Annotated in this window: 47 protein-coding genes and 2 pseudogenes; 23 read left to right on the top strand and 26 right to left on the bottom strand. The window is 55.9% G+C overall.

The genetic code is table 11. The annotated features are described in order from the left end of the window. Positions 1–312 precede the first annotated feature (312 nt). The 11 genes and pseudogenes from I6I12_RS00245 (at position 313) to I6I12_RS00195 (ending at position 6,784) form a co-directional block, all read left to right on the top strand. Positions 313–939: a ParA family protein gene (locus tag I6I12_RS00245; RefSeq protein WP_011116990.1), complete on the top strand. Its 627-nt coding sequence runs from the start codon at positions 313–315 to the stop codon at positions 937–939. Positions 940–962: 23 nt separating this feature from the next. Continuing rightward, on the top strand, positions 963–1,391 hold the full coding sequence (locus tag I6I12_RS00240; protein WP_011116989.1) for a hypothetical protein: 429 nt from the start codon (positions 963–965) through the stop codon (positions 1,389–1,391). Between the two features lie 25 nt (positions 1,392–1,416). Beyond that, positions 1,417–1,947, top strand: coding sequence for a DnaB-like helicase N-terminal domain-containing protein (locus I6I12_RS00235; protein WP_011116988.1), 531 nt, complete (start codon positions 1,417–1,419; stop codon positions 1,945–1,947). Positions 1,948–2,375: 428 nt separating this feature from the next. Further along, positions 2,376–3,636 (top strand): annotated as a pseudogene (locus tag I6I12_RS00230) (IS3 family transposase). Positions 3,637–3,944: 308 nt separating this feature from the next. Next, on the top strand, positions 3,945–4,157 hold the full coding sequence (locus tag I6I12_RS00225; RefSeq protein WP_011116987.1) for a glutaredoxin family protein: 213 nt from the start codon (positions 3,945–3,947) through the stop codon (positions 4,155–4,157). Positions 4,158–4,179: 22 nt separating this feature from the next. Continuing rightward, the gene (locus I6I12_RS00220; RefSeq protein WP_011116986.1) at positions 4,180–4,683 is read left to right on the top strand and encodes a DnaB-like helicase N-terminal domain-containing protein; all 504 of its coding nucleotides are present in this window, start codon (positions 4,180–4,182) and stop codon (positions 4,681–4,683) included. A 77-nt stretch (positions 4,684–4,760) separates the two neighbouring features. Beyond that, complete coding sequence (locus I6I12_RS00215; RefSeq protein ID WP_011116985.1) at positions 4,761–5,018, top strand: hypothetical protein; 258 nt, start codon at positions 4,761–4,763, stop codon at positions 5,016–5,018. Between the two features lie 190 nt (positions 5,019–5,208). Further along, positions 5,209–5,535: a hypothetical protein gene (locus I6I12_RS00210; protein ID WP_200287376.1), complete on the top strand. Its 327-nt coding sequence runs from the start codon at positions 5,209–5,211 to the stop codon at positions 5,533–5,535. 47 nt (positions 5,536–5,582) lie between these two features. Beyond that, positions 5,583–5,834 (top strand): hypothetical protein, encoded by a 252-nt coding sequence (locus I6I12_RS00205; RefSeq protein WP_070624364.1) that lies wholly within the window; start codon positions 5,583–5,585, stop codon positions 5,832–5,834. Positions 5,835–6,114: 280 nt separating this feature from the next. Beyond that, positions 6,115–6,417 carry a hypothetical protein gene (locus tag I6I12_RS00200; protein ID WP_070624116.1) on the top strand — a complete coding sequence of 101 codons (303 nt, stop codon included), beginning with the start codon at positions 6,115–6,117 and terminating at the stop codon, positions 6,415–6,417. A gap of 148 nt (positions 6,418–6,565) precedes the next feature. Further along, on the top strand, positions 6,566–6,784 hold the full coding sequence (locus tag I6I12_RS00195) for a hypothetical protein (RefSeq protein WP_070624122.1): 219 nt from the start codon (positions 6,566–6,568) through the stop codon (positions 6,782–6,784). A gap of 84 nt (positions 6,785–6,868) precedes the next feature. Here the strand turns inward: I6I12_RS00195 and I6I12_RS00190 are convergent, their stop codons facing one another. Continuing rightward, positions 6,869–7,432 (bottom strand): hypothetical protein, encoded by a 564-nt coding sequence (locus tag I6I12_RS00190; protein WP_234288088.1) that lies wholly within the window; start codon positions 7,430–7,432, stop codon positions 6,869–6,871. A 68-nt stretch (positions 7,433–7,500) separates the two neighbouring features. Between I6I12_RS00190 and I6I12_RS00185 the strand changes: the two genes are divergently transcribed. Further along, complete coding sequence (locus I6I12_RS00185; RefSeq protein WP_200287375.1) at positions 7,501–7,824, top strand: hypothetical protein; 324 nt, start codon at positions 7,501–7,503, stop codon at positions 7,822–7,824. Positions 7,825–7,863: 39 nt separating this feature from the next. On the opposite strand, the gene I6I12_RS00180 is transcribed toward I6I12_RS00185, so the two are convergent. Beyond that, complete coding sequence (locus I6I12_RS00180; protein ID WP_234288087.1) at positions 7,864–8,238, bottom strand: 3-deoxy-D-manno-octulosonate 8-phosphate phosphatase; 375 nt, start codon at positions 8,236–8,238, stop codon at positions 7,864–7,866. A gap of 232 nt (positions 8,239–8,470) precedes the next feature. On the opposite strand from I6I12_RS00180, the gene mobF reads away from it, so the two are divergent. Further along, entirely contained in the window at positions 8,471–12,946 is a 4,476-nt protein-coding gene (gene mobF / locus I6I12_RS00175; RefSeq protein ID WP_200287374.1) for a MobF family relaxase, read from the top strand. Positions 12,947–13,009: 63 nt separating this feature from the next. Here the strand turns inward: mobF and I6I12_RS00170 are convergent, their stop codons facing one another. From I6I12_RS00170 to I6I12_RS00070, 20 genes are all read right to left on the bottom strand, one after another. After that, positions 13,010–13,636, bottom strand: a complete 627-nt coding sequence (locus I6I12_RS00170) for a hypothetical protein (RefSeq protein WP_141752578.1) — start codon at positions 13,634–13,636, stop codon at positions 13,010–13,012. A gap of 23 nt (positions 13,637–13,659) precedes the next feature. Continuing rightward, on the bottom strand, positions 13,660–14,016 hold the full coding sequence (locus tag I6I12_RS00165) for a DUF4913 domain-containing protein (protein WP_070624135.1): 357 nt from the start codon (positions 14,014–14,016) through the stop codon (positions 13,660–13,662). A gap of 18 nt (positions 14,017–14,034) precedes the next feature. Then, positions 14,035–15,765, bottom strand: coding sequence for a type IV secretory system conjugative DNA transfer family protein (locus I6I12_RS00160; protein WP_070624137.1), 1,731 nt, complete (start codon positions 15,763–15,765; stop codon positions 14,035–14,037). A 54-nt stretch (positions 15,766–15,819) separates the two neighbouring features. Beyond that, entirely contained in the window at positions 15,820–16,527 is a 708-nt protein-coding gene (locus I6I12_RS00155) for a hypothetical protein (RefSeq protein WP_200287369.1), read from the bottom strand. A gap of 24 nt (positions 16,528–16,551) precedes the next feature. Further along, a complete protein-coding gene (locus I6I12_RS00150) occupies positions 16,552–17,118 on the bottom strand; it encodes a hypothetical protein (protein ID WP_070624141.1) in 567 nt (188 codons plus the stop codon). A 17-nt stretch (positions 17,119–17,135) separates the two neighbouring features. After that, the gene (locus tag I6I12_RS00145) at positions 17,136–19,277 is read right to left on the bottom strand and encodes a peptidoglycan DD-metalloendopeptidase family protein (protein WP_234288086.1); all 2,142 of its coding nucleotides are present in this window, start codon (positions 19,275–19,277) and stop codon (positions 17,136–17,138) included. After that, positions 19,274–19,570: a hypothetical protein gene (locus tag I6I12_RS00135; protein WP_200287367.1), complete on the bottom strand. Its 297-nt coding sequence runs from the start codon at positions 19,568–19,570 to the stop codon at positions 19,274–19,276. The genes I6I12_RS00145 and I6I12_RS00135 overlap by 4 nt, the downstream gene beginning before the upstream one ends. Beyond that, positions 19,571–21,319: an ATP/GTP-binding protein gene (locus I6I12_RS00130; RefSeq protein ID WP_200287365.1), complete on the bottom strand. Its 1,749-nt coding sequence runs from the start codon at positions 21,317–21,319 to the stop codon at positions 19,571–19,573. A gap of 30 nt (positions 21,320–21,349) precedes the next feature. Continuing rightward, positions 21,350–22,204: a hypothetical protein gene (locus tag I6I12_RS00125; protein ID WP_200287363.1), complete on the bottom strand. Its 855-nt coding sequence runs from the start codon at positions 22,202–22,204 to the stop codon at positions 21,350–21,352. A gap of 10 nt (positions 22,205–22,214) precedes the next feature. Next, positions 22,215–23,699, bottom strand: coding sequence for an SCO6880 family protein (locus tag I6I12_RS00120; protein ID WP_200287361.1), 1,485 nt, complete (start codon positions 23,697–23,699; stop codon positions 22,215–22,217). Positions 23,700–23,704: 5 nt separating this feature from the next. After that, the gene (locus tag I6I12_RS00115; protein WP_234288085.1) at positions 23,705–25,135 is read right to left on the bottom strand and encodes a hypothetical protein; all 1,431 of its coding nucleotides are present in this window, start codon (positions 25,133–25,135) and stop codon (positions 23,705–23,707) included. A 359-nt stretch (positions 25,136–25,494) separates the two neighbouring features. After that, the gene (locus I6I12_RS00110) at positions 25,495–26,337 is read right to left on the bottom strand and encodes a DUF8175 domain-containg protein (protein ID WP_200287384.1); all 843 of its coding nucleotides are present in this window, start codon (positions 26,335–26,337) and stop codon (positions 25,495–25,497) included. A gap of 26 nt (positions 26,338–26,363) precedes the next feature. Then, positions 26,364–26,987 (bottom strand): DUF8175 domain-containg protein, encoded by a 624-nt coding sequence (locus I6I12_RS00105; protein ID WP_200287383.1) that lies wholly within the window; start codon positions 26,985–26,987, stop codon positions 26,364–26,366. Between the two features lie 25 nt (positions 26,988–27,012). Next, positions 27,013–27,279, bottom strand: a complete 267-nt coding sequence (locus I6I12_RS00100; protein WP_234288091.1) for a hypothetical protein — start codon at positions 27,277–27,279, stop codon at positions 27,013–27,015. A gap of 25 nt (positions 27,280–27,304) precedes the next feature. Next, positions 27,305–27,601 (bottom strand): hypothetical protein, encoded by a 297-nt coding sequence (locus I6I12_RS00095; RefSeq protein ID WP_005326106.1) that lies wholly within the window; start codon positions 27,599–27,601, stop codon positions 27,305–27,307. Positions 27,602–27,617: 16 nt separating this feature from the next. Next, positions 27,618–28,244: a DUF6668 family protein gene (locus I6I12_RS00090; RefSeq protein ID WP_070433084.1), complete on the bottom strand. Its 627-nt coding sequence runs from the start codon at positions 28,242–28,244 to the stop codon at positions 27,618–27,620. Further along, positions 28,244–30,451 (bottom strand): cutinase family protein, encoded by a 2,208-nt coding sequence (locus I6I12_RS00085; protein WP_200287382.1) that lies wholly within the window; start codon positions 30,449–30,451, stop codon positions 28,244–28,246. Before I6I12_RS00085 ends, I6I12_RS00090 begins: the two co-directional genes overlap by 1 nt. A gap of 4 nt (positions 30,452–30,455) precedes the next feature. Beyond that, complete coding sequence (locus I6I12_RS00080; RefSeq protein WP_200287381.1) at positions 30,456–31,265, bottom strand: DUF8176 domain-containing protein; 810 nt, start codon at positions 31,263–31,265, stop codon at positions 30,456–30,458. Positions 31,266–31,302: 37 nt separating this feature from the next. Then, positions 31,303–32,412, bottom strand: coding sequence for a hypothetical protein (locus tag I6I12_RS00075; RefSeq protein ID WP_200287380.1), 1,110 nt, complete (start codon positions 32,410–32,412; stop codon positions 31,303–31,305). A 387-nt stretch (positions 32,413–32,799) separates the two neighbouring features. Next, positions 32,800–33,012 carry a helix-turn-helix domain-containing protein gene (locus tag I6I12_RS00070; protein WP_168162316.1) on the bottom strand — a complete coding sequence of 71 codons (213 nt, stop codon included), beginning with the start codon at positions 33,010–33,012 and terminating at the stop codon, positions 32,800–32,802. Positions 33,013–33,203: 191 nt separating this feature from the next. Here I6I12_RS00070 and I6I12_RS00065 point away from each other — a divergent pair, with 191 nt between their 5' ends. The 4 genes from I6I12_RS00065 to I6I12_RS00055 all read left to right on the top strand — a co-directional run bounded on the left by I6I12_RS00065 (position 33,204) and on the right by I6I12_RS00055 (position 40,805). Continuing rightward, positions 33,204–33,374: a hypothetical protein gene (locus I6I12_RS00065; protein WP_156794356.1), complete on the top strand. Its 171-nt coding sequence runs from the start codon at positions 33,204–33,206 to the stop codon at positions 33,372–33,374. Positions 33,375–33,468: 94 nt separating this feature from the next. Beyond that, positions 33,469–34,020 (top strand): hypothetical protein, encoded by a 552-nt coding sequence (locus I6I12_RS11925; RefSeq protein ID WP_234288090.1) that lies wholly within the window; start codon positions 33,469–33,471, stop codon positions 34,018–34,020. Between the two features lie 383 nt (positions 34,021–34,403). After that, positions 34,404–39,497 carry a DEAD/DEAH box helicase family protein gene (locus I6I12_RS12095; protein ID WP_338081051.1) on the top strand — a complete coding sequence of 1,698 codons (5,094 nt, stop codon included), beginning with the start codon at positions 34,404–34,406 and terminating at the stop codon, positions 39,495–39,497. Positions 39,498–39,854: 357 nt separating this feature from the next. Continuing rightward, positions 39,855–40,805: a replication protein RepA gene (locus tag I6I12_RS00055; RefSeq protein ID WP_011116978.1), complete on the top strand. Its 951-nt coding sequence runs from the start codon at positions 39,855–39,857 to the stop codon at positions 40,803–40,805. Between the two features lie 1,125 nt (positions 40,806–41,930). Here the strand turns inward: I6I12_RS00055 and I6I12_RS00050 are convergent. Further along, positions 41,931–43,637, bottom strand: a complete 1,707-nt coding sequence (locus tag I6I12_RS00050; protein WP_234288089.1) for a DNA methyltransferase — start codon at positions 43,635–43,637, stop codon at positions 41,931–41,933. Between the two features lie 4 nt (positions 43,638–43,641). Here I6I12_RS00050 and istA point away from each other — a divergent pair, with 4 nt between their 5' ends. Together istA and I6I12_RS00040 are read left to right on the top strand one after the other, a co-directional pair. Further along, positions 43,642–45,222, top strand: coding sequence for an IS21 family transposase (gene istA / locus I6I12_RS00045; protein WP_234288092.1), 1,581 nt, complete (start codon positions 43,642–43,644; stop codon positions 45,220–45,222). Between the two features lie 17 nt (positions 45,223–45,239). Continuing rightward, complete coding sequence (locus I6I12_RS00040) at positions 45,240–45,998, top strand: ATP-binding protein (protein WP_150851610.1); 759 nt, start codon at positions 45,240–45,242, stop codon at positions 45,996–45,998. Between the two features lie 161 nt (positions 45,999–46,159). On the opposite strand, the gene I6I12_RS00035 is transcribed toward I6I12_RS00040, so the two are convergent. Next, positions 46,160–46,753 carry a recombinase family protein gene (locus I6I12_RS00035; RefSeq protein WP_200287377.1) on the bottom strand — a complete coding sequence of 198 codons (594 nt, stop codon included), beginning with the start codon at positions 46,751–46,753 and terminating at the stop codon, positions 46,160–46,162. Further along, a complete protein-coding gene (locus I6I12_RS00030) occupies positions 46,753–47,010 on the bottom strand; it encodes a hypothetical protein (RefSeq protein WP_168713080.1) in 258 nt (85 codons plus the stop codon). The genes I6I12_RS00035 and I6I12_RS00030 overlap by 1 nt, the downstream gene beginning before the upstream one ends. A gap of 263 nt (positions 47,011–47,273) precedes the next feature. Between I6I12_RS00030 and I6I12_RS00025 the strand changes: the two genes are divergently transcribed. Both I6I12_RS00025 and I6I12_RS00020 read left to right on the top strand, forming a co-directional pair. After that, positions 47,274–48,773, top strand: a complete 1,500-nt coding sequence (locus I6I12_RS00025) for an MFS transporter (protein WP_049361325.1) — start codon at positions 47,274–47,276, stop codon at positions 48,771–48,773. A 17-nt stretch (positions 48,774–48,790) separates the two neighbouring features. After that, on the top strand, positions 48,791–49,363 hold the full coding sequence (locus tag I6I12_RS00020; protein WP_021353195.1) for a TetR/AcrR family transcriptional regulator: 573 nt from the start codon (positions 48,791–48,793) through the stop codon (positions 49,361–49,363). A gap of 281 nt (positions 49,364–49,644) precedes the next feature. Here the strand turns inward: I6I12_RS00020 and I6I12_RS00015 are convergent, their stop codons facing one another. Next, positions 49,645–50,625, bottom strand: a complete 981-nt coding sequence (locus I6I12_RS00015; protein WP_049152275.1) for an SMI1/KNR4 family protein — start codon at positions 50,623–50,625, stop codon at positions 49,645–49,647. A gap of 82 nt (positions 50,626–50,707) precedes the next feature. Here I6I12_RS00015 and I6I12_RS00010 point away from each other — a divergent pair, with 82 nt between their 5' ends. Continuing rightward, positions 50,708–51,109 carry a hypothetical protein gene (locus I6I12_RS00010; protein ID WP_049152276.1) on the top strand — a complete coding sequence of 134 codons (402 nt, stop codon included), beginning with the start codon at positions 50,708–50,710 and terminating at the stop codon, positions 51,107–51,109. A gap of 302 nt (positions 51,110–51,411) precedes the next feature. Continuing rightward, positions 51,412–52,589, top strand: a pseudogene (locus I6I12_RS00005) (IS256-like element IS1249 family transposase). Positions 52,590–52,624 lie beyond the last annotated feature (35 nt).

Below are 52,624 nucleotides of genomic sequence, written 5' to 3'. Positions count from 1 at the left end.
CCCTTAACCCACTTGCTTTGGACATAAAAAAGCTCCCAGGCATCCCCGGGAGCTTGTCTCGGGCATCCCCGAGACGTCGGAATAACCGAAAGGAATCAGTTAAACACTCGACACGATTGATCGTAGAAAACGTAGCCGAAAAAAGCAACAAACTCCCACGTGAGACGTAAAATCAAAGCTCCCAATTAAACATATGCCAAGACATATGTTTAAGCATATGGCTTAACATATGGCAGAACATATGCTAATATGAAACCCACAGCTCAAAGGACACTTTGAGAACACAACACTCGACACCTAAAAGGAGCAGCCATGCCCGTAATTTCCTGCCTCAACGCCAAAGGCGGAACCGGAAAAACCACCAGCGCAATCAACCTCGCCGCCGTCGCCGCCTACCGTGGATACACCGTCCACGTCCTCGACGCCGACGCCGAACAAGGCACCGCCTCCGAATGGATCGAATACGCCAACGACGCCTTCGAAGAAAACCCCAACGCCCCCCACGTTGACGTCGAAGTCGAAGCCGTCAACCGAGGAATCCTCGCGCGCAAGGTAAAAAAATACAGCGACGACCTTGTCATCATCGACGGCCCACCCAGCAATCACAGCATGTCTGAACTCATCATCGAAAACTCAGACTTCGTCGTCATTCCCACCACCGGCACCCACACGGATATGGCACAAACCTGGAAAATCATCGACGTCATTCCAGAAGGCAAACACTACGCCGTACTGCCCACCATCTGGGACAAGCGCAAAAGCACTGCCGACCGCGCCCGGAAAGTCCTTGAAGACGAAGGAATCCCAGTCATTTGGCCCGGCGTAGAATCCCGCGCCTACTTCGACCGCCAATTCGGACACTGGCCCCGCAACAGCGCCAAAGAACTACACGGCTATCCCGCAATCTTTGACAAAATCATCGCCCAAATCACCAACTAACCACACCTTAAAAAGGAGCAACCATGAACGACACCCCAGGACTGGCACGCCCGAAAAAGAAGCAAACCGACGCCCAAGGAAAACCCACCCTCACCAAAGACACCGGACTTAATACCACCAAGGTCACAAAGGCCACCAAGAAAGAAAAGCCCCACCGCACCACCGTCAACCTGCCCTACTCCATCTACAAAGAACTACGCAGAAACTGGGCAGAAACCAGCACCCCTATCTACCGCCAACTTCTAGAAGCCTGGGAACTAATCACCGACCACGGCGCGGACTACCAGCCCGCAGACGCGACCTACAACACCGACGAGCTCACCCGCACCACCACCGTCTACATCCCCAAAGACACCCTGAAGGCCATGCAAAAAATCCGCAGCAAGTATGGAGCCTCCATCGCCGACCAGCTCATCTCCTCCTGGGCTCAACAAACCGGCTGGGAAGGATAACCACCCGCGACACCAAGGAGCCACCATGTCCCACGAGACTCCCCACATCGCCGACCGCGCAGACAACGACCCGCGCGAAGACCCCGAAGCGCTACTTATCGCAGCCCTGCTCTGGAACCGCGACACCACCCAAGCGGTAAACCTGACACAAACACTCACCCCCGCCGACTTCTACTCCACCGACTACGCCGCAATCTTTGCCACCATCAGCCAACAACTCAAAAGCGGCAGACCCTACGACCCCGCCAGCGTGCGCACAGCCCTACACGCCGAAGGCGACCAATCCGGCATACTCACCGATAACATCGACGGACTTATCACCATGCTCACCAACCTAGAGCACATACCGCCGAAAATAACCGACTACGCCGAAGCCGTAGCCTCCAACTCGTATCGCCGCCAATACCGCCACATGGTCGAACGCCTTAACCGCCAGGCGCACACCGCACCAGAAAAAGACCTCTACCCACTGCTAGTAAAAGAAGGTAAAAAACAACGCCGCATTAAAGACCGCTACTACCGCAATCACAAAGACACCCCGCAAGAGCGCCACTAAACCACACCCACCCCACGGTGGCCTTCGCTCCAATTTCCTCGCTTCGCTGCGGGAATTTCCACGACCTTCAATCATGGCCTGACCACCCCACCGCGCACCCGAGCGCAACTCCCGTGGAAAACAACCCCCAACACCACCGTGAAAGACCAGCCACACAGCCACACGCCGCAACCAGTGTCCGTTTCGGCAGATACGCTTTCATCTCCGCCTTCGGCAGCTTAACCCGCCTGTGGCTACGGTCAAGAACTTTCGCGGCATAAACCGCTCCCGCGCGCCCCGAATTGAACTGCTCCCCATTAGTTGGACTGAGAAATCAGTTGCCAACAACTAGTGGGGAGCATTTTCTTTGAGAGCACGTAGTTCGCTGAGTGAAGTTCAGCGTGAGCAGTTAGTGGAGCTTTTCGAGCAGGGAATGGGTTGCCGAGCCGCTGCTCGTGTTGTCGGTGTCTCGAGAGACGCAACGCGTAGACTTTATCGCCGTTTCCAACTGCGTGGCAGACTATGTCTCGTGGAGAAACCAAACAAGCAGCACTACTCCTTCGAGGCGAAGAAGGAAGTTGTAGAACGTCATCTTGCGGGTGAGTCGATGATGGATCTTGCCCGAGAGTTCAATCTTTCATCCGACCACCTCGTCAAGGACTGGGTGGCTAAGTGGCGCAGAGGCGGCGACGAGGCTCTGCGCCCGAAGCCGAAGGGCAGGCCCAAAGGATCGGCTGCGCCGAAACGCCTCACGGAAGAGGAAAAGCTTCGCCGCCAGGTTGAGCGGCTGGAAGCGGAAAACGCCTACTTAAAAAAATTGCGAGACTTGAGGAACCAGGGACACGCCTGAAAGCCCAGGCAATCGTCATCCTCAAGTCACACCACCGCTTGGACTACCTCCTGGATGCGGCCGGCATGGCACGCTCGACATTCTTCTACCACCAAAAACGACTCACCGCACCGGATAAACATGCCGTGCTCAAAGACGCGATCCGGGACAGTTTTCAGCGCAACGAACACCGCTACGGCTACCGGCGGGTACTGCTCGACCTGCGTAACCAGGGCTGGGTGGTCAACCACAAACTTGTCTACAAGCTCATGCGCGCCATGGGCTTGAAAGCCAAGATCCGCCAGCGCAGGCCCTACATCTCCTACACTGGCACAATCAGCTACATCGCTGAGAACACACTCGAGCGCAACTTCACCCCCGATAGGCTCAACACTGTCTTCGTCAGCGACGTCACCGAGTTCAAAGTCGCTGGCCGCAAGGTGTATCTCTCACCGGTGATGGACCTGTTCGACCGCTCAATCGTCGCCCACACAGTGGCCACATCGCCGTCTACGGCGTTTACCTCGGCTTCGTTGGCGCAGGCGATCAAAGCGTGTGCTCCAGAGCCGGGCTGGATGATCCACACCGATCAAGGATTCCAATACAAGCACTCATCATGGCGCACCCTGATTAGCCAGCACCAGGGAGTCCAATCGATGTCACGCAAAGGCAACTGCTACGACAACGCGGTCATGGAGAACTTCTTCGGCCACCTGAAAACCGAGATGTACCACGGAGAAGCCTTCGACACCGTCGCAGAGTTCAACCAGGCAATCGACGAGTACATCCGGTGGTACAACACCGAACGCATCCAACAACGACTCAAGGGTCTAACCCCGATGCAATATCGAAATCAGACCCTTGAAGCCCTAACCGCCTAGAATTAAACCAGTCCAACTTTCGGGGGCCAGTTCAAATCCGGGGCGCTTTTCGCTATTTATTCCACGCTTTCTTGACCTCCACCACAGGCGGGCGCAGGCACTACGTGCCGGAGATGAAAGCAAGAAAAATGCACGCCCACACCCCAGACCGACACCACCGGCACCAGTAAAACTACAGGTGGCGGCCACAAACCCCGAACATATGCTAAAGCATATGGCCTAACATATGTCTTGCCATATGTTAAAACATATGTTAAACTAGAGGCATACCGTGACGGAAGGCAACACTCGACCAGAAAGGAGCAGACATGCTCACCATCTACACCAAACCCGGATGCCACCCCTGCCGACTGACCATCAAAACCGCCAACAAACTCGGCCTCAACTACCAAGAAAAACCCGCCAAAGAACACACCGGCTACCTCGCCACCCTCGGCCACGCCAGCGCCCCCGTCATCGTCGACGAAGCCGGCAACAGCTTCTCCGGCTTCCGCCCCGACAAACTACGCCAAGCCGCATAACCCACAAAGCAAGGAGCACCCCATGGCCCAGGACACTGCCGAGACCATCAGCGCCACCATCACCGTCACCAACTCCGAAGCCTGCCTCATCTCCGCCATGCTCACCAGCGGCGACAAAGACACCATCGCCACCATCACCGACAAACTCGACCCCGCAGACTTCGCCAACACCCTACTGGCGAGAATCTTTGCCACCCTACAAGAACTCGTCAACGACAGCCGCCCCACCGACGCCTCCACCGTCCTCAACACCCTCCAAGCCAAAGGCAACCGCGACGGACTCGCCGACGACCAACACCACATCATGACAGAACTGGTCACCCTCAAAATCGTCGACCTCCACCTCGCCGACTACGCCCGCCAAGTAGCCAGCACCAGCTACCGCCGCCAATACCTCCACATGACCGAACAACTCCGCCACGCCGCCGAACACGCCCCCGAAGCCGAACTACTCGACATCATGATTAACCACGGCATAGGCCAACGCAAAGCCTGGCAACGCTACCAAGACATCACCACACTCTAAGCCCAGCAGGGTGTGCACACCCCGCCGATACGATCAAAAGCGTCCTCGAAGTTTCAACCGAAAGGAAGCTTGCCGCCATGGCCTCATACACCCTCGCCGCCTTCACTCTCGCCGCCCTCCTGGCCTTGACGATCCTCGCCCTCAGCGACGCTAATGAGCGCGCGGACATCGCCCTCTTCGGCCTGGCCGTCCCGGCTGTGTTCTGGACAGTCCCACCCGTCGTGCTCCGACTGACGGGATACTCCGCATCCGAAACTGTCTTCTTTATCGCCCTAGCAACCGCGGGGTTTTGGGTCCTGCTGGCCGGGTATCAGCTACGCCAAGCGCTCGCATAAGAGCAGCACACAGGCCATAAACCGCACTAACCCGCCTGCCATATGCCTTAACATACGCTAAAGCATATGGCCTAACATATGTCTTGCCATATGTTAAAACATATGTTAAACTAAAGGCACGCCGCACGGAAGAGACATCTTCCACCACACACGCGGCACCACTCGACACCAACCGAAAGGAACGCCAGACATGGCAACCACCCTAGGACTACTGATCCTCATCGCCGCCACCGCACTCATCGTGCCCATTATCAACTACCTCAGCAACGCAGAAATGCGCCTGCGACAGCTACCCGCAGACACCAGCCGCACCATCAAAGAAACCTACCGCCCACTATTCACACTCGCCGCAGCCATAGCCGTCCTACTCCCGCTCCTGGCCAATGTCGCCGTCTTCCCTCAAGGGGTAAAAGCAATCTTCATCCCCTCCGCAATCGCCCTTAGCGGATTGATCGTCACCCTGGCGCTTATGGCCATTGACACCGCCGCCCGCCTAGAACTGCGCACAACCCCGTAAGCCGCCTACACACTGGTGGGATAACCTAGACCAAAAAGGAGAGACCCATGCCGAAGAAAACCTGGACTACCCCAATCCACGCCCTGCGCACCATTGCCGTCGACACCGACGAGGAAAACCCCGCCGTAGAAATCTACGCAGTAGAAGGCGCAACGCTTGACGAGTTGCAAGCCCGCGCCTACAGCCCGGCAGACGTAGAACTAACCATCAAGGCCCTTACCGAAGCCAAAGACTGCGCCCAGGCGCACTACGACGAGCACGCCGATGCTGAAAACTGGCACGAGGGCAACAACATCTAGACCCTCGCACGCCAAGCCCCAGCCGCCCTGCGGTTGGGGCTTTTTGTATAGCAATGACACTAAGCACACGCACCAGTGGGGGAGTAGGGAGGCGCACGATAGACGGTGTCACCAGGTAAATGTACGCACCACCTGTTAAGGCATATGCTAAGACATATGTTCCGCCATATGTCTTGCCATATGTTAAAACATATGTTAAACTAAAGGCACGCCGCACGGAAGAGACATCTTCCACCACACACGCGGCACCACTCGACACCAACCGAAAGGAACGCCAGACATGGCAACCCAAACCACCACCTTCTACACCCCACAACAACAGCTCCACATGGACGCCTTCGAATGGTGGAGCAACAAGAACCACGGCTTCGTCGTCGACTACGCCTACATCGACACCACCGCACCGACAAAGCACATCCGCCACGAAGCACGGGCCTACCTCGGCGAGATCACCATCAACGACCACCAAGCCGCCGAAATCTGGAACGAACTGCAAAACTGCCGCGCCACCCACCTAGAGCACTCCATCATCGTGCGCGCCGAAGTCTTCCTCACCGTCCTAGCAACGGTCGTCGAAATATAAGACCCCGCCTGCGGCCCACACCGGGCCGCAGGCCCACCGGGCCCGCCACAGGGCACCCAAGCCCCAAGGGACGCCTCACAGACGACCACAGCGCCGGATACACCGGCACAACACACAAGCGAGACGCATACGAGACGGAAAGAGACTCATGGCAACCTACGCCACTTTGAACGACGCAATCCACTACGAAATCATCACCCCGCTAGGGGAGTGGGCACACCGCTTCAACATCAACGCCATTGCCGAGCGACTCATCTACTGGCCTCACGACATCAACGCCGACGGAAACATCAACCTCAACCGCAGCGGCTTCCGAGTCCGCACCAACGTCGACTTCTGGAAACTAGTCGAAGCCAACGCACTGTAGACATAGCGCCCCGGCACACGCCGGGGCGCACTCATTGAAAGAAAGGGGGACACCCCACCCAATCCCTGACACAAACACCGCACACTAAAACAACGTCTGCTGGTCACTATCGACACCAAAGATTGCCTCACGGTAGCGACGTTCGTCCCACCCATCACGAAGCGCATTCCTAATCCGCCGCGAGCGCTCAACCCGAGAACTCAACGCCGTAACAGCAACCCTGTTTCCAGTATGACGGCCAAGCGCTACCGCATAGCGAAGGTTCTCCCGCTGTGTTGTCTTACGCACATGACCACAACCGACCCGCACGCACAGCGGTTCGTTGCACTCGTGCTCGGCAACCTCGCGCGCGGCGAACGACTCGCCCGCGACAAGAAGCGCAAAACGGTGTGCCGCCACAGTGCGCTGACGATTACCGCGCTGCCACGTAAACCGCCCATACCCATCAGGAGAGGAAATGGAACCCACCCATAGCCAGCACCCGTGCGGTGATTTCACGACATGCTCAAAGAAAGTCTTGACAGTCTTATCGTCAAAAGGAAGCTCCGGATCATGAACACGCGCAGCACGAGACTGCCGAGCCGAAGCCGGCCGCTTCGGCTCCAGGTGAGCAAGCTCTGCAAAAGGAATATCCTCAAAGTCTTTCATGACACCCCACACGTCCAACGCTTATGACACCATAGGCAGCACGCACCACAGAGAGGAAGGACAACCCCATGGACGCACTGCCATTTATCGAATCCACCAACCACGTACCCGGCTGGTGGCAACTTGCCCTTATCGCCATACCTATCTGGATGCTCATCGCCCAGATACGACGCGCAGGACTGGTGGCAGGAATCCTCAGAGCATTAGGCGGAATCATCGCCTGGATCATCATCTGGTACTTCCTTACCTTCCTCGGCGTGATGATTGGCTCCATGGCCGACCACTACGAGCGCGCCACCGACGAGACTAACGACTCGCCATACTCCAACACCTACGAAGACGCGCCCGCCAACCCTGGCGAGTACTGCGACCCCAACGAGCACAAGTACTAGCCAGACTCGACGCGAAAGACTGCTCTTTCTCTCTACTGACTACTGACCATCAGAAGCGTGGTCATCCTCGCCGCCAGCGCCCTCAGAGGCGCTGGCGGCTTCTTCGTTGTCCTGGCGCTCATCATCACCAGCGTGCGACTCTTCGTCTCCAGACGAATCCTGCGCACTAGGGGAGGAGTCACTAGCGGCTCCTAGCATGTCGTTGAAGTCCCGCTGGCTGACACCGACGAGCTCGCGCACAAGCTCCTTGGACTCGCCTAGGTCGATAATTTCTTGCGAGGCTTCGCCAATCTTCTCATCGAGTTTCTCGCGCTGGTCGATTAGCGACAGTAGCGAGTTGAGCTTCTTCTTCCTGTCGCGCAGCTTGCGCTGTTCCTCTTCGAGATGCTGACGCAGTTCCTGACGCTTCTTCAAACTTTTACTTGCGGTAACCATAAGCCCACAATGCCAGCGCACATACACCACCGCAACCCTGACACAAACACCCGCTGACGCGAAATGACCAGAGCCCAAACAGAAAGACGAGACTTTCTGGACTATGGCAAGACGCGGCATACGCCCGCGTCGGCGCGCGCAAGCGCGCTTTCAGACACACACTATTGGCACTCTTAGTGTTAATCGGGTTTTGGCTGCTAGACTAGGGTGCATGATGACCCTGCGCGTAGTCAATAGCGGAACAGGTTATGAGTACCTGTTGCGCTCTGTGGCTACCAATGATGGGCCGACAGACGCGCCAAGTTTGTCGAAGTATTACGACGCGAAAGGCACCCCGCCAGGTCGTTGGTTAGGCTCTGGTCTTGCCGGTTTGAACACCGAGAATGTCGTGCAGGGTGGGGAAGTTACCGAGTCTCAAATGGCCGCGTTGTACGGCGAGGGCCTGCATCCGGATGCGGATATGAAGATGTCCGAAGGTCAGAAAATCAAGGACGTACAGCTGGGTCGACCGTTCGCTAATTTCACGAATGATGTGCCGGTTTTGGTGGCACTTCGTGATGCGGAGCGCCGCCATAGGCAGACAACGGGCACGCTGATGGGAAAGCAGGAGCGGGCCGAGTTAGTCCAGGATATTGGCCGAGAATTCTTCATTGAGGAACACGGCGTCGAGCCGCAATCGGGCCGGGAAATCGTCAACTGGGTCAACGGTCTTAAAGACAATGTGCGCCAATCTGTGTCGGGTTTTGATATGACTTTCTCGCCCGCCAAGTCCGTGTCTGTGGCGTGGGCGTTGTCTGATGAAGAGACCGCGCGGCGCATTGAGGCGCTTCATCACCAGGCCGTGCAGGAGGCTATGGCGTGGGCAGAAGACAACGTGTTTTTTACTCGCTCCGGCAAGCAGGGGCGAGAACAAGTTAAGACAAAAGGCGTTATTGCCTCCGAATTTAAGCACTACGATACGCGCGCAGGAGACCCGGATCTGCACTCGCACGTGCTGGTATCTAACAAGGTTCAAGCCGAAGATGGACGGTGGTTATCCCTTGATTCCAAGGCACTGCACAAGCAGGCGCAAGCAATTTCGCACCGCTATGACTCCATCTTGAACACCCTGCTTTCTAACGACATGGGCTACACATTCACCGCCTGTGACCATGGGGTCAACAAGGAACCCACGTGGGAGATCGACGGTGTTTCCGAGTCGTTGATGGAGTCGTTTTCTAAGCGTCGACGTGGCGCACAGCCGGTCTATAAGCGCCTTGTTGAAGAGTTTGTTGCCGAGCGTGGCGCAACCCCTAACTCGGTTGAGGTGGGTCGTTTGTGGCAGCAAGCTATCTTGGAAACCCGTGACGCGAAGCGTGAACCAGAAAGCCTGTCGGAGCTTCGCGCAGGCTGGAAAAATGAAGTATCCGCCCGCGAAAACGGAGCAGAAGAACTCGCTGCAATCAACCAACTTGCCGCAGATTCTGGCCGTGATGAGCGCCCACTGTTTGACGCCGAGACCCACCTATCGGGCCTGATCGACGACGTTGTAGACACGGTAACGAGGCGTCGTTCCTATTTTCGTACCTCGCATGTAGCTACTGCTGCAGGTGGAAAACTCCAAGGCTATCGCTTTAATTCTCTTTCCGAGCGCGACCTTATCCACGCCACTGTGGTCGAGGCTATTGTGCGCGATAAGGCCATTGCGCTCAATGATTTCGATGTTCTGGAACTGCCGGAGGCGCTGAAAAATACGGCAGGTAAAGCTCGCGATACCCGCGCTGATAGTGAGCTTTATACCACCCAGGACATTCTCGATACCGAAGACAAAGCACTGGCTGCGCTTAACGAACCGGTGGCTGCATTCGCACCGTCTGCAGCGATTGATAAAGCGCTCGATGAGCACGAAGCCGAGGCTGGTTTCCGCCTTAATACAGGACAGGAATCCATGGCGCGCTACCTGCTTACCTGCGGCACACTGGCTGCTACCGGCGTAGGCCCGGCAGGTACCGGCAAGACCGCATCTATGCGTCTTGTCGCCAACGTCTGGGCGAACCAGGGCCGCAATGTGATTGGTCTGGCCCCGTCCGCACAGGCGGCAGATGTGTTGTCTAAAGACTTAGGCTTTGACGCTTTTACCATCGACAAACTCACCTACACCTGGCGCGGAAACCACCCAACCAAGCCCGGCCACAGCCTCAAAGACCTTCCAGTATCCATTAACGCAGGCGACATGATCATCGTCGACGAGGCCGGCATGGCCTCGACCCCTAACATCGGCTCACTGTTAGAAATTGCCGAAGAAGCAGGCGCAGTCGTGCGCTTTATCGGTGACCATAAACAGCTCGGCGCGGTCGAAAACGGCGGACTTTTCGGAGCAATGGTCAACGCTTCTGGCCGCAGTGATAATCAACTCTCCGAAGTCGTGCGCTTCGGTGGAGATAGTGAGCAATCTGCTACCAGCTTGCGCTTGCGCGAGGGCGATTCTTCTACTTTCGACTTCTACGCTAAGCGTGGTTGGGTCAATGGTGGCGCACGCAGCGACATGCTGGATAAGGCCGCAGCAGACTACCTGGCTGATATTTCTAGCGGTAAAACCAGTCTGCTTATTGCTGCCACCAACCGCGATGTGGCAGAACTCAACGAGACAATCCGCGCCCACTACATCGCCCAGAGCGTTGTTGACACCACCGTGGAAGCCCAGCTTTCTAGAGGCGAAAAAGCAGGTGTGGGCGATACGATTCTGGCGCGCAAAAACCAGACTTTCTACGACGACGACACCGCTACCAGTACCCGTATTAACAACGGAACGCTGCTGACCGTCACCGGAATTGCCGAGAACGGCAGTATCACCGCCCGCAACACAGTAACCGGCGAGGAACTGTGCCTGCCAGCAGACTATGTCCACGACAATGTGCAGCTAGGCTATGCGGCTACCGTCCACCGCGCCCAGGGCAGCACCGTGGACTGCACCCGCGCGGTCATTGACCACCACGTCGATAGGGCAGGGCTGTATGTCGCACTTACACGCGGCAAGCTTGCCAACCACATCTATGCGGTAACCGAGCACCAGCTAGATGAGCTGGCCGAGGAAGGCCACTACCACTACCAGGGCATAGACCACGCCCCGAGTACCAGGGACGTCTTTAACAAGGTAATCGCCCGCGATAACAGCCCGAAGGCCGCACGCGAGGTCATAGCCGAGGTCGTCGACGAGCAAACCTCACCCGATCGCATGATGGGCCTGTGGCTTATGGGTAAAGATGAAGCCACCAACGACTTCATCGACGCTTACCTGCCGGACTGGATCGACACCCTACCCGGCGACCTTTCCCGAAAGATTGAGACCAGCGACGACGGTGTAGCACCCATCCGCCACGGCTGGGCAAGGCTTATCGACGCGGGCATTGACCCGCGCACCGTCATGGACGCTGCTACTCGCGATATTGACAACGCCCATGATCCGGCACGGCTTATCCGCTACCGTCTAGACGAACAACTCCGCTTGCGCGATACCGGAAAGCGCAACCAGCTGCCTCCTGTATCTGGTCAGACAGATATAGAACTCGATACGTGGCTTCGCACCCACAACCCTTACGACCGCGCGGAAACTGCTCGCCTTACCAGTAAGGAAGGAAACCTCAACCGGCTTAACCAGTCTGTGCTGGCAGAGCACGCACGCTTTGCTAATTCCAAGGTGGAATCGCTCACTTGGCAAGAAGCAAGTATCACCACCCGCCTCCACGAGGACAAAGACGCAGCCGCAAATGAGGTACAGGCTGACTACCAGCAGATATGCCTTGATGCTGGGCGCATTCGCGCCTATGAGCAGGCCATGGCAGACCACAGTGCCGCCCTTCGTGAAGAAGAAGCTGCCCTGGCAGACATTGAGCACCAACGCCTACTGGCAGAGGACTACACCCGCCCGGTTGCCGAGCGGGCCTACGACCATAACGCTGCAGGCTATGGCACGTACCAACAGCGCATAGACCATGCGCACAAGCGTCTTGAACAGGCGCAACAGCGCCGCAGCTTAGCTCAGCAGGCCATTGAGGATACTGGTGCTAACTTGCCGGAGGCAGGTCTGTGGGACGAAATCTGCTACCGTGCCGACGACACCGAAGAATGGGACAAGCGCCTAAATGCTGCCGCACAACACGACAGCGAGCACGCCCACAAGCTTCAACAGCGACTCGATACTATCCGCCGCGAGAAGATGGACTGGGCTGACCGCGCCGACATCGCCACGCGCTTGCGCGCAGAGGAAATCCCTAACGATGTCGCTGACCATGCAGGCTACATCGCCGATGAAGTCAACCTCCTGGCCGCACAACGCACTTACGAACTACGCCGCCTGGGCGTAGACGAGCCATCACAAGAGACAATCCGCGACATGGTCGCAGAAACCATCGCTGCCGCCTACGAACCAGACAATGACGACACCCACCATGACGAACAAGACACCACCGTCCAGAACACCGTAGAAGAAGCGCAACCAGCGCCCGAGACCACCCCAGAAGCCGATAACACCGATAACTCCCAAGACGAAGACGCCGGTGAACTGCATGAGGGCGCGCAAGCAGGTCTCGACTTCCTCGCCAGCCTCGGCCTGGGCGGCGAACAGCAAAGCGTTACCAGCGACAGCGATACCACCGACGAGCAAGCACCCGCTGATGAGCTTGAAGAAGAACAAGGCCCAGAGCTCTAAATAAACACAAGGCGGTAGAAAGAACCGTCTGGTCTTTCTACCGCCTTGTGCGCGGGTGTATGGCTACATTTCGGCAACCTGCTCATCGGCTTGTTCAGCTACGTCAGTAAGGTCGTTGCCCGGAGATTCCAGTTCCTCGCTGGTTTCTGCCTGAAGCTGGTCAACTAGCTGGTCACTAGGGGAGACGTCACTATCGCCTACGGCGAGAGCATAGGACTCTACAGCTTCGGGGTCTGCGTCTTGGGCCTCTAGATCGTCAATGACTTCTGCCGGAGACAATGCTGTGACCTCCCGGGCGTCGTCGTCTCCTGCTGCAGCGGAGATGTCTTTTCCAAGGCGTTCTACGCTATAGCGCGAGAGTTCTCCATCCCGGACAGAGAATCGGAAATCGTGGCCGTCTTCGTCAGTGAAGGCTATGTTGTCCTCGTAGCTATCGGCGATAGCGGCGGCAGATTCGGCCATACCGCGGCGGTTGAAATCATCAATGACCCATGTGCGGGATTGCTCATTTTCTTCTATGAGCGCGCGGCACCCCTCTACTGCAAGTGCGCCGCCTGCCATACGGGTTATAGCGTTGGGGCCTGGCTGAATTGTGCGCGGAGGAAAGCGACGTACACGTTCTGCGTGTAGCGCGCGGCGTAGGTTTCGGATAGTGCGGGCTGTGGACGCATCGACAGATGTACGAGACATAGTAGGTGTCCTTTCGCTTTTGTTTAGGAGGCGGGTTTAGTTGCGGAAGTAACTGGTAGCGGACGAGACGGAACGTCTTCACGTTTACAATCGGCGAAGACTCCGTCGTCCTTCATGATTTGTCGCATGTGGTAATCGCCATGCAGACGCAGGAAAGTCTCTAGTGCAGTATCGGGTTCTTTTACACGCAGATACTCGTAGCGCTTCCAGAGTCCATCTATGCGGGCAACGACCTCGGGGTGATTCCACCATGTAGGAGACCACGCGACGTTTTTCATCCGGTTGTCGGTAGTCGGGTACATCGTCACTAGGAACTTGTCGACGAACTCGAAGACGCTTTTGTAGTGGAAGTCTTTGGGATCGATTTTCTCTTCTGCCATGGATTCCTCCGGTAGTAGTTACTGTTGTGCAGGAAGCAGCTGGCGGGTCTTTTCATTCCAGTAGGTACGCTCCCAGAACGGCTCTAGATACAGCGCAAACGGCCTTCGCCCGGTAAAAGCCAGCGCTTGGCCATAGGGCAAGGCAGCTAGTTCTGCGGCGTTGAGAATCTTCTTCTCACGCGCTTGTATCGAGGTAGAGCGTCCGCCATCTGCCGATCGAGAAACGGATTTAGTCAGCTCTTCATAGTCGCCAATGAGAAGTTCTAGTTTGTTGAGCATGTCCTGATCACGGACACCGCCGCCGTAGAGCAGTACAGACGCTGCAGACCACAATGCTTCCATGCCCTCCTTGCCCCAGGCTTTTACGCCTTGGGCATAAGACTGCAAGATCGTCATGACGATAATTCCACGTGAGCCGTAGTGGGAGTACAGCTTAGGAAGCTCCGGCCATGGAACCGTGTTTGCGGCCTCGTCGAGCGCGGCAATCATTGGCACTGGAAGACGCAGACCATTTTCTTCACCGTAGCGCTCGGCAGCTTTCATCGTGGCCGCTGCTAGTGCCGTCGTTAGAGCAGCAGCGTTGTCTACGCCTTCCTTGGACAACAGATACAACGTGTCGTGGTCGGCGCGGACAAACTGCTCTGGTTCGAACTTGTCCTTGTCCTCGTCTGGGGTAACCCACTGCCTGATAGCTCGTCGTCCCAGTGGCGCGGCCATTTGCGCTGCTTGGGAAAATAGACCGGATCGGGTGCGCTCAGTAATGCTGTAGGTTCCGTTGAGTGCGTCGGCCATGGATTCCCATTCGTCAAAGCGCTGCAAAATACCTACTGGTGTGCGGTCTTCATCGTCGTTAACCCAGCGGAAGACGTCGGTAATAGGGCGGTTGTCCAATGCTGCGGCGAGGAAAAGCCTGCCGAGGAGGTCGCGACCGCCCTCTGAAAAGAAGGCGTCGCCTGTGCTGTTATCACCGTGAGCTGCAGAGCGGAAAATATCGGCCAGCGCGATAGCTTCGCTGTCCATCTTCATCGGGTCGCGGCGTACCGCGTCGAGAGGGTCGAAGTACCACGGGCGATCGTCTCGCCCTGCAACAAGGCCTTGTGGATCGAAGATCCAGATGTTTCCACGCGCCTCGGTAATCGCGGCAGTGTCATAGACAATATCGGCCTTGTTTGAGGTGGTCAGTACGTTTCCCGGAGCATCGACAATTGCCGGAATAACCTGAGACGTGGTTTTTCCTCGGCGAGGGCCGAAGATAACGAGGTACAGATCTTCCCATGAGGAGTACACCCCGCGTCGAGACTGTAGATCTTTGCCCATGCGCAGGCCGGGATAGTCTTTAGCGGCGTCTTCGCCAATAAACTTCGCTGCCTTCTTCTCTGCGCTTTTGCGCGACAAGGAAGCAATATCGCCCTTGGGGGCTAGGTACTTTGAGGCCTGTCCCGTGGTGCTGGTGGTCTTTTTCGGCTTGGACTTCATCCATAGATAAACCAATCCAGCAATAGCTAGCCACAGCAGCACTGCGGCTACTGTCGCAATGACTGTCCACTCTATTTGACCTTTGATAAGACCGGCTAGTGTTTGAAATGGGTTGAGAGGTGGTTTGTCTTTACCGGCAAGCTTCCAGCTTGCTACCGCACCGATTTGCACGGTGCCAAGTACGGACAATGCTGCTACGAGAATGACAGCAAGGAAGATGGTTTGCCCGTCAGTTCCTGGCCCGCCTGAGTTTCTGGGGTTGGTTTTGCCCATTACTCTTCGTCCTTTCCTGTGCTATTTACCTGCAGGTTTTCGTCACTTTGACGGTTATTCATCATCGAGCTCGACAAGGCTTGCAAGGTCAACGTTTTTCAGCGAACGGAACCCTCCCATACGCGCTACCGAGGACGCGCGCTCATCTGTCGGATCGACCTCAACGGTCACTGCGACTTGCGAGTCTTTGACAACGCCTCGAAGGCGCAGTTCATCTTCATCAAGATCGGGATATTCAGTGTGGATATGCAGATCAATGAGTTCGGCTCCCGTTTCGTCCTGTACGCGACGAGCCAGGTACACCGCCTTCTCTGCGGCTGATTGCTCGGCGCTGCCAATATCGCCCGGCGTATAGATGGGGTCGTTGTCAAAGAAGCTGCCAAACCAGATAGCCTCTCCCGTCTCGTCAACTAGGGCGAAGGCTCCTTTATCGCTCTTGTCGCTTTCTATTGCGCCCGTCCAAATGTCTAGGCGAGGGCCGGTGGAGTCATTCTGTGCGAGTTCTTCGGCGCGCTCGTGCTGGCGCGCTTGCCGCTCTTCCCGCTCAACAGATGACATGGCCTTGTAGTCAATGCCGAGGATTTTTAGCTTGTGTATGAACTTGCCCATGTCACTGCGGTCGTCGACATCGACGCCGGCCTCTGCTCCAACCTCGCGCAGTTGTGAGGTAGTTTCTGCTGCTTTGAGCCTGTCCTTGTATTCCTCCGAGGTCACAAGGTTTTCAATTTCGTCGAATCGGGCGTTGTCACTGGCTTTGCTCATGGTGTTACTCCTTGTTGGATCTGTTTAGGACATGGTCTGCGGCTGAGAAATGGTGATGTTGTCTAGCCTCCACCACCCCAGGTTGTTAAAGTGCGCGAAGACGTCATAGCGCAGTTTCTGTTCGTGCTTGTGACCTTTGACGGTGACTTCTACCGAGTACTGGCGTCGGGCTTCCATATCGGTGTCTTCGGGACGCTCTTCGAGTCCTTCGGTGAGCTCTACCGAGGCCGTAGCCTTGTCGTCGACCCAGCTGGCCCATTGTTTTCCAGGCACTTTGAACATTCCTGACCAGGAATTTCGGTTGTTGTAGGCAAAGTCTTCATCCATCAATGGCTCGGCCTTGCGGGCTGCATCGGCGATGGTGTGATCATCTTTTGGAGACCAGGAGAAGATCTGCTTGACAACATCATGGGCTACCTTGTCCACGTCTTCTTGGTCAGTGTCTTGAAGCGGGCCGCGCACTTCGGGCTGCTCCCACTGGCTTACCGTGGGGTCTTCCATGCCGGTATCCGTTCCGTCCGGCTCATCATTTCCGCACGCCGTGAGCGCTACAGTGCTGGCCAGGGCGAGTGCGATAGCTGTCTTTTTCATTGCTGTCCTGCCTTTTCTTATTCGCTTACTCGATACGCTTGATGTGGCTCATCGGTGCGTACGTCGTATTCACCGGAGTCCACGCCATAGGTTTGAGCCTCGATCCATTTGTCCTTTCCGTCTTTCTTGCCGGAGTAGATCGCAACGTGGTGTTCTGCTCCATCGCCGCCGATGAGAATGATGTCGCCAGGTTTCTTGTCCTCCCAGTCAACCTTTTTCAGGTGCTCGTCTTTAGCTTGTGCTTGTGTCTGGTGAGGTAGCTTGACCTTGCCCTTGGTAGCGACAGCCACCGCACGGAGAACAAGTCCGGAGCAGTCGTAGCCTTCTTCTCCGCCGTCTTGTCCCTTCGTCGGGCCGTTTTCGTCGCCACCGCCCCATACGTAGGGATAACCGAATTCTTTACGTGCTGCGGCGACAATGCGCTCGCCAAGCTCGCCAGACGGTGCCGGATCATCGCTGGAATCGCCGTTTCCGGCTTCGGTATCACAGCCGTCACCTACGTTGGCCTCGCCCAAGGCTTCAATTTCTTCCTCGGACAAGTCCTTGCCTGCACCGCGATATTTATCTACCAGTTTGGTCGCAATATCCGCTTCCTGCTGGTAAACGCCCGTACCCGTATCGTTTCCCTGAACCGTACTTGCGGCTGCACCTACTTCCATTCCTTGGTAATCGACGTCTTCGAGATGTTCATAGAAGTTTTTGGCCTGAACTGCTGGGTTCATCAGTTCTTCTACCTCACCCCAAATACCGACCTGCTGCTGGAAGGTGCCCACAGAGCCGTGGTCACTACTTACTGCATCGTGCGGGAAATCCAGCGACTCCTTGAGCTTTTCGGACGTCACATCGTCGGCCATACCGCTTTGTTCTTCTGGGGTAATAACTCCATCGTTGGCGTAGACCTGTAGCTGGGACTCGTGCTTAGCGGTAGCTACAGCAATCTGTCGACCTTTCTCATCGACGTGCATGCTCTCGCCAATTGCAACGATCTGCTTCGCCAAGGCGAGCTGACGGCCAGAAAGCCCCTCGAATCCGCCCTTTTCGTCAGCGGGCTGTCCGCTGCCTTTAGACTTGCTCTTCTTGCTGCCACTATCCGAGCTTTTCTTGCTTCCGCCGCCTACGGTCTCGGCCATAGTGTCAGCGAAGATCTTCGATCCAGATGGGCCGGGATGGACTCCATCAACAAGCATTCCGGGGTCTTTATTCGCCTCTGCTGCCCAGTCGAAGTAGTCATACCCAGACTTTTTCACCGAGTTATTAAAGCTGTCGGCGTGAGGTACACCGGCGATGGTCATAAGAACCAAGTTGGCGTCACCAATTTTGTCTTTAGCCGCGTCGAACTGGTCTTGTCCCACTTCGCCGTTCGTGCCTAGGGCCATGACTACAGTGTCGAATTGGTCTCCGTCGTCGATTTCTTGCATACCGGCTGCGTATTGCTTGGAGTCTTTGGCCCTGACTTCGGCTCCTGGAATCGCGCTTTCGATTTGGCTGCGCGCACCATTGGAAATGGAATCGCCTACGACAAGGACTTTTCCTCCGCCGTCCGAGTTCTTTTTAGAGTCTTTGTCCTTCTTGTCGGAATCTCCGCCGCCCTTTTTGCCTTCTTCGGCCTTATCCAGCCACGGCTTAGGGTCGACGCGCTCCCCGCCTGCTGCTCGGTCACCCTCGACAACCTCGAAGTGCAGGTGAGGGCCAGAAGACTGACCGGCACTGCCCATATCAGCAATGTGCTGGCCCTTAGTAACTTTGTCGCCGGTCTTGACCTTGACCTGACCAGGTTCTTCGTGACCGTACACGGTTTGAATTTTCTTCCCGTCAATGTCATGTTCCACGACAACCCAGCCGCCGAAGCCTTGCACACCAGAGTCTTGGGCTTGGATAACGCGACCATCTGCGAAAGCGTAAATAGGAGTACCTCGCGGGCCTGCAATGTCTAGACCGAAGTGCATACCGCCCTCGCGTGGGCCAAAAGGTGAGGTTTCCTGGGTAGCGTTCTTATCACTCGGGTAAGCAAAGTCACCATCAACAACAACATCACCTGAGCCCGATCCGCCTTCATCTTCGGCACATACTTCATCCTCGTTACCGCCATCTAGGACAACGACGATGATAAGGACGAGAAATAGGACGATAGCGACGGCAATGCCGATAACCTTCTTCATCCGTCTTGACTCCTTAGTCGTCGTAGTCGCTCGTTTTCTTCTTGCAGATGCTCATTTCGCCGCTTTAGGCGGTTAATTTCTCGTTGCAGGTGCTGAACCTGCTTGACCGTGGGAGACGGCCAGAGGTTTTCTTCTTGCAGCCATTCCGTAAGCGTTGTGCGGCCCATGCCCCAGTCTTTAGCGATTGCTTTCGCTGCGGCAGACGCAGAGGAATATTCTTTCCACGTTGCTTGAAATTCCGCCATGGCCTGGCGTTTAGTGGACTCATCAAAAGGACTTACAAAGCCAGACATCTATGCCCCCTCACCTTCCAAGAAGAAGTCCTCGAAGCGGGCATTCGTATTGTGTAGCTGTTCTTGGACTTCGGTCGGGAAAAGCATTGTCTGTACCGGAATACCTGGCGAACCGTCCTTGGCAGGCTTAATCATGAATCGGCCACGACCAGGCGGGGTTGCCCTCGCACCCCGAGTGCGTGAACGCGCAGGAGGCGCACCGCGAGACCACGAGACAATCATCTCTGCTTCGGCAGGTGAAAACTCCAACTGCGTAGACAAAATATCCAGCTCACTGGTGGGAAGTCCGCCGCAAATAACCATGCCAGCACGCTCAATAAAGCCCATTGCTGTCTTGCGATCTTCTTCAGTCGGCAAGGCCTCTAGGTCTTTGAAAGTGTGGGTAATCATAAACAGCGCAGTCGCGTCTGTACGGTTTAGGCGCGTCAAAGCGTCAATCTGGCCGACCATGCCAGGAGCCGACGAGAGCACCTGCCACATCTCATCGAGGCACAGATTGAAGTAGCGCTGAGGGCCAAGGCCGGCATCGGCGAGCATGTGTGAAGCCTCAATGGCACCGAAGGCAGAACCCCAGCAGGCCATCATGACCGCTGCTTTCATCGCGGAATCACCACGATCAATAGCGGAGACGTCGATACAAATAGCCGGTGAATCTACCTCAATCGGAGTAGTAGTCTGACCGTCAAAGATACGGCCTGTAGCGCCGTCAAGCAGCGAGTTAAGGGAAAGGACAAGCGCGTCAATACGCGCATTCCACTGTTCGTTAGTCTCTGCTCTGCCGAGCTTGCGCAGCCACTGCGGGCCGCGCTCGATGTAGGCGATCAGGTCTTTGAGCACTGGCGGGTTTTCCCAGTCGATACGTTCTTCTTCGTACATTCCGCGCAGTGCCGCAGAAATGAGCATGGACTCATAGTCTTGAACGCCACCACCGCGACCTAAGCTAACCAGCGTGGTCACCATCGTGACCTGACGGCCATGGACTTGCTCTTTTGCGCGGTTGAGCAAGTCTTCAATGTTTTGCAGAGAAATATCTTCGTTTTCTGTTGCAGCCTCGTCTCGCTCAGAGGACATAAGTTCTGCGCGCTTGGCTTCTAGCTGTGGGATAACACGACCGAGCGCGCCCACATCAAGAGGATTGATGTGCCCATAGCCGTGGCCAACAGTAATGACCTGGCCGTGGACTTGGTGGGTAAAGCCGACATATTCGCCTTTAATATCGCCTGCGGCAATCGTAATCTGCCCATTGGAGGCCCCTCCCATGAGCATTTTGCGCACTAGGGTGGACTTTCCTAGCGACGGGAGCGAGAGAATAAAGCAGGAAGGGTTAGCGATAATTCCTTCTCGAAACCATGACAAGGGGTCACAGCCTACTGCCGCGCCCGTAGTGACATGGCGACCTAGTGGCGTTCCGATAATCGGTGCAGGGGCACCAATGACATTGGGGTTGAAGCCGCAGCCTAGATTGGTCGTCGTCTGCCACTCCATCGGGCCATTTTGAACGGCCATGTAGCCTGCGTGATGGCCGGTAAAGCCGCGTGGTTTCATGATGGTAAAAGGCTTTTCGCCGCGCACCGGCATGGCGCCGCCAGCACGTCGGCGCTGGCGCTCAATGGCTTCGGCGTGCTTCTGACTCGTCTTCTTCCACTTGCGATAGCGCCTACCCTCACTCGACCAGCGGGACGGAGTTTCCTTCTCGCCGTCCAAGATCTGCTCGTGGAGGGTAATCATTTCTGCATCGTGCGTGCCCATTGCTTTAATCTGCTCCCTAGAATCCCGTGTCTAAACCGTTACTTTTTCTGCGTCCCACGCCAGCTCGCCGATGCCTAAGCCTGCGAGGAAGCCCGCCATTTGTCGGCCATAAATGCGGCGTACTCGAAGGCGCTCTACTGCTGACAACTCGCTAATTAGTGCCGCTGCGGCGTTTTCTATCTGTTCCACGCCTGCTTCCGCCGCGACTGTGAGAATCCCGGAATGTCGGCCTGGGTCGTGTTCCTCGGATTCCGATCCAGGCCTAAAGATTCGTGTCCAACGCGCTACACCGGCAAGTTCACCCTCCAACACAAGCTCACGAAGCAAAGCGTCCAAGTCCCCGTCGTCCATAACGTCGAAACTGATTGCCGCCACATCGTCAAAAGTGATAGTTGCGGTGGTCTCTTCCACCGTGTCCACCTTGAGCTCTGGCCACTGTCCAGTTGAAGTGCCGACAGCATTCGCTACGCGGGCATAGATTTGTTCGTCAGTCATAGGAGTCGAGACCACCTCGCCGAATTCATAAAAGTCAGGCAGCTGCGCGGCAAGGCGGGTCAAGGCCTCGTTGGAGTCCTTGCGCTCTGTTTTATCGAGCTGCTTAAAGGTGACAGACATATAGCTACCCGTGGAATCGACGGTGTAAGCAGTAGAAATGACCGACTCATCTTCAGAAATAGCCTGCTCCCAATCCCAGATCTTCTCCGAGCTAATCTCATCTGGGTTATCAACTTGGAAACACACCGTTGCCGTAGCGCGCGGGGTTTGGCGAATGACTGCGCCAAAGGAAAATCCTGCCTTGTCACGAGAAGCATGCAGCTGCACGTTCGTCAGGCGTGACAGAGTGCGACCCGCCTTGTTCTTTTTGCCAAAAAGTCCGAAAAGCACCTAATTTCCCCTATCCTTGTGCCGCCAGCGCGGACGTAGATTCCTTCGTCCATGGAATCTGGCCAAGCCCGCACGACGTGATGAACCCTGCGTCTTGCTGGCGCGACATCTCGCGCAACCGCAGGTTGGCTTGTGCTCCTAGCTGCTTGACGTCGTGGCGAATACGCCCCAGAAGTTCTTCATCTTCTGTCGTGGCAGTGACAAACAGGCTGTAGCGTCCCAACTGCGCACCGCGTGCTTGTGCTCTACGCGCTGCTTCGGTGTGCTCTAGACGCATTTCAGCAGCAGCCGACCGGATTTTCTTTGATGAGTTAGCCGCCACCATCGCGTCTCGGTGCTCTGCCTCCACACGGGAAGCACCTGTACCAGCCTCATACGGGCGGTAAACCAGCGCGACGCGCTTACGGTCAATGCGTGCATGCGGTGCAATCAAGTTGCCGAGCAAGGTGTCTTCAAACGTAGAGCGGGGCGCAGAGGCCATTTCCCACGTCACCGAAGACACACCATCATGGCGATAGACGTTCTTGCGCACGTCATGGAACGCTGGGCCCGCGTCGAACCATTCAAGATCGTGGGTGTTTCCGCCAACGGAAATCTCTTCAAAGTCGCCTTCGGCGGCAGGGTTAAAGAACTTGTGTGCGCGTGCGCAGACTTCTTCTGCATCCATGGGCGCTGCCTGGATTCCCGACCAGGTCAGTTCCTCGTACAGGCCGGGAAGCCGGGTGCCAATTAGCTGCAAGAAGCTAGTGTCGTCTGGTTCAGCCACGCTCACTTTCAACGTGACTGCGATATGAGCTTCTGTCTCAGGGATTCCGACCGACAATTCATCAGAGGCTTCTTGCATAATGCGCTTTGCTACCTCGGGCGCGTCGTCGTGAACCGTTGCCTGGACTTCCTTAGCCACCAGCTCGCCAGTATCAGGGCGAGAGTTCGTAACAAAGACAGTGGAGACCACGTCACCTGACAGTGACAGGCCGGCCAGCCAGCGGCCCCAATTAGCCGTCATGTCATTGCGTTCTTCCTGAGTCATAGCGGTTTGTCCTGACAATTGGCAGGAAAAGAGAACTGTGGCTTCGCGGCGGTGACGGTCAAAGACCACGCCGAAGTCTCGGCCTACCGCGTCTGTTCCTTCAAGTAGTTCGGTACGTGCCAGCGAACCGGGAAGGCGGTAGCGGCCTCCTGCTAACCGCGACGAGGGCCCAGAGATATAGACGTTGTCGCCGCGAGCACGGCGACGCCAGTCCTGAAAAATCATCTCCGATACCTGGGCTACCGAGCGCCCGCCCACATTAAGCGAGACCAGCAAGGCGATAATCACGGTGATTGGAAGCACCACCAGAAAGCCGATTTTCTGCATTCCGCCGAGCTGGCAAACCAAAAAGCCGATGAAGCCCGCGCCTAGAACGATGGTGGTTTTCATCGAAAAGCCACCGATACCAGTACGACGGCTAGGCTGGCCGAGCGCGTACACGGGGACGTCTACGTTATCTGCCATGGCTTTTACCTCCTTACATTTCCGTGATAGTTGCCTTGTTGACCAATGGACTCATCGAGGATTCCTTGGATTTGACGTGCTGCTGAGCCTGCGGCACGACCGCCGCGTGCTCCTTGTCCTGCTAATACGCGTCCAGTTCGCACGCCTCGGCTTACTCCGCGGCGTGCTCCCCGAGCAGCCCCTCCGAGACGAGAACCACCTGTGGCACCGCTCATGGTGGTGCGGCGCGCGCCTCCCGTTCCTGCTGCGGCACCACGCGCTCCTGCGCCAGCCGCACTACCGCCAGCCGCACTACCGCCAGCGCCCGAGTTGGCTGGGCGAACACTCGCACCTTCACTGCCGGACGTACTAGCTGCACCAGACCTCGAGCCACCGGGAGATACCGCACGCGAACTGCTACCTTGGCTGGAACCAGAAGCCGTGGTGCCAGAATCGCCACGACTTGCCGGGCCTGCACCAGCAGAACCCCCAGATCCGCCAGATCCGCCAGAGCCCCCGGAGCCTCCGGAACCGCCACCGAGAGGGCTTCCACCGGAACCGCCGCCAAGCGGGCTGCTTCCCGATCCCCCTGCTCCACCGCCCGGAGCTGCATTCTTTGCAGAGGAACCAGCCTTCGCGCCTGCAACAGCACCACCGGCACCGCCTATCAGTGCGCCACCGGCCATACCGATAGCACCTCCTGCAGCACCCGCGAGTCCTGCCGCACCAGACAGCATTGAACCTGCACCACCGCCGCCTGCTTGTGAGACGAACGGGGCAACGGTGCGCACCAGCGCAGGGCCGGAAAATCCGGCAGCAGCCACCATCAAAACGGTCATCACTGCAGACATCATGTCCTCGCCGCCAGACGCTGACTGCCAAAAAGTCACGCAATACAACAGCGCTGAAATCGGCTTGAAAAGCACACAAGCAATCAACATAGACACCACGTGATTAAGGCCTTGTCGTCCAATATTCGTATAAGAGAAGGCAGCTAACGCTGGCGTCATGCCCAATGCAATCGGGAAGAGCAAAGTACGGGTCGCTAAAGAAACGATCTGCATGATGGAGCCAGCAACACCCACACCGGCCAGCGCCAGCATAAGGATCGGCCCGCCCATTTCCTCATTTAGCTCAGAAGCACCGAGAACCGATTCGGCATCGCTCGCGCCAAATTGCTTCATAACCCAATCTGCAAGCTGATCAGAAGCAACTATTGCTCCCGTTCCCAATCCCACGATGAGTGTGGAAAATAGCAGGTAGCTGCCGATATTCTTTCCCATACTTTCTAGACCGTCGGCAACGCCTTGTCTTCGGTCATAAGCCATGTGCATGCCGCCAATAATCAAGGAAGAAATCAGCGCCATACCAGCAATTCCAAGCACGATGTTCTTCACGCCTTGGACAGACCCGTCCATGATGTTTTTGTCCATACGCCAGTCCATCCAGAACGTCATAACTGTCTGGAGTGCTTGGTTATTACCCTCAAGAACAGCCTTGGTGAAATCACCGACGGGATCGCCCCAGAACTCTGATAGACCTGAAGAAACGGCAGCTACTGGATGGCGAATAGCTTGACCTAATTGACATCCTGCTTTTGTCCATTTCCCTGTAAAAGAATTCTGAAAGTCAGGGTCATTTGGGTCTTTATCACTATTATCTTCCCCAAATAGACGAGTCTCGTCCTCATGCTTCAATGAATCAGCTATACAATCCTCCACATGCTGGCCAAATTCATCTTTCGCTTCCTGGGCTTGAGCTACAGGAGAAGCAAAGGCCACTACAAGAAGGACTCCCACAGCGGTTAACAGCTTTTTTAGAACTTCCACTGTTCCCACCCATCAAGATTGCCGATTTCATCCTCAACCGACTGCTTCACTTCATCTAGCTCGGCTTTCCAATCACCGTCTTCCCACTTAGCTGACACTCGAATAACCATCCAAGTCTTGTTATCGGGATTTCCCTTAGCGTCAGTAGGCATAGGCACCGCTACGTCTCCGATTACCCGTTCTTGGCTGCAACTGGTGATACGGAACGCCTCTGGAGCAGCAGCAGAAACAGATGCGCTGGAACCCGCAGAAGCGTTAGATTCAAGCGTTTCCACCGCTTCTTTCGCATGCCCCCCTGTGAACTGCTGTTTCAAGGTACGCAAGGCAACATCATGTCCGCCCATTTGAACAAGCGCGTTACTATTCCACGCAGAAAGAACCGCCCCTTCAGGGGTATGCGCGTATTGAGAAGGAACACCTTCGTCCGTTACATGTCCCGGCCCTTGGTTCTCAGACCAAAGTGTCTCAGCGCTGTGGACTCTCTCGATCGTTAGTTTCGACGGTTCTTCCTCACTTTCACACTGGAAGTTATCCACTTTCTTAATTTTTCCCATGGGCTGCCCAGATCCGTTTTTCGGTGTCCGAAGACTACGTCCAAACACATCAGAGGAATCCTCAGCCCATTTAGAAGAGTCGTCGGAGGCGTCCGCGTTTGCCGGTTCGTCTTTGTTCGAACCTTCGTCGCTTTCTGCTACCTCTTGAGAATTTTCTCGGTCACCATCCTGCGAATCCATGCCTTTTCCAATGAAAAATGCGGCAACAATTGCAATGACAAGGACGACAATTGCAATGACAATCGCCCAGATTTTTCGGGAGTTCTTCGTTTCCATGTGGCCTTCTTCCGCTGTTTGCGCTTTTACTGTGCGTATTCGGTAAAGCCGTCGAGGCTTTCTAGCTTGTGGAGGTCAGGGGCGTGGTCTTGGTCTGGAAGAACCAACTTCCAGTCGTCTGCTTGCCAGACAAGTTGCACGGGATAGACCGTGAGTCCTACGTCGGGATAATCGGCGGCAAGTAGCACTTGCGCTTTGTCGTCGGTGTAGTCGGTGATTTTGAAGCCCTTGAAGACTGCGGCGTCTTTCTTATCTACGTTGCCTTCCACCGACATCAAAGAGCGTCCTTGCGCCCATTGGTCTCGTCCAGGGCCTGGAGCAGTCATGTCCGAGGCAACGTTGGGCCAGGTTTGATCGTCTGCAGTAGCAAGCATGACCTGACCGTTAATTGCTGCCTGCACTGCGCCCTGTGGGGTATGCGAGTAACCATGCGGGACAGGTTCACTTTCCTCTGGCCCGTCGTTGGAATCCACCGGCGTACCGATCCCCCCGACCGAAGACCACGAAGCGTTCTCGGGTGCTGCTTCTAGGTCAACGGTGGGCTGATCGCTCGCCTCGGTGGGCTGCTCTGGCTCGTCGGAGCCACAGGCCGCTAGTCCAAGCGTGGCCGCGACAATGGCTGCGGCTGCGCTGAGGCGGGTGATGTTCATGTCTTCCTTTCGGAGGTGTAGTTAGTTAGACGAACCACGACGCGATGGTGGCAGCAGAACTAGCGATAAGAACGCCAAGAGCGATTTTCAGTGCGGCGGTTGTGGGGGAGGTTGCCGATACTGCTTCGCCACGGTTTTTGTCTGCGGCCATGAGCGCGCCGAGGATGATTACTGCCAAAACGGAAACGGCTAGGGAGACATACAGTGCGTATTGCAGCCACTGCCAGCCCGTTCCCCACACTTCTTGCGGGAGGTCTTGTGGGGTTGATGGTGGGCCTTGGGCAAGAATCACGAGCAGTTCTCCTTACGTAGTGGTGCTAGATAAGTGCTGCGACGATGGTTCCGGCACCGCCGATAATCAAGCAGCCGACGCCGACACGCAGCGCGGCAGAGGTGGCTTCTTCGCTGGTTCCCTCGCGACGGGAGAGAACCATGGATGCGCCAATGGAAATCACGCCAGCCACGGCAACGACCAGGCCGATATAAACGCCGAAGTTGAGGCCACGGTCTACTTTTTCGCCGAAGTCACCAGGTGCTTGTGGGCTTAGGTCTTGGCCGGGAACCTGCGCGAGAATCTGGGAGTGGATGTTGGCTGCGGTTTGGGTCAGAGACATGGATTTTCCTTTCGGTTTAGAGGTGTTTGTTGGCTTCGCGGGCGCGCTCTACAAGGTCTTGCCCGATTGAGCGCACGGATTTGTGAACGAGGTCAGGGGATTCTTTTTTCTTTTGCCAGAACTTTGTGGGCTCTTCGTCCTCCGGTTCGTCGTCGAGTGGTGACCATTGGGGAAGTTCGTCGACGGTTGACTCACGCCAATCGTCGAAGTAGTCCACCCGCCAGATGGTCGGGACGGTTTTTTCCAGAACTGTGATGCGCTGTTCTAAGCTGCGGGGCAGCTTTCCAGGTGCGTCAGCAACCAAGATGATTCCCAAGACGCGGCAACCACCTGTCTTGTTGGACTGGTCTTGCAGTGCCAGGTCGTGTGCTGCTTCTAGTCCTGCACGGGTGGTTCGCGCGACAATCACGCACCACGGGTATTTGTCATGGACTGGCCACAACTGGCCGGCGTCGCCAAAGGGTGCCAGCGCGTGAGCTAGGTAGGTAGCTCCTGCGCCGCCGTGGGCAGCGACAAGCCAGATAAGCGGATCCATTTCCCCCTCGGGGGCAAGGCGGGTGTCTGCAAGGTCATTGCCTAACCCGTTAAGCGCTACGCGCTTGAGGGGTTTTGGTTGTGCTGCTGCCGTGTCTTGGGAGGTCATTAGCCCATCAGCTCCTTTTTGAAGTTGGTCACCTGGTCGAGGGCTTGCTTGGCCTCGTCCGCGTTGTAGGTGGCGTTGTCCAGTCCTGCTGCTTGTACGGCTTCTGGTCGCACTTCATCTCCGGCGACATCACGGCTGGAAGCGACTACCCAATCAACGGTGGCGTCAATGGCACTTCGACCGTCTGCTGTGGCAGGTCGGCTTCCGTAGGAGTTGTGGGCGTTTCCATGTCCTGCTGCTTGTACAGCAGTTTCCGCTAGTCCATCACCGGTAATTCCCAGCACATCGATTTCTTTGAAGACTTCATCGGCCATGCCGGTAACCGTCTCTGGGGTTAGGACTTCTAGTGCGGCGTCAGCGAGCTTGGCTGCAGCAACAGCCAATCCTGCCTTCGGATTGGTAACACCTGCCGAGACAACCTGTGCGAGGTTCTCGACGGTTACTGCCTTCTTGGCAATGGTGATTCCCTTACCCAGGGCCATTCCACCAAGCTTGCTGACTGCAGCAACAGTAGATTTTCCAAGGTCTCCGATAAGTTCCCCGCCAATTGGCCCGCGTGCTTCTTCCATGGACTTACTACGAGCACCGTCGCGGGAAATGGTCGAAATTAGGTCTACCTCGCCAGACTGAGAAGCAGACTCCGCCTCAGAAGTTGCAGTAGCAGAGGCTGACGGGCCCTTGGACTTCGCCGATGTCGTTTCCTCTGCGGTAGTAGACGTCGTTTCGCTATCGGCAGACTCTGCGCTAGAGCTGGGTGCTGTCGATGGTTCAGCAGCTAATCCAGGAACTTCGTTGTCACTGACCGATTCGACCTTAAATCCGCCTTTACCGAAGTCGATTCCTCCGCCTTTGACATCATCAATGCCGCCGAGCCGAACGGCAGGGCCCAAGGTGTCGCTTACGGCTTGAAGAGATTCTTCTGGGTCGTGCAGGTCAAGGCGTTCTGCGGTGCCAACAACAAGGTCAGAAAGTCGCCCTGAAACAGGCAGGTCGCAGACAAGGTCGCCTTCCGAGCACCACGACGCGGTGCGGGAGGCGAGCTCTCCGAAGTCTTTTCCTCCGGTCTTGTCCAGGCCCATGCCTGCGCCATCGAGCCTGTCTTGTTCTGGAGAGCTAAAGTCTCCTACCTGCTTAATGTTTCCGCCGTCAGTTCCGGGTACGGCTTCTGGAGTAGAAGCGCCGCCCTGCATGACTTCTACGCCCTTGTCTCGTGTGGGGTCAGAAAACAGGGCTACGCCAGCTACCTTGTCAGCTGGGAAATCGGACTCTCCGGAGCCGATTTCACGGGCAATGGTGGAAGCTACTTGTGCGCCTTGGGAGTGTCCGGCCAAAAAGACCTTCGTGTTTGGGCAGTTGTTAGCTACTTCTTGCAGTACCTTTGCGGTGTTTTGTGCGCCCTTTTCCATCGACTCGGAATAAGCAACAGGCGCCGATGGTTTCAGTCCTGGCACAAAGGCGCCGCCTGCAGCAGCTGGGTAGGTGACGTAGGTACGGGCAATCCGCGTGCCGTCTTTTTCTACCGTGTCCTTGTGCTCGGTCTTCCACTCGTCAGTGTCGTTTTTCGGAGCGTCTTCCCATAGTGAGTCTGCAGACTCGCTATCGCTGTCAGACTCTTCGGTGCTCTTTGCACTGTCTTTGTCTGTGTTGTTCCACGGATCATTTGAATCTGCAGAGTTTTCGTCCTTAGACGTCTCGGCGTCTCCCCACAGGTCGTTAGCGTTGCTATTGGAATCTGTGGAATCGTCCGAATCGCCCTCCGACCCCCAGAGGTCGTTGCTGTCGCTAGAGTTCTCACCAGTCTTTTTATCTCCGCTGCCCCACAAGTCATTGGAGTCAGCGGCAATAAGTTGGGTGTGGTTGTCCGTGACTGCTTCTGCAGTTGTTTGGGCTGAGGTGGACTCAGAGGAGTCTTCTGCTTGCTCCAAGCTAATACCGCCCGATGGGTCTTTCGGGGTGCTTGGGTTTCCTTCACGCATGGCAGGCCCGGCGATTTTCGAGCCGAAGCCATGGTCGTGAGTAGAGTCTTCCTGCGCGGACGTGTCAAAGGTGCCATTGACAAGAACGAGCTGAATATCAGCGCATTTGTCGTCGGAGACTTCCTTCTTTTCGGTCTCGGTCTGGGCCATAGCGGTAGGTACAGACAGGCCGAACATGGCTACAACGGAAGCCGTGGCGGCGTAGGAGAATGCGGCTTTTATCGGTTTCACCGTCTTAGTCCTCTCGTCCAATGGAGTGAACAGCCCACGTTCCGTGGTTGTCCTTGGCGGTTACTTTTTGCTTGTAAAGAGTTGGCTTGTCTTCCTTGGGTTGCTTGACCTCTAGCTCTACGGAGGTCGTATCTCCCTCGGACGGCTGCATAGTCAAGCACCAGGTCGTACCTTCGGGAGCAGCCTTGGGCAGAATCTTCATCCAGTCCTGCTTTTGCATTTCGCTGTCTTTGGTCAAAGACGCCTTGACGCCATTGGCGTCGGCATCAAAATAAGCCTTTTCAAACTTGGCGATAGCTGCACGCGGTGAGTCCTCCTGGGAGACATCAACGTCATTGTTTCCCCCGCAACGATCTCCGACCTCTGCGACTTCTTTCGAAGTATCAGAGATGGGTTGCGGGCCCTTTTGCTCCACTTGGTCAGCAACCGGCGAGGATTGTTCGGTTTCGCCCTGTGCTTCGGTCGTCTCGGGCGAATCGCTCCCCTGGTTCAGGTAGGTTGCAGCGCCAATGGCTACCAATGCGAGTACGGCTACACCGAGTGCTATCGGCGCTGCAGATCCGCGCTTTTTCGGCTCAGAGGGTGCGCTCTCTTCATTCTCGTTGCGTGCCGGACGAGATAGCTTGGGCTTTTTAACAGCCTTCGGCTTCTTTTTTGGCTGCGGTTTCTCCTCTACAGGCTGTTCCGGCTGCTTATCGGCTACGTCTTCTTCCGCTTTTGTGCTCTCGTTAGCCCCGTCGAGGGCGCGTAGCTCCGGCTTGGAAGAGTTTTTGTCCTTGTCCTGGTTGTTTAGTGCGTCAAGCCAGTCGTCCATGGGTATTCCTCATTTCTCGGCTGTTGCCGCAGACAAATTAGACGGTCTTGTGGTCGATGGTCATATCTGCCGACACTGCGCCCAGTTCACCGCTTTGGGAAGTAGGCAGGTTTTCCACGTGGTCGATAACCGCGTTGTGCAGGTTATTGAGGTTTTCCTGGGCGTACTCCGGCAGCGTAGACGCTGCGTTTTGGCCTGCTTGCTGAATGAAGGCCACCTCATTCGCTGGAAGCGCAACGGTGTTTTCTCCGGCTGCGGTAGAAATCGTCACATCGCCATCGAAGGGCTGGGCGGTGCCCTGCGCGGTAACCGTGATTCCTGGCGCACTCACGGTCGCTGACGCGCCTTCTACTTCGTTGGTTTCTACCGGCGCAGCTGGGGCAGGCTCCGGCTGGCTAGGTACAGGAGCCGAGGCTGGTGTTGGCTGTTCCGGCTGTTCTGGCTGTACAGGAGCCGATTCAACGGCCTGTGGGGCAGGCTGATGATTTTCTTCTACCGGCTGAATGTCCTCTACTTCACTAGCGTCTTCTGCCTCACCGTTTTGTGGCACCACAGCAGGCTGGTCGGCGATTGGCTGTTCTTCTACTGCTGGCTCAGTGGTGTGGACGGCAGGCTGGTAAGTCGGCTCGGTAGCAATGTCTACCGGCTCATTGTTAATGGCAGGTTCTGCTGCCGGCTGTTCGGAGATAACTTCATCGCTCCACTGTGGGGTTGCGGAGTTGTTGTTGCCATTGTCAGATTCCACCGGCTTTGGTGCCGGAGTTTCAGCTTCGGTGCCCGGCTGAGATTCGTTGGAGGCAGTCGGAGCAGTCTCGGTACCTGGCTGCGCATTGTTAGCTGGCTGAGCCGGAATATTGGACTGGTTAGGAAGCTGCGCGTCGATCTCGGTTCCCGGCTGGGCGTTATTGGCAGCGGCGGATTCTTCTTCCCCGCCGTTGTTGCCCGCGGAGTTGTTATCGGTGTCCGTACCAGGCTGTGCTTCGCTTGCAGCTTGTGCGTCGGAATCATCGGAGGCGGTGGTATCCGTGCCGGGCTGGGCACCAGTAGATTCCTCGGCCTGCGCCGAGGCAGCGCTTACGCCAGTAACAGCACTCAAGGCGACGAGCGTGGCGGCGCTTGTGGAAATAGCGGTGCGGATATTGACCATTGGTCCCTCTCTACAATGTGTGCGTCATTTCTCATTTTGCGCGTTCTGCGCGTTCTGCGCGTTCTGCGTCGCACTCCATTGTGGCGCAAGCCCTGTGCCATTCCAACAGCAATTGTTTATTATTTTTGCCTTTTAACTTTCCCCAAGGTTTTCACATGCGTTTACTTTCCCTTTATGCACTGGGACTTTCTCCTTTATTTACCGAAATTCCCGAATTTAATTCACAGCAATAAAACGGGCCAATACCCCCATCTCGGGGCGGGTGTTAACATTCTTATTAGTTGATGATATGTCCGCATTTTGCTGCTTTTTACAGAAAAACACCCCAGAATGGAACATTCTGGGGTGTCTGACCAGCCCTAACGGGCAAGAAAGCTACAGCTTTCGCTACTCCTGCGGGGGTATCCCGTTGAGCAATTCTTCTAAGGAAGATTTTGGAATCCGGTATCGACCACTCGGCAAGCGGACAACTCCGTCAATTTTTCCGGACGCGGCCCACGCCTGCACCGAACGTCGAGAGACGTTGGGAAGCAGTTCTGCAGCTTCTCCCGAGGTCAGCCACACTTCTTCGTTGGTCTGCTCAGCGTCTCCTGTAGTCATGTCGGTCATATTACATCCACTCCAGCTGGCGTCAATCACGCGATTGGCACACTCTGCGCGTTCTGCGCGTATTGCGCCTTTTGCGCTTTTTGTCTATTCTCGTTTCTACCTCGGGCCATAAAGCTGGCTTTGTCGAGGTTTTCTTGAACCATTTTATATAGGTAACACTTAGCCCTGCTAGGAGGGCATTTATGGATACCAAAGTCACCTTTCGTATTGATGCACACCTCAAAGAAGAGCTGCATCATATGGCTATCTGTCAGCATACAACGATGAATGCGCTGATCGTTCAGGCCATTTCTGAGAGTCTTGCCAGATACCTTGGAGAACGCTGTCTGGTTAAAAAAGGTCTAGCGCACTAGGTTTTTAGCCCCATAGAATTCGGGGCCATGGCGAGGAAGAAGAAAGAAGACCCCAATCAGATCTCCCTTTTCGACTTCTTAGGAGAAAGCACCAATGATCTACAAAGCGACAATCCAGCAGGCCTATCAGGACGCAGGACGCGAACTAAGCGAGCCGGAGTTGACCGAGACCTACGAAGCAATGATGAGTCAGTGGGAGCAGACCTCCGCGAGGAATCTGCAGATACTCACCGACCGTTGGAAGCAGAAGACGGGCAAGCAGACAGTCGACGCACTAACGCGGGGACAGCTTCTGAATCTGGCCGACCAGCAGGCGAGCGAGGAAGTCCGCAGCGAGTGGCTCGACCCGCTCACCCAGGAAGTAATCGAGGACAATCTTCTCCACGACGAGATGAATCCACCGAGCCTGCAGGTTCTCACCTCCCCGAATCTGTGGATGACTCAGTGGAATCTCCTTCCCGACAACGACGCACTCAACGAACTAGCAGCGAGCCTGTGGCCGGAGAAGAGCTCGAAGTGGCTGCTGGTGGCAACGGCACTACTGCAAGTCAGCGACCATCAGAACAAGGAGTACCCGACCGAGCAGGACTCGACACTTCTTCCCGCCTTCGAGGCGAAGGTCAATCACGCAATGACGCTCAACTAGATCCGGTTTGGACAAATATCGCCGCGATTGAGGCGGCTATTGCCTACCGAGACGGTGACAGTCTTGATGATAGCCAGCGCCAGGCGCTGGAACAATACCGCTCTTGGGGTGCTTTCTCCCAGGTCTTCGATGAACACAACGAGCGCTACGCACCTGCCCGCCAGCGTCTTCGCGAGCTACTAAGCGACGACGAATACACGGCAGCTAGGCGCACAATTCTTACCGCCTATTACACTCCCCCAAGCCTTACTTCCACCATCTGGGATAGCCTTCGCACCGCAGGATATACCGAGGGAAAGGTGCTCGAACCCGGAGTTGGAGCAGGTGGATTTATTGACGCGGCCCCCGAGGGTGCAGACGTTGTAGGCATTGAGCGCGACCCTATGAGCGCGCTTATCGCTAATGCTCGCTACCCCGAGTCGCAGATTCGTCGCGAAGACTTCGCGGATACCTCAATTGCCGATAACTCCTTCGTCGCCACCATCGGCAATGTTCCTTTCTCCCAGACCGCACCTTACGACCCGCACCACAACCGTGCGGGCCTATCCACGCACAACTACTTCATTTCCAAGTCCATCGACTTGACCGCCCCAGGTGGCTATGTTGCTGTTCTAACCTCCCAGCACTCTGCCGATTCGGCTGGGCGCGGGGCTACCAGCGTGCAGCAAGCACTTACTGACCGCGCCGATTTCATCACTGGCGTGCGCCTGCCTGGCGGCTCAAACGGTGCTTTTGCCGATTTTGCTGGCACCGAAGTAGGCACTGATGTTCTCGTCTTCCGTGTCCGCGACGAAAATCAGGAACCTAGTGCGCGTACCGAGGAATTCTGCCGGAAACAGTCCATTACGGTGGGCGATACCACCCGTGCGATAAATAAGTTCTTCGCAGATAATCCAGACCACGTACTCGGTACGTGGAGGGAAGTTTCTTCCCAGTTCGGGCCAACCCTAGAGGTACGCAGCGACAATACGGACAACGTGGCAGACCAGCTGGGCGATATTTTACGCCGCGATATTTCTACTGCTGTCGCCAACGGCCAGGGGCTTACCGCTAGTCCAGAAACGATTAACCACGCCGAACAACTAGACGTCTCTGGCCTTATTGAGGCCCGCCGAGAACAGCTTCAAGATACTTTGGGCGCATTGCGCTATATCGACAATGACGACGGCAGCGTGCAATTCCAGCAGCTTAATCCCATCGGTGGCAGCGGCGAGTCCGCATGGGAAGACGTCAAATGCGCTAAGAAATACCAGCAGGAATGGAAAGCCATTGTTGACCTGCGCAATACCACCGAAGCAGTCCTAGAAGCCTGCCGCGAGGGGCAAGAAGACGAGCTTCCCGCACTACGCGAGGTTCTTAACACTCAATACGACGCTTACGCCAGCACTTACGGCCCGCTTAATCGCTTTACTGTCCAAGCTGCCAAGGAAAAGACGCCAGAGCGTATCTCGGCTGACTTCGAGAAAAAGGTTGACCTGTGGCGCAAGCACAACGCCGTCGATGATCGCCCTTTCGAGGGGGAACTACCCGAGGAAGTCACCGCACGGCTATGGGACGAAGCCAAGCAGCCCAGCACCCGCGAGCAGCGCAAGCAACTGCACCTTTCTGGCGCACTGCGCCGCGACCCGTATGTCACGGCTGTTCTAGCACTCGAAGACTTCAATGACGATACCCAGCAGGCCACCAAGGGCCCGCTGTTTACTACTAACCCACTGCGCTCTATCGATACTCCTACCAGTGCCGATTCGGCCCAGGACGCGGTAGTTATCGCTCAAAACCATAACTTGCCCATGACTACTGCCACCTTTGCAGAGCTTTTGGGAAATACCGACGAAGACGCCCTTGCCCGCGAGCTGACCGAAAATAAGGTTGCTTTTCGTCACCCGCACCGCCCTGACGAGTGGGTTCCAGCAACCAAGTACCTTTCTGGGTCTATCTATCCCAAGCTGGAAACTGCCCGCCAGGTCGCGCACAACGATCCGCGCTTTCTTCCCAATGTCGCAGGCTTGGAAGAAGCGTTGCCGGACAAGGTCACCAGCGGAATCAAGATGAGTCTAGGTGCGACGTGGATACCTGATGATGTCTACCGCGATTTCATCATTGACACCTTGGATATTCCCGCCAGCCTGCACAATCGAGTCACAGTAAACAACCGCGCCGATGAATGGTTTGTCAGCACGCCAAAGGATTGGCACACGCGAGAAGAAGTCGATCTGAAATGGGGCGTGCGCGCGGCTAACGCAAATGGCCAATACAACTTCAATGATGAAGAGTTTAAGGATTTCAGCCATGCTGGTATCGCCCACTCTGGTGCCGACGCCACTGTCTACTCGGCAGCAAAGCTCATTGAAGACACCATGAACATGCGCCCGCCGCAGCTCAACATGTCCAAATACGCCAAGCTGGATAAAGGCTACGGAGAAAATGCGCTAGTCGTCCACCGCAAGGCTTCTGCCTTTGCCGGTTCCAAGGTGGAAGGACTAGAAAAGCACTTTTCCCGCTGGGTCACCCAAGACCCAGCGCGCTATGAGCGCCTAGTTGACGTCTATAACCGCACGCTCAATGGTGTTGTTGCCCCCAGCTATGACGGTTCTCGCCGCGAGATTGCAGGCATTAGCGACCGCTACAAGCCCTACCCATATCAGCTCAACGCAGTCGAGCGCATGCTCAACGAACCAGGTGTGCTGCTAAACCACGTTGTCGGTGCCGGTAAAACCGGCAGCATGCTCATGGGTGCCATGGAGCTAAAGCGCCTCGGCGTTGCTAAACAGCCTTGGATGGTGGTTCCTAACCACCTCGTAGAGCAGGTAGGAATTGAGGCAAAGCAGTGGTTCCCCGGTGCGAATATGCTGGTAGAAACCCGCAGTGGCAGCAGCCGCAAAGATGACCGTCAGCGTCTTCTTGCCCAAGCCGCAGCCAATGACTGGGAGCTAGTCATTGTCTCTATGAGCTCGTTCGGTGAGATGAGCATGTCCGCTGACTACCTGCGCGACTACCGCGACAGCGTCTTAGACGAGTTCGAGCGCGACCTGCAGGAAATCCAAGACAACGAGGTAGACGAGCAGACCCGCCGCGATAACACGCGCCGAATCGAGCAAAAGCGCGACAAGTTCGAGCAGAGCATGAACCAAAAAATCGACAAGATTTCTCGCGGCGACACAATCCCTTGGGATCAAACGCGCGGCGACTACATCATTGTCGACGAGGCCCACAATTATAAAAACCTCCGGCGCGTATCCAAGCTGGCTGACCTTGCCGAAGAAGGCTCTGACCGCGCTACTGACCTCGACGTGAAACTGCGCTACCTACGCGGAGAAAAAGGCAGCGACCATCCTATTGCCACCTTTGCCACTGGTACGCCTATTGCCAATTCCATCGCCGAAATCTACACCATGCTCAACTATCTTCGGCCCGATCTTCTCCACGAAGCAGGCATGCATGGTGTGAACTCCTGGGCGCAAAACTTCACCTCGAAGCGCAGCGAAATTGGCTTTACCGCTGGCAATAAAATCAAGCCACAAACCCGCATTGCCAGCTATGAAAACCTTGCAGAGCTGGCCCAAATGTGCGCGCCCATGGCCGACACCATCACCCGCGACGATATTCCGCGCAAGCTACCCAGCATTAAAGGCGGTGAGACTACCGTCGTGGAATTCGACGTAGACCAAGAAACCAAGGACTTAATTCAAGATCTTTCCTGGCGCGAAGATAATCAGCCAGACAACCCCAAAATCGACAATGCCCTAAAGATTATGAGCGACGGCAAAAACGCCACGCTCTCGCCAGAATTGGCTAACCTTCCGCCCGCCCAAGGTGTCGGTCGAGTTCATGCTGTTGTCCAAAACGTCGTGCGCGAGTGGCAGGACAATAAAGACAACGAGTACACCGACCAGCAGGGCAATATTTCGCCTAATCGTGGTGGTCTACAGCTTATTTTCTGCGATAAGGGAGTGCCCAAGCCTGACGGGTCATTCTCCATGTATGAGGCAATCCGCGACCAGCTTGTCGAAGCCGGCATGGATAAAGACCGCATTCGCTTTATCCACGACTGGGATAATAAGCGCACCCAGCTTTTTGACGACTGCAATAACGGCAAAGTCGATGTGCTTATTGCCAATACGGCCAAGCTAGGAACCGGCGCAAATATCCAATCTCGCGGCGTTGCTATCCACCACGTAGACGTTCCCTGGCGTCCTGCCGACCTAGAGCAGCAGGACGGACGTTTCTTCCGCCAAGGCAACCAGAACGACGAAGTCGCCCGCTATACCTACGTTGGACGCGGCACCTACGACGGGCATTCTTGGGCCACTATCGAGCGCAAAGGCCGGTTTACCAACCAATTCTGGAATGCTGACCGCTCCATGCGCTCAATTGCCCCGCTCGAAGACAACGACCTAGAAGCCATGGCCCAAAACAAGGCTATCGCTACCGGAAACCCTGACTTCGTGCGCAAAGCAGAGCTCACCAAACAGGTAGAAAAGCTCGAAGCTGCCGCCGATGAACACACAGCACTCGCCGAATCCAACGTTCTCACCCGCAGGCAAGCACAAGAAGGCCTCGCCCGCGCCCAACGACGCCTAGACCGAACCGAAGGACTAGTAGACCAAGCAGAACAATGGGCAGACACCGACTCAAAGGAGCGCACCTGGAATATCAACAACTCCCATCAAGACTCCCGCGAAGAAGCCACTAGCGCCCTTATTAACCGTCTCAAAGAGGTCAAAGACTCGCGCAGCACCGACTACCAGCCAGTAGGTACTATCGCTGGAATCTCGTTTGCGGCACGTTTCGACGCGATTAATGGCAGCGTTCAGGTTAAATCCGACTTCGGGCAAGTAGGCCGTGACGCCATTGAAAAATGGGTCATTGACCCCACCTACGCGCACTCGGGCATTACTCCTGAAGAAATCAAGAACAAACAAAGCGGACTGCTCACCCAGCTAGAAAATACGGTGCGCTCAGCCCCCGACCGCGTTGACCAAACCCGCGCAGACATCACCAACCATCAGCAAACAATCGACGATATTGACCAACTCGGGGACCCAGAGTCCTTCCCCCAGCAAGACCAGCTGGACTCGGCTCGCAAAGAACTCAACACGGTCACTCAACGCCTGGCTGACTTCGACGCCTCCGACGCAGAAGTTCGCCGACGCCAAGAATATGCCAGCCGACTCGCCAGCAAAGGGCGCAGCCCCGGCTACTCCCTAGAGCTCAACCCCACCGGGTTCATGCGCGATACAGGAATGATCTGCCACCCAGACAGCAAACCCATCTCCCACACAGCAGGAGACACTGCACTTATGGATCCTCCTGCCGACCCTGAACTTCACCCCGAAGCACAGACAAGCATGGACTTCCTCGACGGACTCGGCCTTGGAGATGAAACAAGCAATAGTCCCCACAGTGACGGCCAAGAAGAAAACTCATCCCAGCCCCTAGACGAAGAACAAGAGGACGATAACGGAAATGAGCTGTAGCACACCCCTCAACGCAGCATGTACAATGAACGCAGAACACGCAACACGCGCAGACCTTCCTGCGAAATTCCAGCTATTAAATCACACCGGTGTGATTTAATAGGCGGAGAAAATAAAAAGCCGCACCCCACACTCATGGGGTGCGCAGCGCGAGCGGCACACACCCTCGGTTCAAGTCCAGGGCGCGCACATTCCTCAAAACGAGGAAACCCCCGCATCATAGAGTTGGCGCTCTAGCGGGGGTCCAAACGAAAAACGACACCGACCGTGTCGATTCAGACTTTACCACTTCCACACGGACAGTGAGCAAAGCACAACACGGTCGGTGCCGATAGTCCGAAAGGAGACTACGACACCATGCAGCCCCGAGACGAGCGCCGCGCCAAGCTCGAAGCAGTCAAAGAACTAGCCCGCAGGCAAGAACACGACGCCGCACAAGAACTCCTCCAAGCCCAGGACGTCGGCTACACCTCTAAACTATTCGTCCAAGCACTCTTCCCCTACCGCAAAACCGAGGGAAACAACCGCACCGTCGAAACCCCACAGGGAACAATCACCATCCTCTCCCAACGAGGAGTCCCCTACGGCAAGTACCCCAGGCTCATCATGGCCTATATCATCACCCGCGCCGTAGCTAATGCCGGACGCCTCAAAGAAGGAAAAATCACCCACGAAGAAGCCTGCCGCATTCCACTAGGACACTCCATGAGCCACTTCCTCCAAGCAATCGGCATCACCGGACGCGGCACCGGAGGAGCAACCGGAAACCTGAAAAATATCCGCGAGCAGCTCCTACGCATCGCAGGTTCTTTCATCACTGTCCAAAGCGACGACGGCGTTCACGCACGCGGACGCAACACCCAAATCCTCGAAGACTGGAACCTCTGGTTCGACCCCCGCGACCCCAACCAGGGAAGCTTCATGGAATCAGAACTCGTCCTAACCCCCCAGTTCTTCAAGCACATTGCCGAAGCCCCCATCCCCATCGACCTCAATGTACTGCGCGAGCTCAACAAACCACGTTCGATGGACATTTACATCTGGCTTACCGTAAAGCAATACTGGCTGGCTAAAAACAACCGCGAAGCCTACACCTTCACTTGGGACATGATCGCCGCCAACTTCGCCACCTCAGAGATAACCTCTACGACTCAGATGCGAGACTTCAGACGACGCACAAAGGAAGCAATCGAAGAAGTTTCAAAGGTATGGCCGAACTCGGGAATTGAAGCCAACACAGACGGCGTAACGGTCACGAGGACTGCTCCATCAGTTCACCAGAAGCCACCGCGCCCCGAACTCGACTAAACCGAACACGGAAGACTAGCGCCCTACGGGGCGCTTTCTTTTTGCCCAAAACAGCGTGCACAGATTTACCCTCACGCAAAATACGGCTGCGCTGATTTACCCATACGGAAACCCACATGAGACTACTGCGCATAAGTTGACACATGCCTGCGCATAAGTTGACACATGGCAGGTTCTCCCAGCTCAACCTGCGCATAAGTTGACACACAGAAAAAGAGCCTGCGCATAAGTTGACACATGCCTGCGCATAAGTTGACACATGCCTGCGCATAAGTTGACACATGCCTGCGCATAAGTTGACACATAAAGGCACTTATACACAGGGTTTAACCTGCGAGTTTACCTATTTTCCCAGGTGGCTTATAACTATATCCCTGTAGATCTATATCCCCAGCTGATCAACCAACAAAACCGTTCAATACGGGTTACGGTTTATGCTCCCGCCTCGCCTTACGGCTCGTTGGGCTGCCGCCCAAATCAAAGATTTGGTTGCCACCAAAACACCCCACAACAACCACGGGCCTGACCCCGGACAGTGGACACATCGGGGGTTAGCTATGCTGCTTTGGTCAGTGTAGCTGATGTGAGTGCTTCGACCATTCCTGTTGAGAAAGGGTACCTAGAGTTGGAAGACGATAAAAACGTAGAGAACTTTGTAGACTGCCGCGAAATCCGCACGGTTTTCAAACCAACTTGGGTGAGCTGGTGGTTCCACAAGATTTTTACGTTCCCGCGCGTTGAGTGCGATGGGATCGTAAGCAATTGTCACTGGGGAAGAGACAAAGCGTTAGTGAAGGATGGTGGGACGGTTACGGTTGGATTTAGTTATCGTATTTTTCATGATACGAAAATTAGATGTAAGAGCTCCCCTATCGAGGTTTCCCCTTCACATGCTGAGTTAGAAGCCAAGACAGCCATAATTAACAACTCCCCGATGACTGCCGTGCTCTACTAGCATTCGTCTCGAGCCTATCGATGGTTCGGGCGCGTACTTCCCGCGACGTTGTGAACGCGGGCCTAACCCCCGGACAGTGGACACGTCAGGGTTAGGCCCTATGGCGGAACATACGCTATAACATATGCCTAAACATATGTCCCGCCATATGGCAAGACATATCAAGCCTTCTAGGGCTGGTGTGAGATGAGTTTTTCGTAATTGGCAAACAATAGCTCCTGGCGCTGCCGAACAGTTGTCAGCTTTCGTGGCGCGCCAAACGCTTTATCCACCTCGCGGTCGAGCGCATCATGCGCTTTGATGAGTTCCGGTGCCATCGCGAGTGGGTTGTAGTGCTCGGCCAGCGAGCGTTCTGGGTGCAGCGCGCGGGCGTCGAGCACCTTCTTGCCCGCTTTAATAATTCGCTGCCGCGTCTTCTCGTCGAGTTCTGGCACTGGGAAAGTATTCCACGTCAAAGTGTTAGCAAAACGGAGATCAGACTTGAGTCGTCCTCCGATGCTTTTCTGCCACGTAATGAACATCGACGACGACGCTAGCGCAAACATCAGGCCGTCTGGATCTTGAGCATGGAATACTAGGTCAGAAGCGATTACGTTTGATGGATACCTTTGTACGGTGAAATACGAGCGGCGTTCGCTTACTACCTTCGGCAGGCAAAGGTAATCAGTATCCGGTTGCGACCGCTGGCCGAATAAGTGCGGAGTTTCAGCCATTTTCCGTGTACTTGCCGCTTTACTGTCGGCTCGAAAAGACTTAACCGCTTCTAGACGCTTTTTCAGAACCGGACTCTGGGCAATGTCTGACGGTGCTACATCTACAAGCCATAGACACCACCGATCTAAGCCGTTCATTAGCTCTCGACTACCCCGGAAAGGGCGAACATACTTTGCCGCTACGGGGTCACTCATAACCTCGTCGTATTCGTCGACCTCAACTAGAAGGTTGCCGCCATCTCGCGCCATATTTCCAAAAGTTGCGGGCGATATTTCCGACGAAATAGGATGCCGGGATTTATCGACAAGAACATTAGGGCCGTCTACTAAATAGGCATTAATGGACTGGCCTACTTCCACTGAGACTGGCTCGCCCTTTACATCGGGATAATCCCACAGACGTGGACGTGGTTGACTCTCCTTATCGAAGCCAACAATGACGCAGTGAACAGCAGCTTTACCGGGTGCTTCAGAGTCCCACGCAAACGTGCGGTGAGCGAAACGAATACGCCACCCTGCTTTGAAGATAGGCCCAAATAGCCGTGGAACTTGATCACCTTGAGTAATTGAATTGGTGGTGACAAACGCAAAACGACCCTCTCGGGACTTAAAGAAATCCAAGCACTTTGCATGCCAGCCGGTGACGTAGTCCAAGCGTGAAATGTCCTTAGTGCCCCACAAGTCTCGGAGTTCTTGAGCTTGTTCAGCAGTTCTCGTCGCATGCCCCAAAAACGGCGGGTTACCGAAGATATACGTCTTGGCGGCAGAAGCCGAGAGTATGTCTGCCCAATCAAGCTGCAGGGCATTGCCGTGCACAATGTGCGCGGTAATCTTAATCGGCAACCGCTCCGGAGGCCTACCCACAGCGTTGGCAAGCTCCTTGTTGGCCTGATGGTCAACTAGGAACATGGCAGTCTCAGCAATCTTGGCAGGCCACCAATTCAGCTCAATGCCGTAGAACTGCCCAATGGACAGTTTCTGCTCCCTGTCGATTTGGGGTAGTTGGTACCGCGAGTCTGCGTAGTTGGTACCGGTGTTCCGCGTACCCGGTACTGCAAGGGGTTTTCTTTCATAGTTGATGTTGGCGACACCACAATCCGCTGGTGTTGCGTCAACTTCTACTTGGAAGGAGCCGGTCCTTGTGGCTAACTTCAAACAGATCATCGCGATGTGCCTTGATGGTGCTAGCTACGCGCAGATCACACATGCATTGGGATGTTCACGACGAGAAGTATCCCGAGCAAAGAAAGTCATCAACGATGAGGCACTAACTCCAGAGCGTTTCCGTCAGCTCCCACCGGGATGGTTCGATGATCGATTCAGTGATGGCCGGAGTAAGCGGTCGTTGCCCTACGACCAGCCTGATTTTCATGCTCTTGCACGCAAGCTGAAAGGTACGAAGCATGTGACCAGGCATAAGCTGTGGATGGACTACGTGTCGAAGCCTTGTCCGACGGATAAGACAAAGTACCAGTACTCCCAGTTCTGCAGTGGGCTCAATGAGTTTCTGCGTGCCAACGATCTCGTCGAAGTTATCACCCATGAGCCAGGGCAAGAGCTTTATGTCGACTGGGCCGGTGACAAAGTGCCTGTAGTAGATCAGGCCAGTGGTGATACCGTGTTCAAGGCGTCATTGTTTGTCTCGGTCAGCCCGTACTCAGGGCTGATGTACGTTACTGCTGCTGCGAATGAGAAGATGTCGGCGTGGATTGAGTGCCATGTTAAGGCGTTGAATTATCTTGGCAAAGTACCAGCAATCATCGTGCCAGATAATGCTTCTACGGCGACTTATCGGCCGAAGAAGACCTCTACATACCGGATGGTCACTGACCGCTACGCAGCGTTTGCTGACTATTACGGGGTCACGATTGTGCCGACTAGGCCCGGCAGGCCTCGTGACAAGGCAGCGGTAGAGCGTGCCGTGAAAATCGCCTACACCAAAATCCTGGGTTACTTTAGCAACGAGGTCTTCTATAACCTTGATGAGCTTAATGAGGCGATCGCTTGCCGTCTTGCTGTTATCAACGGCGCAATGACGCGGCCTGATGGCTCAACACGGCAGATGCGCTTTGATAAAGAAGAGGCACCAATGATGCGGGATCTTCCGCCGACGCCGTTTACGGAAGTGTCTTATAAGCGGCTTAAAGTCGATCGCAACTGGCACATCACCTGTGACTACCAGTACTACTCAGTGCCATTTCAGCTGGTAGGAGAGTCGGTAACAGTCAGGCTCACCCCGCAACTGGTGAGCGTCTTCAACGGGGAGCAGCTTGTTGCTGAACACACGCGCCTTCACGGATTCAAATACCGGTATTCCACCAACCCTCAGCATGGGCCGCGTGGCGATGATGAAGGCCACAAGGCGCTTACCCGTGATGAGCTTTTGGCCTGGGCCTCGTCGTTTGGGGCAGCAACGCACGCAGTCATAGCGATGATCCTCGACCGCAATAGTGCCGCCGTACCCCGCGGACTCATCCAGGCACGCAACGTGTTGGCCAACCTGGGCAAAAAGCACAACAAAGCCACCCTGGAACCTGCCTGCCAGCAGGTCGTGGACAAGAAGCTGGCCCCAACGATGGCAGTGATCAAACGCCTCCAGACTGACATTGCCCACGCCCAACAACATCCCGGGGAACCAGGGCCAAAAACACAGCCTGTGGCCAAGCGCCAACCACGCCCAAGTACCCCGCTTACCGGCGACGTGGCCGATGCCGTCTTTATCCGGCCTGCTGACCACTACGAAAACTAGAAGGAGTGTGAAAAATCATGAGCAGCATCGACGACGAGATTGTGCGGGCAAAAATGCGCAAGCTTCGTGTATCAACCTTCGCTGACATCTTCTACGAGGTTGTCAACGACGAGGCCTATGCGGATGCGCTACCAGAAGACATCTTCCTCGCCGCAGTCGAAGAAGCCTACACACAACGCCAACAGCGCAATATCGCCAAGGCCATCACCCAGGCACAATTCCGATACCCGGATGCAAGCCTGGCTGAAATCACCCGGGCAGAACAACGTGGTATCAACATGCGCCAGCTGAAACGAATCGCAGCAACCAACTGGCGGGAAAACCCGACCAACATACACATCCTCGCACCGACCGGAACAGGCAAGACATACATTGCCTGCGCCATCGGCATCGCCGCATGCAAAGCCGGATATTCCGTGGCGTACTACCGGCTGGATCAACTTGTAGACATGCTGGCGGTCTTCTCACCGACTGACCAAAACTACCTCGATAAGATGCGGAAACTGATCAACGTCGATGTCCTTATCATCGACGACTTTATGACCATCAGCATCAACCAGCGCGGGCAAGAAGACCTAGCCAAGATCATATTCGACCGCGACGGAAGGCTCCCAACACTGATCTCTTCCCAATCAGCTGCCGCCTACTGGGTTGAAACACTGCCAGACAGAGTCGGAGCCGATTCACTCGTAAGCCGCCTCAACAACGGCCACCGAATCCATATCGGAGACTTCGACATGCGTAAAGCCACCGCCCCGACCACCCCAGACGACTAAGACTAACGGCCCGGGCCGACGTACCCCTCGGCCCGGTACCAACTACCCGGAACACGACAGTACCGAGTCCCCAGAACACCGGTACCAAAAACTCGCATCTGACAACCCGCCATATGGCAGGACTGACGGGCGCGCTGATTTACCCTCACAGCTGCGCCGCTTTAAGCGTTTTTCAACGCCCGATACACCGTAGGACGGGTAACCCCGAATTCCCGCGCTAGTGCTGCCTTTGACTCCCCCGCCAGCACACGCCGCTTAATCTCCGCTACCTGCTGCGGGCTAAGAGCCGGTTTGCGACCTTTGTACTTGCCTGCCTTTTTCGCCAACGCAATCCCCTCCGCCTGACGCTCGCGGATAATGGCCCGCTCAAACTCCGCAAACGAACCCAAAATACCCAGCATTAAATCCGCACGCGGATCCGTGGTGTCTTTCGCAAACGCGAGATTCTCATGCAGAAAAGTAACAGTCACACCCTTGCCGGTAAGCTCATCAACAATACCGCGAAGATCCGTAAGCGAACGGGCGAGACGGTCAATCGACGACACGACAAGCTCGTCACCGTCGCGCACATACGCCATACACTCGACAAGCCCAGGGCGCGCAGCCTTGGTACGGCCGGAAACCTTATCCTCAAAGAAACGGTCAATCCTGCCAGACATATTGAGCAGTTCTTTCTGACGCTGATTATTCTGCTCCACCGACGAGACACGGATATAGCCCACCCGCTGCCCATGCGAACCAGAGTCACTGCCCATTAGTCTTCGCCCCGCGAAGGTTTAAAGGAAACAGTCTCTTGTTCTATGACCGCATCACGATACGACTCGATTGCATCCGAGAGGGCGTAAAGCTGAACGCCGTCGAGACCGTCAGCGTCAGCAAGCAAGGCTTGCACAATCCTGCCCAACGCCTGCTGCCCCGACGACAGCCCACCATGCAGATCTTTCACCCGCGCCAACGCGGGCACAGAGTCAATATGACTTTCAATATGGAAACCATCCGACGATAACACCACACTCACCACTTTCTGTAAACATAAGGCCTAGACCCTCCTAGACACGTGTAAAACAATGCTAGTAACGGCCCTATTTTACAGGAAACATTCTGTCGCACACCGGCGTAACAATAGGGTGTACCCAAATGAGCGCCACGCTCGTAGTTACTGGCCTTAGGCGCCGTGAACAGGGAGTGACGCGGATCTCTCTCGCAGTAGACATAACTACACCATCCATCCGGTACACTTACGTTGTTCACGATTAAACGATTAAGGAGACGCGCATGTCCACGATGACGAAACGGCGACGCTGGTCGCTGCTGGTGACTGTCGGAGCGGGGCTCCTACTGATCACCCTCGACAACTCGATCCTGTACACGGCATTGCCGACACTGACCGAGGACCTTCAGGCATCAAGCACCCAGAGCCTGTGGATCATCAACGCCTACCCCCTGGTGATGGCGGGCCTGCTGCTCGGTAGCGGGACCCTCGGTGATCGCATCGGCCACACGCAGATGTTCGTCGTCGGCCTGGTGATCTTCGGGTTGGCGTCCCTGCTCGCAGCGTTGGCGCCGTCGCCCGAGGTGCTGATCGGTGCACGCGCTGTGCTCGCTGTCGGTGCGGCAGCGATGATGCCGGCAACCCTGGCACTGATCCGCACGTACTTCACGGTCGAGCGCGAGCGGAACCTCGCGATCGCGATCTGGGGCAGCCTCTCCGTGGTGGGTGCCGCGCTGGGCCCCATCCTCGGCGGAACTTTGCTCGAGAACTTCTGGTGGGGCTCGGTGTTCCTGGTGAACGTGCCCGTAGTGGCGCTGGCGCTGGTTGCTACCTGGTTGATCCGCCCGGCCAATGACCCGGATCCTTCGAAGCGCTGGGATGCCGTGTCTTCGATACTGGTGATGATCGGGCTCGTCGGAACGGTGGTGGCCATCAAGGAGATCGGCCACGCGCCCCCGTCTGTCGCGACCATTGTTGTTGCGCTGCTCGTTGCTGCCATCGGGTTCTGGCTCTTCGTGCGCCGTCAGCGGCGCCTGGAGAATCCGCTGCTGGAGTTCTCCATCTTCCTCAACCCGGCGTTCAGTGCTGGCGTGCTCGCCGCGGCGTTCGCGATGTTCGCCATCGGTGGCATCCAGCTTGTCACCACGCAACGGTTCCAGCAGGTCGTCGGCTTCAGTCCGCTGGAGGCTGGGCTTTTGGTTGCCGTGATTGCCGTGGGCTCGTTGCCGACAGCGCTCCTGGGTGGTGCCTTCTTGCACCGTGTCGGGCTGCTCGCGCTGATCACCGGTGGTCTCGCCGTCGCCACCGGCGGCGTCGTGGTGACGGTAGTCGGGTTCCAATCATCCTTCGGCGTGCTGGTTCTCGGCCTTCTGGTGACGGGTGCCGGTCTCGGAGCTGCCATGTCGGTCGCCTCCACCGCCATCATCGGGAACGTGCCGGTGCGCCGTGCAGGCATGGCCGCTTCCCTCGAAGAGGTCTCCTACGAGTTCGGCAGCCTCATCGCCGTGTCCGTGCTCGGAAGCCTGCTCACGGCCATCTATACCGCCAGTGTTGTCCTCCCCAACGGCGCACCGGCGGCGGCTGGTGACGGTATCGCTGAGGCACTGGAGGCGGCGCAGGGAGACGCCGCCATCATTCAGGCGGCCTCCACGGCCTTCGACTCCGCGTACCTCGTCGTGATGCTAGTCGTTGCCGGCGTCCTGGCAGCGGCCACTGTCATCACGGGAGTGCTGCTGCGTCGGTACCTGCCTGGCACGCAGTCGCAGCTGCACTCCGAGCACTGACCACGAAAGGACCGCTCATGCGGACCAGCAAACGAGACTCCATCCTCCAAGCCGCCCTCCACGTTGTCGAAACCGACGGCGTCACGGCCGTCACGTACGAATCGGTGGCCGCCGCCTCCGGACTCACCAAAGGTGGGCTGCTCTACCACTTCCCCTCGAAGGACGCCCTGGTGCTCGCGCTGCACGAGCATCTTGCCGAGCGCTGGGACCACGAGATGATCAACGTCCTGGGCAAGGACCCAGACGAGGCAACGCAGGACGAGCGCGTCGCCGCCTACGCCCGCGTGAGCGCTCGCAGCGCCACTGGCCCCGAGCTGCTGTTCATGCTCGAGGCGAGCACCGACAGCGAGCTCAACAAGCCGTGGAGAAGGGTCATCTCCCGATGGATACCCGACCCTGCCGAGATTGACCCGACTGACCCTCGGGCGCTGCAGAAGATGGTCGCGTACCTTGCCGCCGACGGACTCTGGCTTAGCGAATCCGTCGGAGCCGCCCCCCTTCCGCCCGAACTGCGCGCCGCGCTGGCAGAGCACCTCGCCCACTCCGTTGCGGACGCAGCCGGAACCTCGAGCAACGCGGCGAACCGATGAGCGCATCCATCTCGCAGATCTGAACCGATCCAGGTTCGCTGCCGCTGCCTTTCGCCTTCTCAAGAGGCTGCTCGTTCGCGGCCTCGTCGAGTCAGTGCCATACAGGGGCACCCCAGCGGGACAGTTACGGCGCAGTAGTTTGCTGTTGCCAATAGGCTCGGTCTCGCCATTTTTGCGACACATCTGTCGCACTGGGTGTACCCCATTGTTTAGTAATGGTGTCCTCTACTTTGGGCGATTGCTTTCAAATGCTGGGCGCGGGGACAACAATTCTGGAAAAGCTAGTTTTGGATCTCTCCTTGGCGAAGCCGATCGAAGACGCTACCGGCGTAATTCTCGTCGAGGATGAAACCGTTGTCGGTTTCTTTGAGAACTCCTTCTTTGACTCTGCGATCCCACCACATGATTAAGGATGCGAGCGTGTAGCCGAGTTCGTATTTCTGACCAGGAACTATAAATGAGTTCTTCATGAGTTCTGGGAAGGTTAGTATTTGTCCTTCTCGGCCTCCGTTGGCAAATGTTTCAGGATCGTGTTGGGGCTCAATATGCTGAACAATCCAATACACAACGTCGTAAAAGGTTCGACTTTCAGGGCTATTCTCGGTGATTATTGGATTTAAATCTTTGGTGATGAGCTCTGTGGCCTGTTTTAAAAGCTTTTCGATTCCTGGTGTTGGAGTGGCAGATATCGCCTTTCGGAGAGGTTCAGAAAGGGATCCATATCGAACACCATTGATCCCGATGTTATCCGGCTCTGCATCTTCAACCGTTTCTTCTTGGTCTGGGTAGGGGCCTAGCTTAGACAAGAATGCGTCGACTGATTCTGCAACGGGCATGATGATCCCATCGGGATCGGTATCCACGTACAATACGGCGCCTTCTGGGAAATCTGGCAAGCCGTAGTTAATGACAAAGCATTGATGCATTCCGTCTTCGCTAGCAGCCAAGAGAAGGACTTCTTCGGGAATCTCCCACTCATCCATGAGGAAGGTTGCGTAGTCAATCAAATCAACATGAGCGCCATTGCTTGCTGTGCCGTTGCCGAAGATATCTTCAACAACGACCTCCAAGGTGTCCCCATCAGGCAGGGAAATATCTGTAAGGAAGCATTTTTCTAGGTTGAGGATGCCGCCTCCAGTTTCTGAAAGCAGCATCTTGTAATCATCAGGTAGCTTTTTGCCAAGCTTGCTTTCAAATTCAAGGATGCGTTGACTGTCTGCTGGCTGTGCAGTGTACTCAAAAAGGTTGGCGTAGTTTTTCATGATTGTCCTTTACGATTCGAGGGGTTTACCTCAAAGGGGCGATCAATGGTAGGAGGATCGTGAACTAGATACTGTTGACGGTATGCATATTGATAGCAGTAAAAATGATAATTCTCGCGTAATTAATTTGATAGAGAGATCGGAGATGAACGGGGACCCTGGATTTGATCTATTTTCCCCTCGGCTTGAGCTGAAAGCTCTACGTGAAGCAGACCATAACTTCTTGGAATGTAGGGTGTACGGTCCGGAATTTCCAAATAAATATGTGCCTGAAAGGAGTCCGGACTGGGACACTGCCCGGACGGTAAAACAAGTCTCCGTGCCGAACGGTGCAGATTGCGATACTTGGGTAAAAGTAGCAAACACTCTGATAGATGACACCCTCGCAGAAAGTGATGAAAAGGTTGACAGGGGGCCTGACGCCTGGGGCAGTCTTATCGAATCCCTCGAGAGTCGTGTTATTGAAAGGATTGTTGGCCGCTAGGTCTCTGGCTAAGTTCTTGACTGCGGCGAATCCACCCTTTAATTCTATGTTTGCTTTCGCGCAGCACAGAGAAATCTGCCTCAGCAACGCCCCGCAGATAATCCAGATGAACTTCTAAACTTAGCCACCAGTCTCAAAGAAGGGTTAAGGGTCAAAAAGTGTGTCCGGAATCGCGGATTTTCACGGATTGACCTGTAGGTTTCCGGAAAGTATATGCTCCGGAAGCATATATCTAGCCCCCGACGGGAAATCCTCGGTGTGGCAGCCGTGATGTGCTATGCGCGGCGTGGTGTGGTGTCGCAATGTCGAAGAACCAACCACGCTGCCACTGCGGCGGTGAAATGAAACGCAACGGCACCACCAGCAAAGGCACCACCAGATGGCGCTGCAAACAATGCGGCGCCTCCAGCGTCAAACGTCGAAACGACATCACCAACGCGGCAGTGTTCACCCAGTTCATCGAGCATTGCACCACCGCAATATCACTCGACGACCTAGCCAAACGAAACGGTGTTAGCCGCGCCACCATGAAGCGGCGCTTCAAGTGGTGCTGGCTCGTTGATGTGCCTGACCCCACCGCCGGCCACCACAAGCGGATCTACGACCAGGTATTTCTCGATGGCACCTACACCGCCGGTGGCTGCCTGATCGTCGCGGCGACCATCGACCACGTGATCGCCTGGCACTGGTGCAAACACGAAACCACCCGCGACTACCAACTGCTGCTTGAACGCATCGAAGCCCCACTCATCGCCGTCATCGACGGCGGCCAAGGCGCATACAGCGCAATCAAAAAGTGCTGGCCGACTACGAAAATTCAACGCTGCCTCGTCCACGCCCAACGCGTGGTCCGCCGCTACACCACCACCAACCCACGCACCGATGCCGGGCGCACCATCTACCGACTTGCGCTGAAACTGACCCGGATCACCACACTGGATGAAGCCGCCGCGTGGGGTGTGCAACTGCACGAGTTTTCAACGATCTACCGGGAATGGATGAACGAGAAAACCATGATCAAAGACCCCAAAACAGGTGCATGGACCCGCGTGTGGACCCACCACAACGTGCGCAAGGCCTACAACAGCCTCAACCATCTTTGGCGGTCCGAGATGCTGTTTGTCTACCTCAACCCGCCAGCAGGAGTCCTTGCGCCCGAGCGGATCAAATCCACCACCAACAGCTTAGAAGGCGGCATCAACGCCCAGCTCAAACTGCTCGCCAGAACCCACCGCGGCAGATCAGGCGAACGACAACGCCGCATGCTGGATTGGTGGCTCTACTTAAAAACGGAACTGCCTGACGATCCAGTACGAATCGCCAGGCAGTCCGACTGGGGCCAGGGCCAACTCGCCAAAGTATCCACCCTGACCCAACCGAGAACCAAGCCGACCACGAAACAGGACGCCCAGCCCTCTACGACAACGCTATCGACACCGACTACACCCACTCAATCGGCATTCAAAAAGGCCAAATCTAACCCCCGCGACACGCCGAGCCAGACACACATTTTGA

Source organism: Corynebacterium kefirresidentii (assembly GCF_016599755.1).
Classification (GTDB): Bacteria; Actinomycetota; Actinomycetes; order Mycobacteriales; family Mycobacteriaceae; genus Corynebacterium; species Corynebacterium kefirresidentii.
The sequence above is the reverse complement of the archived record's forward strand: the minus strand, read 5'-3'. Positions and strand labels throughout refer to the sequence as shown.

Bases quoted from the DNA above. Each gene is read 5' to 3' on its own strand.
- I6I12_RS11925 (WP_234288090.1), top strand. From the start codon at position 33,469: ATGATCTACAAAGCGACAATCCAGCAGGCCTATCAGGACGCAGGACGC.
- I6I12_RS00020 (WP_021353195.1), top strand. From the start codon at position 48,791: ATGCGGACCAGCAAACGAGACTCCATCCTCCAAGCCGCCCTCCACGTT.
- I6I12_RS00245 (WP_011116990.1), top strand. From the start codon at position 313: ATGCCCGTAATTTCCTGCCTCAACGCCAAAGGCGGAACCGGAAAAACC.
- I6I12_RS12095 (WP_338081051.1), top strand. From the start codon at position 34,404: ATGAGCGCGCTTATCGCTAATGCTCGCTACCCCGAGTCGCAGATTCGT.
- I6I12_RS00075 (WP_200287380.1), bottom strand. From the start codon at position 32,412: ATGGTCAATATCCGCACCGCTATTTCCACAAGCGCCGCCACGCTCGTC.
- I6I12_RS00055 (WP_011116978.1), top strand. From the start codon at position 39,855: ATGCAGCCCCGAGACGAGCGCCGCGCCAAGCTCGAAGCAGTCAAAGAA.
- I6I12_RS00065 (WP_156794356.1), top strand. From the start codon at position 33,204: ATGGATACCAAAGTCACCTTTCGTATTGATGCACACCTCAAAGAAGAG.
- I6I12_RS00240 (WP_011116989.1), top strand. From the start codon at position 963: ATGAACGACACCCCAGGACTGGCACGCCCGAAAAAGAAGCAAACCGAC.
- I6I12_RS00120 (WP_200287361.1), bottom strand. From the start codon at position 23,699: ATGGCAGATAACGTAGACGTCCCCGTGTACGCGCTCGGCCAGCCTAGC.
- I6I12_RS00210 (WP_200287376.1), top strand. From the start codon at position 5,209: ATGGCAACCACCCTAGGACTACTGATCCTCATCGCCGCCACCGCACTC.
- I6I12_RS00115 (WP_234288085.1), bottom strand. From the start codon at position 25,135: ATGACGTTCTGGATGGACTGGCGTATGGACAAAAACATCATGGACGGG.
- I6I12_RS00225 (WP_011116987.1), top strand. From the start codon at position 3,945: ATGCTCACCATCTACACCAAACCCGGATGCCACCCCTGCCGACTGACC.
- I6I12_RS00135 (WP_200287367.1), bottom strand. From the start codon at position 19,570: ATGTCTGGCTTTGTAAGTCCTTTTGATGAGTCCACTAAACGCCAGGCC.
- I6I12_RS00105 (WP_200287383.1), bottom strand. From the start codon at position 26,987: ATGAACATCACCCGCCTCAGCGCAGCCGCAGCCATTGTCGCGGCCACG.
- I6I12_RS00215 (WP_011116985.1), top strand. From the start codon at position 4,761: ATGGCCTCATACACCCTCGCCGCCTTCACTCTCGCCGCCCTCCTGGCC.
- I6I12_RS00130 (WP_200287365.1), bottom strand. From the start codon at position 21,319: ATGGGCACGCACGATGCAGAAATGATTACCCTCCACGAGCAGATCTTG.
- I6I12_RS00145 (WP_234288086.1), bottom strand. From the start codon at position 19,277: ATGAAGAAGGTTATCGGCATTGCCGTCGCTATCGTCCTATTTCTCGTC.
- I6I12_RS00035 (WP_200287377.1), bottom strand. From the start codon at position 46,753: ATGGGCAGTGACTCTGGTTCGCATGGGCAGCGGGTGGGCTATATCCGT.
- istA (WP_234288092.1), top strand. From the start codon at position 43,642: ATGTGCCTTGATGGTGCTAGCTACGCGCAGATCACACATGCATTGGGA.
- I6I12_RS00010 (WP_049152276.1), top strand. From the start codon at position 50,708: ATGCATATTGATAGCAGTAAAAATGATAATTCTCGCGTAATTAATTTG.
- I6I12_RS00150 (WP_070624141.1), bottom strand. From the start codon at position 17,118: ATGAAAAAGACAGCTATCGCACTCGCCCTGGCCAGCACTGTAGCGCTC.
- I6I12_RS00160 (WP_070624137.1), bottom strand. From the start codon at position 15,765: ATGGGCAAAACCAACCCCAGAAACTCAGGCGGGCCAGGAACTGACGGG.
- I6I12_RS00185 (WP_200287375.1), top strand. From the start codon at position 7,501: ATGGACGCACTGCCATTTATCGAATCCACCAACCACGTACCCGGCTGG.
- I6I12_RS00070 (WP_168162316.1), bottom strand. From the start codon at position 33,012: ATGACTACAGGAGACGCTGAGCAGACCAACGAAGAAGTGTGGCTGACC.
- I6I12_RS00110 (WP_200287384.1), bottom strand. From the start codon at position 26,337: ATGGAAACGAAGAACTCCCGAAAAATCTGGGCGATTGTCATTGCAATT.
- I6I12_RS00080 (WP_200287381.1), bottom strand. From the start codon at position 31,265: ATGGACGACTGGCTTGACGCACTAAACAACCAGGACAAGGACAAAAAC.
- I6I12_RS00200 (WP_070624116.1), top strand. From the start codon at position 6,115: ATGGCAACCCAAACCACCACCTTCTACACCCCACAACAACAGCTCCAC.
- mobF (WP_200287374.1), top strand. From the start codon at position 8,471: ATGATGACCCTGCGCGTAGTCAATAGCGGAACAGGTTATGAGTACCTG.
- I6I12_RS00170 (WP_141752578.1), bottom strand. From the start codon at position 13,636: ATGTCTCGTACATCTGTCGATGCGTCCACAGCCCGCACTATCCGAAAC.
- I6I12_RS00040 (WP_150851610.1), top strand. From the start codon at position 45,240: ATGAGCAGCATCGACGACGAGATTGTGCGGGCAAAAATGCGCAAGCTT.
- I6I12_RS00165 (WP_070624135.1), bottom strand. From the start codon at position 14,016: ATGGCAGAAGAGAAAATCGATCCCAAAGACTTCCACTACAAAAGCGTC.
- I6I12_RS00190 (WP_234288088.1), bottom strand. From the start codon at position 7,432: ATGAAAGACTTTGAGGATATTCCTTTTGCAGAGCTTGCTCACCTGGAG.
- I6I12_RS00025 (WP_049361325.1), top strand. From the start codon at position 47,274: ATGTCCACGATGACGAAACGGCGACGCTGGTCGCTGCTGGTGACTGTC.
- I6I12_RS00090 (WP_070433084.1), bottom strand. From the start codon at position 28,244: ATGACCTCCCAAGACACGGCAGCAGCACAACCAAAACCCCTCAAGCGC.
- I6I12_RS00220 (WP_011116986.1), top strand. From the start codon at position 4,180: ATGGCCCAGGACACTGCCGAGACCATCAGCGCCACCATCACCGTCACC.
- I6I12_RS00095 (WP_005326106.1), bottom strand. From the start codon at position 27,601: ATGTCTCTGACCCAAACCGCAGCCAACATCCACTCCCAGATTCTCGCG.
- I6I12_RS00155 (WP_200287369.1), bottom strand. From the start codon at position 16,527: ATGAGCAAAGCCAGTGACAACGCCCGATTCGACGAAATTGAAAACCTT.
- I6I12_RS00015 (WP_049152275.1), bottom strand. From the start codon at position 50,625: ATGAAAAACTACGCCAACCTTTTTGAGTACACTGCACAGCCAGCAGAC.
- I6I12_RS00235 (WP_011116988.1), top strand. From the start codon at position 1,417: ATGTCCCACGAGACTCCCCACATCGCCGACCGCGCAGACAACGACCCG.
- I6I12_RS00050 (WP_234288089.1), bottom strand. From the start codon at position 43,637: ATGATCTGTTTGAAGTTAGCCACAAGGACCGGCTCCTTCCAAGTAGAA.
- I6I12_RS00205 (WP_070624364.1), top strand. From the start codon at position 5,583: ATGCCGAAGAAAACCTGGACTACCCCAATCCACGCCCTGCGCACCATT.
- I6I12_RS00195 (WP_070624122.1), top strand. From the start codon at position 6,566: ATGGCAACCTACGCCACTTTGAACGACGCAATCCACTACGAAATCATC.